Source organism: Enterovirga sp., from assembly GCF_028290205.1.
GTDB lineage: Bacteria > Pseudomonadota > Alphaproteobacteria > Rhizobiales > Beijerinckiaceae > Enterovirga.
In genome coordinates this window covers 1-43,771 of sequence record NZ_JAQGKF010000047.1, presented here as the reverse complement: position 1 = coordinate 43,771, position 43,771 = coordinate 1, and the positions used below count along the sequence as shown (strand labels likewise).

Below are 43,771 nucleotides of genomic sequence, written 5' to 3'. Positions count from 1 at the left end.
GGCCGCCCGGCTGCGGCCGAGCGACCGGCAGCGCGTGCTGCGGGCGCTCGAGGTGCTGGAAGCGACCGGCCAACCGCTCGCCTCCCTGCAGGGCGCGCGCCGACCCGGATGGCTGGCCCGCCGCCGCTGGCGCGGGCTGTTCCTCTCACCTGCGCGAGAAACGCTGCGGGAGCGGATCGACCGGCGTTTCGTGGCCATGGTCGAGGCTGGGGCGCTGGACGAGGTGCGCCGGCTCGGCGCCCGGGGGCTCGATCCGGCCCTGCCGGTGATGCGGGCGCACGGGGTGCCGGCGCTGCTCGGCCATCTGCGGGGCGAGATGTCGCTGGACGAGGCGGTGCGGCGCGGCCAGGCCGATACCCGCGCCTATGCCAAGCGCCAAGTCACCTGGTTCCGCCACCAGATGCCCGGCTGGCACGCCGTCCCGCCCGAGGAGGCCCCGGAGGCGGCCCGGACGCTGCTTGCGGGCGCCGGCCCGGAGTGAGGCGGCCCGGTCAGGTCGCGAAGCGGCGGAATTCCTCCGCTACCGCCCGGTAGATGTCCCGTTTGAACGGGACCACCAGGTCGGGCAGGGCGGCGAGGCGCTCCCAGCGCCATTCCGAGAACTCGGCCGGCTCGCCGTTCACGGACCGGGACAGGTCGATCTCCCGCTCCTCGCCCTCGAACCGCATGGCGAACCAGAGCTGGCGCTGGCCCCGGAAGCGGGAGAGCCGGTGCGGCGGGCCGTCATACGGCGGCCAGTCGTAGGTGAGCCAGCGCGGCATGATTCCGAGCACCGTGGCGCTGGTGACCGAGGTCTCCTCCCAGAGCTCGCGCCGGGCGGCGGGCTCGGGATCCTCCTCGGGGTCGATGCCGCCCTGCGGCATCTGCCACTCGGAGCCGGGCCGGATGATCTCGGGGCCGTCATCCGCCAGGCGCCGGGCCACGAGAACGCGGCCCGCCCGGTTGAACAGGGCGATCCCGACATTCGGTCGAAAGGGCTTCTCGCTCACCGCTACCGGACCCTTGTCTCTCGCCTGTCGACGGCCGACCTCACGCTGCTATAGAGGCGCGCCCCACCTCCGACGAGCACCTGCCATGCTGGCCCGCATCCTCCAGGACACGCGCACGGAACGCGTGATCCTGGGCCTCATCCTGTTCAACGCGGTCACGCTGGGCCTGGAGGCCGAGCCCGCGGTGCTGGCCGCCGGCTGGGGGCCGCTGCTGGAAACGCTGGACGCCGCGATCCTGTCCGTGTTCGTGCTCGAACTCGCCGCCCGGATCAGCGTGCAGCGGCTGCGCTTCTTTCGCGACCCCTGGAACCTGTTCGACTTCGTGGTGATCGGCTTCGCGCTGGTGCCGGCCACCGGCTCCTTGTCCGTGCTGCGGGCGCTCAGGGTCTTGCGCGTGCTGCGGCTCGTGACGGTGATTCCGTCCCTGAAGCGGGTCGTGAACGGGCTCATCACCGCGCTGCCCGGCATGGGGTCGATCCTGATCCTCCTGCTGCTTGTTTTCTACGTCTTCTCCGTGATGGGCGCGAAGCTCTACGGGCCGACCAAGCCCGAGCTGTTCGGGGGGCTCGGCGCGGCGGCCTACAGCCTGTTCCAGGTCATGACCTTCGACGATTGGTCGGGCGGCATCGTGAAGCCGCTGATGGAGACGCATCCGCTCGCCTGGCTGTTCTTTATCGCCTTCATGCTCCTGTCGAGCTTCATGGCCCTGAACCTGTTCATCGGCGTTGTGGTCAGCGCGCTGGACGACGAGACCGGCGACGATGTGCCGAAGCTTTTGCGCGACCCGGACGCGGATCGGCTGATCGCAGAGGAACTCGCGGCGCTGCGGCAGGAGATCGCGGCGCTGCGGCGGGAGCGGGACCCGCACTCGGCTCCGAGCTCCGGCTAGGCTGCGACTGGGTCCAGCTTCGGACCTGCCGGGCGGGGCCGGAACGGCGCGGAGCCGAGCCGGTTGCGCCCTCTCTGCCCGGAGCCAGCGCCCATGGCCAATGCCCGTCCTCTCGCCGTCGTGACCGGCGCCTCCTCCGGCATCGGCTACGAACTCGCACTCGTCTGCGCCCGCAACGGGTTCGACCTGGTCGTGGCCGCAAACGAGCCCGAGATCCGCAATGCCGCGGAGACGTTCAGGAAAGCCGGCGCGACGCTTGTCGAGGCGGTGCAGGCCGAACTCGCCACCACGGAGGGCAACGACCAGCTCTATGCGGCAGCCGAGCGCCTCGGCCGGCCGGTCGACGCGCTGCTGGCCAATGCCGGATCGGGGCTCGGCCATGCCTTCCTGGACCAGCCGTGGGACGGCATCCGGCAGACCATCGACACCAACGTCACCGGCACCACCTACCTGCTGCACAGGATCGGGCGCGACATGCGCCGCCGCGGCGAGGGCCGGATCCTGATCACCGGCTCCATCGCGGGCTTCATGCCGGGCACGTTCCAGGCCGTGTACAACGCGTCCAAGGCCTACCTGAACAACCTGTCCTTCGCGCTGCGCGAGGAACTGGCCGGCACCAAGGTCACCGTGACGGTGCTGCAGCCGGGCGCGACCGACACGCCCTTCTTCGCCCGCGCCGGCATGCTCGACACCAAGATCGGCCAAGCCAAGAAGGACGATCCCGCGATGGTCGCCGAGAAGGGCTTCCAGGCCATGATGAAGGGCTCGTCGGACATCACGACCGGGCTCAAGAACAAGATCCAGGCCGCCGTCGCGAACGTGGTTCCGAACGAACTCCTGGCCAAGGCCCACCGGACCATCGCAGCACCGGGCTCCGGCAAGACGTGACAGCCCGGGGCCGGAGCGGCCGGGAGCGCTGATCGCCGCCGCCGAGTCTCTGCGGAGGTCTTGGCCCGTTTGCGGTCCGGCCCGTCTTGGCCGATGATGACGCCTCTTGGAAACGAGCGGCCGCCCGGGTGCGGCTCAGGGAGGCGCCGAGCGGACGGCCATGTCGAATGCGCTGCGCGTGGCCCATGGCGAGTTTGGCCGGGTCGCTCTCCTGGATATGGACCGCCACCTGGTGCGGCATGCGCATCCGCATTGCCACGTCCTCCTGAAGGTCGAAGGGGCCGACACCCACTTTTCCGTCCGCAACGACCTGGCCCCTTTGACCGACCGCTCCGCGGTGCTGATCAATGCCTGGGAGCCGCACGCCTACGTGCATGACCCGCTCCGGCCCCGGACGGTGATCCTGGCGCTCTACATCGAGCCGAGCTGGCTGCGGGGTTTCCGGCCGAACTGGGCCGCCAGCGGCGCGCCGGGCTTCTTCGAACAGGCGGTCGGAGACGTGTCGCCCCGCATCCGCCAACTGACGCACGACCTGGCCTTCTCGATGGTGCGCGTCCCGGACGGGCGGGCGGCGCACGAGGCGCTTCTGGCCGAACTCATGATCGCCGTGATCGAGCGCTTCACGCCGTGGCGCTCGGTCTCGGTCTCCCTGCGGGGCTTGGCGGAACACGGCATCGGCGACCACCGGGTGCGCCGCGCCATCGAGACCATGCGGGCCTGCCCCGGCGCGGTCACCGACATGACCTCGCTCGCCCGCGTGGCAGGGCTGTCGCGGGCCCAGTTCTTCCGGGCTTTCGAGCGCTCCGCCCGGGTGCCCCCCCGGCTCTATTTGAACATGCTGCGGCTCGAGATGGCGGTCAGCGCCGCGGTCGCCGGCCAGGACACCTTCGCGACCGTGTCGGACCGGCTCGGCTTCGCGGCGCCGGCGCATTTCACCCGCTTCTTCCGCGACCACGCGGGCGCGACCCCGAGCGAGTTCCGCAACGTGGCCGGGCTGACCCGCGCCGCCGCATAGGCGGTCGAAAATGAGACGCGGCGGTAAGCCGTGAGACGGCTCGGTATCGAGGGCGCGGCCCTGACCTGACATGGCTCCAGGCAGGCGCCCAGAGACGCGCCGCCGGAGGATGCCGAGGCTCATGGAGCTTGCGGGTCAAACATGGGTCGGCCAGTCGGTGCCGCGCGTCGAGGACGCCGCGCTTCTCACGGGCCGGGGCCGTTTCATCGACGATCTCGCCACCCGGCCGGGAACGCTCGAAGCCGCGATCCTGCGCTCTCCGCACGGCCACGCCGAGATCCGGGCCATCGACGTCGAAAAGGCCCGGGCCGCGCGCGGCGTCGTCGCCGTGCTGACCGGCCGCGACGTCCAGGCGCTCACCTCGTCCATGGTGGTCGGCGTCAAGGCGCCGCTCGAATGCTGGCCGATCGCCACCGACCGGGTGCGCTATGTCGGCGAGCCGGTCGCGATTGTGGTCGCGACAAACCGCTATCTCGCCGAAGACGCGATGGACCTCATCGAGGTTGAATACGGCGCGCTGCCGGCCGTGATCGACCCGCTCGCGGCGCTCGAAGCTGATGCGCCCGTCATCCATCCCTCGCTCGGCCGCAACCTCGCGAGCGACCGCTCGTTCCGCTACGGCGAACCCGAGGCGGCCTTCGCGGCCGCCCCGCACCGGGTCGAGATCGCCGTCCGGTATCCCCGCAACAGCTGCACGCCGATCGAATGCTACGGCGTGGTGGCGGAGTACGATCCGGGCGAGGACAGCTACGACGTCCTGGCCAATTTCCAGGGCCCGTTCAGCATCCACGCGGTGATCTCGCGCGCCCTGAAGGTGCCGGGCAACCGCCTCAGGCTGCGGACGCCGCCGGATTCCGGCGGCTCCTTCGGCGTGAAGCAGGGCGTGTTCCCCTACATCGTGCTGATGGCGGTCGCCGCGCGCGTCGCGGGCGCGCCGGTGAAGTGGATCGAGGATCGGCTCGAGAACCTGGCCGGGGCCGTGTCGGCCACCAACCGGGCGACCCGGCTCGCCGCCGCCGTCGAGCGGGACGGCCGCATCACCGCGCTGGACTGGGACCAGGTGGAGGATTGCGGCGCCCATCTGCGGGCGCCCGAGCCCGCCACGCTGTACCGCATGCACGGCAACATGACCGGCGCCTATGCGGTCCGGAACGTGCTGATCCGCAACCGGGTCGTGCTGACCAACAAGACACCGACGGGGCTGAACCGCGGCTTCGGCGGACCGCAGGTCTATTTCGCGCTGGAACGGCTGGTGCAGCGCATCGCCCTGGAACTCGGCCTCGATCCGCTGGACGTGATCCGGGCCAATCTCGTTCCGACCGCGGCCTTCCCCTACAAAACCGCGACCGGCGCCATCCTGGATTCCGGCGATTACCTCGGCTCCATGGAGGCGGCGCTGCTGGAGGGCGGCCATGCCGAACTCCTGCGCCGGCGCGACGCGGCGCGGGCCGAAGGACGGCTCTACGGGATCGGCTACACGGCCGTGGTCGAGCCCTCGGTCTCGAACATGGGCTACATCACGGCCGTCCTGCAGCCGGCAGAACGCAAGAAGGCCGGGCCCAAGAACGGCGCCCAGGCGACCGCGACGGTGGCAGTGGATCCGGTCGGCTCCGTGACGGTGCACGTCGCATCCGTGCCGCAGGGGCAGGGGCACCGCACAGTGCTGGGCCAGGTGGTGGCCGACGTGCTGGGGCTGCGGCCGTCCGACATCCGGGTCGCGACCGACATGGACACGGTCAAGGACGCCTGGTCGATCGCATCCGGCAATTACGCGAGCCGCTTCGCGCCGGCCGTCGCCGGAGCGGCGCATCTCGCCGCGACGCGGCTGCGCGACCGCATCGCCCGGGTCGCGGCCGGGCAGTTGAACGTGCGGCCCGAGGACATCGTGTTCAGGGGCGGGCGCATCGGCTCCGCCTCCAATCCGGAAAACGCCGTCCCGTTCACGCGGGTGGCAGCCGCCACCCATTGGGCGCCCGGCACCCTGCCGGAGGGGCTCGAGCACGCCATCCGGGAAACGGTCTTCTGGACACCGCCGGAGCTGGCCGCCCCGACGGAGGCGGACGAGGTCAATTCCTCGCTCTGCCACGGCTTCATCTTCGATTACTGCGGCGTCGAGGTGGACCGCGTCACCGGCGAGGTCCGCATCGACCGCTACGTGACCATGCACGATTGCGGCCGCATCCTGCATCCCGGCATGGTGGCCGGGCAGGTCACCGGCGGCTTCGCCCACGCGCTCGGGGCGGCGCTCTACGAGGAATACAGCTACGGGGCGGACGGCTCGTTCCAGTCCGGCACCTTCGCCGATTACCTGGTTCCCACCGTCATGGAGGTGCCGGAGCCGATCCTGCTGCATCGCGAAACGCGCTCGCCCGTGACGCCGCTCGGCGCCAAGGGCGTGGGCGAGGGGAATTGCATGTCCACCCCCGTCTGCATCGCCAATGCGGTCGCGGACGCGATGGGCCTCGCCGACGTGACCCTGCCGCTCGTGCCGGCGGTGCTGGCGAGCCACCTCCATCCGGCCGAGACGGCGCCGAAGGGCCGGCCCGCCGCCACCGCGCCCGCCCTGTCCGGCGCCCGCCAGCTCTTTGGCGAGGGCACGGCCGAGGTCGCGGCCCCCGCCCAGACGGTGTGGGACATGCTGCTCGACCCGCAGACGCTGCAGACCGTGATCCCCGGCGCGCACGGCGTGGAGAAGGTGTCCGACACCCATTTCAAGGCGGATGTGACGCTCGGCGTCGGCCCCGTGAAGGGGCGCTACCGGGCCGAGATCCACCTCGCCGACCTCGTCCCGCCGCGCTCCGTCACGCTGTCCGGCGAAACCTCCGGCGCGCTCGGCTTCGGCTCCGGGCGGGGCTTCATCACGCTCACCGAAACCGAGGGCCGCACCATTCTCGGCTACCGCTACGAAGCGGCGATCGGCGGCAAGGTCGCGTCCGTCGGCGGTCGCCTGCTCGACGGCGCCGCTCGCTTCGTGATCGGCCAGTTCTTCGCCTCGCTCGCCCGCCATGCGGGAGGACAGGCCGGCGAGAGCCGGCCGGGCGTGTTCGCGCGGGTCCGCCGCCTGTTCGGAGGCGCGCCGTGAAGCCGCCTCCCTTCGATTACCTGCGGGCCGACACGCTGGACGAGGCGCTGGACGCGCTCGCCGCGGCCGGGCCGGACGCCCGGGTGCTGGCCGGTGGGCAATCGCTGCTGCCGATGCTCAACATGCGGCTGGTGCGCCCGACGATCCTGGTGGACGTGATGCGGATCGGCGCGCTTCGCACCGTCGAGGCGCGGGGCGGCGCGCTCGAGGTCGGCGCGGCCGTGCGCCAGGTGGAACTGGAACGGCGCGCGGATCTCGACCAGACGCAGCCCCTGCTGGCGGCGGCTCTGCGCTGGGTCGGGCACGCCCAGACCCGCAACCGCGGCACGGTCTGCGGCTCCATCGCCCATGCCGATCCCTCGGCGGAGCTGCCGCTGGCGCTCGTGGCACTCGGCGGCGAGATCCGGCTGCGCTCGCGCCGCAAGCGACGTGTGGTGGCGGCCGAGACCTTTTTCGCCGGCTCCATGGCGACCGAGCGGCGCGATGACGAGATGATCGAGAGCGTGACCTTCCCGCTGCGCAAGCCCGGCACCGGCTACGCCTTTCGGGAGATCGGCCGGCGGCACGGCGATTTCGCCATCGTGGCCTGCGCCGCGCTGGTGGACGCCACCTCGGCCCGCCTGGCGATCGGCGGCGTGGCCGACCGGCCGGTGGCCCGCGCCCTGCCGCTGCCCGGGCCCGATCTCGACGAGGCCCTGGACGGCTTCGCCTGGAGCCTGGAGGCGCGCGACGACATCCACGCAACGGCCCGCTACCGGCGCGATCTTGTGCGCCGTCTCGGCCGCCAGGTGATCGAGGAGGCTGCCCGATGCCGCGGCTAGGCGCCGACAGGCGACACGAGGTCCGCTTCACGCTGAACGGCCGCCCGGTCGAGGGCGAGGCCGAGCCCCGCATGCTGCTGACCGACTTCCTGCGGCACGTGCTCGGCCGCACCGGGACGCATGTCGGCTGCGAGCACGGCGTGTGCGGCGCCTGCACGGTGCAGATCGACGGCGCTCCGGCCCGCGCCTGCCTGACCCTCGCGGTTCAGGTGGAGGGAGCGGAGATCCGCACCGTCGAGGGGCTCGCGCCGGCGCCCGACCGCCTCTCCGTCCTCCAGGAAAGCTTCCGGGCCCATCACGGCCTGCAATGCGGCTTCTGCACGCCCGGCATCCTGATGTCGCTCGACGAGCTTCTGTCGCGCCGGCCGGATGCGTCCGAGGACGACATTCGCCACCAATTGTCCGGGCACCTCTGCCGCTGCACCGGTTACGCGCCGATCATGAAAGCGGCGCTGGACGCGGCGCGGCGCCTGCGCGGCGAGGGGGAGACCGCAGCCGATGCTTGATCTCGGGACGAGTTTTCTGGCGAGCCTGGATCGGGCTCCGGACGGCCTGGCCCTGGTCGATGGGCCGGTCCGGCTGACCTATCGGCAGTGGTACGAGCGGATCTCCGCGGCCGTGGCGGGGCTCGACGCGCTCGGCCTGCGGCCGGGTGATCACCTGGTCACCGTGCTGCAGAACCGCTGGGAAGCCGCCACGCTGCACTGGGCCTGCCAGTTCGCCGGCGTGGTGATGACCCCGCTGAACTGGCGCGCCAAGCCGGACGAGGTCGATTTCTGCCTCGATGATTGCGACGCGACCGCCGTGGTCTTCGAGGAGGTGTCGGCCGCGTCGGTGCGGGAATCGACCCGGGCCGGAGCCGTGCGGCGCGTGGCGCTCGAGGATGCGCTGCCCGGGGAATACGCCTTCGCCGACCTGCTGGCGCTGGACGCCGAGCCGGCCGTGCCGCGGGTCGGGGCGGAAGCCTGGTCGCTGATGCTGTACACGTCCGGCACCACGTCGCAGCCGAAGGGCGTGCCGCGCCGGCACCGGGCGGAGCGGGCGGCGGCTGTCGCGCATGTGGCGCAGAACCTCTACCGGCGCGGCGAGCGCACGCTCGGCGTGATGCCGCTCTACCACACGATGGGGGTGCGCTCGCTTCTCAGCATGTCGCTGATCGCAGGGGCTTTCGTGTGCCTGCCGCGCTTCGACGTGGCGCGGGCGCTGGAGCTGATCGAGAGCGAGCGGATCACCAACCTCTACCTCGTGCCCACGCTGTATCACGACCTGGTGCACCACGAGCGCTTCGCGGCGGCCGACATCTCCTCGGTCCGCAAGCTCGGCTTCGCAGGCGCCTCCATGACCACCGGGCTTCTCCGCCAGCTCGATGCGGCCTTCCGGCCCGAACTCTTCGTGAACCATTACGGCTCGTCGGAGATCTACACCTTCACGATCGACCAGGACGCGACCCGCAAGCCGGGCTCGGCCGGCCGCTCCGGCATCAACCAGCGCATCGGCGTGGCGAAGCTCGGCACGACCAGCGCCCACGACCGGGCGGCGCCGGGCGAGGAGGGCGAGATCGTGGCCTTGCTGGCCGGCGACGAGGCGTTCGAGGGCTATTGGCGGCGCCCCGACGCGGATGCAAAAGCCCTCCGCGACGGCTGGTACTTCACGGGTGACACGGGCTACATCGATCCGGAGGGCGATCTGTTCGTCACCGGTCGGGTCGACGACATGATCATCACGGGCGGCGAGAATGTCTCGCCGGTGGAAATCGAGAGCTGCCTGTCGCTGCATCCCGCGGTGGCTGAGGTGGCCGTGGTCGGGCTTCCGGACGAGCGCTGGGGCAAAGTCGTCGCCGCCTTCGTGAAGCGGCGCGGCGATGTCGGCGAGGCCGAGCTCGACGCGTTCTGCCGCGAGTCCGGGCTGGCCAATTACAAGCGGCCGCGCCGCATCGTCTTCGTCCAGGACATCCCGAAATCCCCGGTCGGCAAGCTGCTCCGCCGCAAGCTCGTGGCCGGCGAATACGCACCCGAAACCCCCTCCCGATCCGACAAGCAGGCGAGCCCATGAGCGACACGACCGATCCCCGTCTCACCAACCTGAACGGCTTCCGGGTCGACATCGACCCCGCCCGCGAACGGGCCGACGTGGTGCTGTGCCGGCCGCCGATGAACGTCATCGAGATGCCGCAGCGCGACGAGATCCGGAAAGCGTTCGAGGCGCTGGACGAGGACGACCGCGTCCGCGTGATCGTGCTGCGGGCCGAAGGCGAGCACTTCTCGTCCGGCGGCTACATCAAGGGCTTTCTCGAGGCCTCGCCCGAACACGTCTCCAAGCTCGCCTGGAACATGGCGGCGCCCGCCCGCTGCACGAAGCCGGTCATCGCGGCGAACCGCGGCTACACCTTCGGCGTCGGCTTCGAGATCTCGCTCGCCTGCGACTTCCGCATCGTGTCGGAGACCTGCCAATACGCGCTGCCCGAGCAGCGGCTCGGCCAGATCCCGGGCTCGGGCGGCTCCGCCCGCCTGCAGAAGATCGTCGGCATCACCCGCACCAAGGACATCGTGATGCGCTCGAAGCGCATCCCCGGGCTTCAGGCGCTGGATTGGGGCATTGCCACGGAATGCGTGCCAGACGGCGAGCTGGAACTGGCCACCGACCGCCTGGTGGACGAGCTGCGCACCTTCTCGGCCTATGCCCAGCGCACGGCCAAGAAGCTCCTCAACGACACCGAGGACGCCTCCCTCACCACCTCGATCGAACTCGAGGGCCACGCCTATAGCCGGCTCAGGCAGTCGGACGATTTCCGGGAAGGCGTCGAGGCCTTTCACGCCAAGCGGAAGCCGAAGTTCGTCGGCCGCTGAACAACAAACAACACAGGAGGGAACCATGACACGGATCACCACGACGACGCTCGCCCTGCTGGCCTCGGTCGCGCTCGCCCCGCTGGCGCTGGCCCAGCAGGGGCCGATCAAGATCGGCGTCAACACGCCGCTCTCGGGCACCTACGCGCCCATCGGCCAGCAGGTCCGCTGGGGGCTCGAACTCGCCGCCAAGGACGTGAACGCCGCCGGCGGCATCGCCGGACGCCAGGTGCAGCTGATCTTCGAGGACGAGGAGGCGAACCCGGCCGTCGCGGTGCAGAAGGCCGACAAGCTGTTTCAGGTCGACAAGGTCGACTTCATGACCGGCACCGTGAATTCGGGCTCGACCCTCGCCGTCGGCCAGATCGCCGAGCGGGCCGGCAAGCTGGTCGCCACGACCGTGTCCTTCGCCGATTCCATCACCGGCGACCGCTGCTCCCCCAACGTGTTCCGGGTGAACGCGCGCGCCGAGCAGCAATCCTCCGCGCTCGCGGCCTGGCTGACCAAGGAGAAGCCGAACCCGAAGGTGTATTTCCTTGGCCCCGATTACGAGATGGGCCGCTCGACGGTGGCGGCCTTCCAGGCCGGGATCAAGGCCCGCGGCGGATCGGTGCTGGGCGAGGTCTTCGCGCCGCTCGACAGCAAGGATTACAGCCAGTATTTCGGCCAGATCCGGGCCGCCCGGCCGCAGGTGCTCTACACCTCGGTCGCGGGCAACGACACCGTGCGGCTGCTGACGCAGATGCAGGAATTCGGGCTGCTGTCGAACCTGCAGGTGGTGGGCGCGTCCGGCACCCTGACCTCGCAGAACATCGGCGCGATCGGCTCGGCGGCGGACAATTTCGCCACCGGCGTCGGTTACTCGCCGCAGATCGACACCCCCGAGAACAAGGCCTTCGTGTCGAAGTTCCAGGCTGCCTACAAGGCTGACCCCGACCTCTACGGCGCGGACAGCTACGGCCTTGTCTTCTTCTACAAGGCGGCGGTCGAAAAGGCGGGATCGACCGAGACGGACAAGGTCCGCGAAGCGATGCGCGGCCTCGAATGGGACACGCCCCAGGGCCGCAAGACCATGCGGGCCGGCGATCACCAGGCGCTGCAGACCATGTACGTGGTCCGGGTCGAGAAGCAGAAGTTCAACATCGTCGGCCAGGTGCCCGCGACCGAGGCCGTCGGCCCGGACCTCTGCACCAAGTTCTGACCGGCGCGCACGGGCGAGCGCATCTGTCGCCGAGGCGGGCCCTCCAAGCCGCCTCGGCTGACGGACATCGTGGATCCGAGCCTTCGCTTCACGCGGGGAGCGACGCCTAGCGTCGCCCCCGAACGATGCACCGTCCTGCGGGCAAGACCCTGAGCATGATCGACTACCTGCAATTCGTTCTCGCGCCACAGATGGTCACCGGCCTCTCCCTGGGAGTGGCCGTGATCCTGGTCGCGCTCGGCCTGACGATCATCTTCGGCCTGCTCGACGTCATCAACATGTCGCACGGCGAGTTCTACGCCGTGGGCGCCTACCTGGCCCTGGCGCTCGGGGCGGCGGGGCTCAACTTCTGGCTCCTGCTGGTGCTGGTGCCGCTGCTCATGCTGCCGATCGGCTTCCTGGTCGAAAAGGGGCTGATCCAGCGTGTGTTCAACTCGCCGGATCGGCACACGACGACCCTGCTGCTGACCTTCGGGCTCGGCCTCGTGATCGAGGAGACGCTGGCCGTCATCTTCGGCCCCAACACGCAGCGCCCGCCGACGCCCATCCGGGGCGCGGTCGAGGTGTTCGGCGTGATGCTGCCGAATTACCGCATGTTCCTGATCGGGTTCGGCCTGTCCGTCGTGGCCGCGGTCGCGCTCGTGATCTACCGCACCCGGCTCGGTGCCATGGTCAGGGCGGCGGCCTTTGACCGCCACATGGCGGCCTCCCTCGGTGTGCCGGTCGGATTCGTCTTCGCCGGTGCCTTTGCCTTCGGCATCGCGCTGGCCGGACTGGCGGGCGTCCTCCTGGCGCCCGTCTATTCCGTGTTCCCGACCATGGGCCGCGACTTCATCCTGCTCGCCTTCACTGTCGTCATCGTCGGCGGCATGGGCTCGATCGCCGGCGCCGTCGTGGCGGGCCTCGTCCTGACCCAGATCCAGGCGATCTCGAGCCTCTTCATCTCGCCGGTCTGGTCCGACCCGATCGTGTTCGGGATCCTCGTTGTGATGTTGGTGGTCCGGCCGCAGGGCCTGTTCGGGAGGCTCGGCCGTGGTTGAGGCAGCAACCGGCCCGGTGGCCGACCCGGCGCGCGGCGCCCGCCCGATCGACCGGATCGGGCTCGCCATGCGGGCCTCGCACCTGCTGGCCCTGCTTCTGCTGGCCGGGTGCCTCGTCTTCGCGCTCGTCGCCTGGCGCACGGGCGACGTGTTCTACCTCCGGCTCGCGACCGAGGCCCTCATCTTCGCCGGGCTCGCCCTCTCGGTCGACATCCTGCTCGGCTATACGGGCCTGCTGTCGCTCGGCCAGGCGCTATATTTCGGGCTCGGCGCCTACATGTCCGCCGTGCTGCTGCGGTCTGGCTGGTCCTTTGCGGGCGTGATGGCGGCGGTGCTCCTCGGAGCGACGGTGGTGAGCTTCCTCGGCGGCCTCATCGTCAGCCGCGTGCGCGGCGTCTACTTCGCCCTGATCACCTTCGGCATGGCCCAGGTGGCCGCCAAGGCGGTCTACAACACGCGCGAACTCGGCGCGTCCGACGGACTGATCGGGGTGCCGATCGTCAAGATCGCGCTCGGCTTCACCACCGTGTCCTCGGATTCCCCGATCGGCTTCTTCCTGTTCGTGCTCGGCTTCATGGTCCTGCTCTACCTGGCGCTGAGCTATCTCCTGGATACGCCGTTCGGCCGCATCCTGATCGCCATCCGGTCCAACGAGCGCCGCGTGCCCTTCCTGGGCTACCAGCCACAGCGGGCGCGGCTGTGCGCCTATGTGGCCGCCGGCATTGTGGCGGCGCTGTCGGGCGCCCTCTACCCGATGCTGCGGGGCTTCGTGTCGCCCGAACTGATGTCCTTCACGACCTCCGGCAACGCCGTGATCACCGTGGTCACGGGCGGAGCCGGCACGCTGGTGGGCGCGCTCTACGGCAGCGTCATCCTGACCGCGCTGCGCTCCGTCATTGGCTCCTGGACGTCGCACCACCTCATTGTCATCGGCCTGATCTTCATGGCGGTCGTGATCTTCTTTCCCCGCGGTCTGATCGGCGTGATCCGCGCCCGGCTCGAGAGCTGGCTCGTCCGGAGGAGGACGCGATGACCCCGCCGATTCTCGAAGTCTCCGGCCTCGGGATCGCCTTTGGCGGCCTGCGGGCGGTGGACGATCTCAGCTTCCGGGCCGAGCGCAACGCCGTCACGACGATCATCGGCCCGAACGGCGCCGGCAAATCGACCGTGTTCAATCTGATCTCCGGCGCGCTGTCGCCGCGGGCCGGAAAGGTCACCTTCGACGGGCGCGACTGCACCGGAGCCCCGCCGCACCGCATGCGGACGCTCGGGCTCGGGCGTTCCTTCCAGATCACGAGCCTGTTTCCGGACCTCACCGTGTTCGAGAACCTCCGGCTCGCCTCCGAGGTGCTGGAGCCGCGCAGCCGCTGGCTGCTGCCCGTCTCCCGCAGCCCCATAGCGCTGGCCCGGGCGGACGCGCTCCTCTCCCGTTTCGCCCTGACGGGCCGGGCGGACGAACTGGCCGGCGCCCTGTCGCACGGCGAGCAGCGCCGGCTGGAGGTCGCCATGGCGATCGCGGCCGAGCCGAAGCTGCTGCTGCTCGACGAGCCGACGCAGGGCATGAGCCACGGCGACACGGAGGAGACGGCCGAACTGATCCGCTCACTCGCGGCCGACCTCTCCGTCCTCCTGATCGAGCACGACATCGGGCTCGTCATGACAATCTCGGACCACGTCGTTGTCATGCACCAGGGCCGCAAGCTCGCGGAAGGTGCGCCGGCCGCGGTGCGGGCCGACCCGGCCGTGCAGGCCGCTTATTTCGGGCACGCCTGATGTTCACGATTTCCGGCCTGCACACCCATTACGGGCTGTCCCATATCATCCAGGGCGTCGACATCGAGGCGCGGCCCGGCGAGGTGGTCGGCATTTTCGGACGCAACGGCGTCGGCAAGACCACCATCCTGAAGACCGTGGCCGGCTGGGTGCGGCCGACCTCCGGCGACATCACGCTGGACGGCGTTTCGCTGGCCGGGCTGTCGCCGGATCGGGTCGCGCATCGCGGCGTCGGCTTCGTGCCGGAGGACCGGCGCATCTTCCCCGGCCTCACGGTCGAGGAGAACATCCAGCTCGGCCTCCTGCAGCGCCGCGGCCGCAGCCGGGCGGAGGAGCGGGTGGCCGTGGACGGCGTGTTCGCCCGCTTTCCGCGCCTGGCCGAGCGGCGCCGGCAGCTCGGCACCACGCTGTCGGGCGGCGAGCAGCAGATGCTGGCCATGGCGCGCGCCATGGTCGGGGCGCCCACGCTGCTCCTGGTCGACGAGCCGACCGAGGGGCTCGCCCCGATGATCGTGGAGCAGATCTTCGCCATCATCCGGGAGGCCAAGGCCGCCGGCACCATCGTGCTGCTGGTCGAGCAGAACGTGCACGGGGCCCTCGCGGTCGCCGACCGCTACTACGCGATCGAGCGCGGCCGGGTGATCCTGTCGGGCGACACGCGGGACGAGGCCGGGCGGGCCGAGCTCCTCGGCGCCATTGCAGTGTAGGGCGATGTCAGGCGTCGTCCTTCCAACGCCGTACGGTGCCGCTGTCGAGGCCGAACAGGTCCAGCACCCGGCCGACGGAATGGTCGATCATCGCCTCGAGCGTGGTTGGGCGCGCATAGAAGGCCGGCACCGGCGGGGCGATCACGGCGCCCATCTCGGCCAGCGCCGTCATGGTTCTGAGATGCCCGAGATGCAGCGGCGTCTCGCGCAGCATCAGGACGAGCGGGCGTCGCTCCTTCAGGACGACATCGGCTGCCCGGGTCAGCAACGTCGAGGTCACGCCCGAGGCGATCTCGGACATCGACCGCACCGAGCACGGCGCCACCACCATCCCGAGCGTCCGGAAGGAGCCCGACGAGATGGCCGCGCCGATGTCCTGGGCCGGGTACCAGCGCGCGGCGAGCGCCCGCACATCGGCGACCTTGAGCGTGCTCTCATGCGCCAGCGTGATCTCGGCGGAGCGGGACATGACGAGATGGGTCTCGATCCCGATCTCGCGCAGCATCTCAAGCGCCCGGATGCCGTAGACGATTCCGGACGCCCCGGAGATGCCGACCACCAGGCGGCGCGGCTCGCCGGTCATCGGGGCGAGACCCGAAAAGGGGCAGGGAACATGGACGACCTCGATCTGGACAGCTCGGCCTGGCGCTTCGCCCTCCTAGCCTACGGTCGCCCGGGTGTCGCGGAGGAGTGCCTCGGTCTGCAGGATCGATTTGGCGTCGATGTCAGCCTGCTGCTGGTCTGCCTGTGGCTCGGCCGGGAGGGCGGGGTCGCGCTGTCCGGGGCGGAGTTCGACAGCCTGGAGGCCGTCGCGGCCGCATGGCGGGACCTCGCGGTCACGCCGCTGCGGGGCGTCCGGCGCGGCCTGAAAGCCTCGGCCCTGATGCGGCACGAGCCGGTGGCCAGCTTCCGGCAGCGCCTGCAGAAGACCGAGATCGAGGCCGAGCGGATCGAGATCGCGCTGCTCCACGCCGAGGCGCTGCGCCTCGTTGCCCGCCCGGGGGAGGGCAGGGCGGAGGCGGCCCTGGCCAATCTCCGGCTCGTTCTCGCCCGCAGCGGCGCGCCGCCCGACCTGGCGCTTCCACGTCTGAGCGCCACCCTCACGGACCCAGCATCATGACCCAGCCGATCACGACCCTTCGAGCCTGGCTCGACCACCTGGCCGACAAGGGCCGGCTCGCCGTGGCCCGTCCGGGCGCGGCTTTGCGCTTCGAGGTCGCGGCTCTCGCGAAGCGGCTCGACGGCACGCGGGCGACGCTGTTTCCGAGCCCGGACCAGCATCCCGTGCCGGTGGTGTCGGGCCTGATTTCCGACCGCGGCTGGATGGCCGAGGCGATGGGCGTCACGCCCGACCGCGTGATCGCCCGCTTCCAGCACGCGGCGCAAAACCCGGTTCCCTGGCGCGAGGTGGCGCGCGGGCCGGCGCAGGACGTGGTGCACCGCGACGTCGACCTGAAGCGGCTCCTGCCGATGCCGACCCACAACGAGCACGACCACGGGCCCTATGTGACGGCCGGGCTGCTGATCGCCCGCAACCCCAAGACCGGCGTCCAGAACGTCTCGATCCACCGCCTGCAGCTGATCGAGCCCAACCGCTTCGGCGTGCTCTTGCTGCCCCGACACACGATGAGCTTCTTCCAGATGGCCGAGGAATCCGGGCAGGACCTGCCCATGGCCATCGTGATCGGCGTGGACCCGCTGACCCTGCTCGCGTCGCAGGCCATTCTGTCTCTCGATGCCGACGAACTCGAAGTGGCGGGCGCTTTGCACGGCGCGCCGCTGGACGTGGTGAAGTGCAAGACAAACGAGATCCGGGTGCCGGCCCAGGCCGAGTTCGTGCTGGAAGGTCGCATCCTGGCCAAGGCCCGCGAGCCCGAGGGGCCGTTCGGCGAGTTCCCGCAATATTACGGCGAGCGCGCCCATCGCCACGTGGTCGAGATCGACGCGGTCACCCACCGCAACAACCCGGTCTTCCACACGATCGTGGGCGGCGGGCTCGAACATCTGCTGCTCGGCGGCATCCCGCGCGAGGCGACCCTGCTGGCCCATCTGCAGCGCAGCTTTCCGGGCGTCGTCGACGTGCATCTCTCGCGCGGCGGGGTGTGCCGCTATCACCTCTATGTGAAGCTCCGGAAGCGCTCGGAGGGCGAGGCCAAGAACGTCATCCTGGGCGCCTTTGCCGGGCATTACGACATCAAGCACGTGGTGGTGGTCGACGAGGATGTCGACATCCACGACCCGGGCGAGGTCGAATGGGCTGTCGCGACGCGGTTCCAGGCTGACCGCGACCTCGTCGTGATCCCGCACGCGCAGGGGTCGAAGCTCGATCCGTCCACGCGCGACGGCCTCGGCGCCAAGATGGGGCTGGACGCCACCGTTCCGCTCGATGCGCCGGAATTCAAGTTCACGCGCATCCGCGTGCCGGGCGAGCGGGAGCTCGATCTCGGCGCGGTGCTCGATGACGACGCGGCGCTCGCGAACTGGCGCACCCGGCTTTCGGCTCGCCCGGGCGAGCAGCCTCTGGAGGGAGAACGGTCATGATGAGATCATCGAGACGAGCGGCGCTCCTCGCCCTGGCCCTGGCCGCCGCCTGGGCCGCGCCGGCCACGGCGCAGGACAGCTATCCAAGCCGTCCGATCAAGCTCGTCATGCCCTTCGGCCCGGGCAGCGCCAGCGACACCATCGCCCGCATCGTGGCCGACAAGCTCGGCCAGCAGCTCGGCCAGCGCGTGCTGGTGGAGAACAAGGCCGGAGCCGGCGGCAACGTCGGAACGGATGCGGTGGCGAAGTCCGACCCGGACGGCTACACGCTGGTCTTCGTCGCCCCCGGTCCCTTCGTGATCAACCGGACGCTGGATCAGCTTCCCTACGATCCGGAAAAGGACTTCGAGTTCATCTCGCCGGTGGCCCGGCTGGTGAACGTGCTGGTGGTCAATCCGGCCAAGATCCCGGTCGCAAACGTCCAGGAGTTCATCGCTTTCGTGAAGGCGCGGCCGAACCAGATCGGCTACGCATCGGTCGGGCGCGGCTCGTCGCAGCATCTCGCCGGGGCCTATTTCGACATCGCCGCGGGGACCAAGATGGTCCACGTGCCGTACCGGTCGGGCAGCCAGATCGCGGTCGATCTCGTATCCGGCGACGTGCCGGCCAGCTTCCAGCTCATTCCCAACGTGGTTGCCCAGATCGGCGCCGGGCAGGTGAAGGCCCTCGCCGTCACCACCAAGACCCGCAGCCGCTCGCTCCCCGACGTGCCCACCATGTTGGAGGCCGGGGTGCCCGATTACGAGAGCTACGCCTGGTTCGGGCTCGCGGCGCCCAAGGGAACGCCCGCCGCGATCATCAGCCGGCTCGAGCGCGAGGTTGCCGCCGCGGTCGCCGATCCCAAGGTGCAGGCCCGCCCGATCGAGATCGGCACCGAGCCCGAGAGCTCGAGCGCCGCGGAGTTCAAGCGGTTCGTCTCGGCTGAAGTCGTCAAATGGCGCGAGATCATCACCAAGGCCGGGATCAAGTCCGAATAAGCCAAGGTCGCCGCCGGCAAGAGTTAGTAAACAACCAAGTCGGCGGCGCCGGAACCGCGACGTTATGCCTCCGTTAACCGTCTCAGCGGCAGCCGGAGGCAGCCATGTCTGGATCGGATGCGGTGCTGGGGTCTTCGTCGGAGGACCGCTTCTGGCGTGACGCGGAGACGATGGAGAAGATCCTTCGTCTCGTCGATCTGTCCTCCCCGGCTCACGGCACCGAGCCACCAGCCGCGGTCCGGAAAAAAGGGCAGTTCCGGGTGGGCTTTACGGCGGCCAGCATGGCGGCCGCGGCGGGCACCGTGCTGCTCAGCCAGGCCGCCTTCTGAGGCGGTCCGGACAGGTCTTCCCCGCTCGGCCGAGTTCCCGGCAGGGCCGACCTGCCAACGTTTGCCCGCCCGGGAGGAGACTTGCTAGGCTCGCCCGGCTCTCCACCCTCCTCGCCGGACCGCATGGCGCCCCTTTTCACCCGCCGGGCTACCACGCGTTTCAGGGTCTCCCTCGCGCTCCTGGTGATGGGCGCGGCGGCCGTCGCGGCGCTCGTCTTCGTGTGGTCGCGCTCCGACGCCGCCTGGCGGGTCGGCGCCCCGGCCCCCCAGCCGATCCCCTTCCAGCACAGCCTCCATGCGGGCGCCCTCGGGGTCGAATGCCGCTTCTGCCACGCCACCGTGGAGCGGGCGGCCGATGCCGGCATGCCGTCGACCGGGACCTGCCTGACCTGCCACTCCCAGATCTGGACCGGGGCCAGCGTCCTCGAGCCGCTGCGCACCGCCGCGGCCCTGGGCCTGCCGGTGGTGTGGAGCTCCACGCACCGGCTGCCCTCGCACGTGTATTTCCACCACGGCGCCCACGTCGCGAAGGGGATCGGCTGCGCCACCTGCCACGGCCCGGTCGAGACCATGGCTGAAACGGCCAAGGCCGAAACGCTGTCCATGGGGTGGTGCCTCGGCTGCCACCGGGACGCCCACCCGGCGGGCATGGCCCGTGCCGACACGGCGAGCGCGGCGGTGCCGGGCCGTCTGCCTGCTCCCACGCAGCCGCTGTCGCCTCTGGCCGATTGCAACACCTGTCACCGGTGACCATGGCGCCCGAAGACGACCCGTCCCGCCTCGAGCGCCTCGAGCGCCTCGCCGACGATCCGGCCCTGCGGCGCCGGATCCGGGATTGCTTTCCGGACGTCGTGGCGGCGGGCCCACTCGACCGGCGCACGCTGCTGCAGCTGGCGGCCGCGACGCTCGCCATCGGCGGCCTCTCCGGCTGCGACGACGACCGGGTGGTTCGCGAGGCTCCGCTGCTGAGCCATCCCGAGCTTCCGCCGGGTCGGGCGGGCGGCGAGGCGGTCCGGATCGCCACCACGCTCGATCTCGACGGCTACGGCCTCGGTGTGGTCGCCACGCACCGCGACGGCCGCGCGATCCGGATCGACGGCAACCGGCGCCATCCGGCGAGCCTCGGGGCGGCCGACGTCTTCGCCCAGGCCGAAATCCTGGCCCTGCACGATCCGGAGCGCTGGCCCGCACCGGGCCGCCCGGGTTCGACGGGCAGCCGCACGGCCGGCGAACGGCAGCTCGACGCCTGGCGCGATGCGCTTCGCGGCACGCGCGGCGGCGGCGCGGCTGTCCTCCTGCCGCCATCGGCCTCCCCGACGCTCGCTCGCCTTCTCGCGGCCCTCGCCGCCGCCCTCCCCGAGATCCGGGTCCACCACTGGTCGCCGCTTGCCGGCGACGACGCGGCGAAGGGGGCCGAGCTCGCCTTTGGCCGGGCGGCCGATCTCGTGTTCGATCTCCGGGAGGCGGATCTCGTCCTCTCCGTCGGGGGCGACCTGTTCGCGAGAGGGCCCGGCCGGCTGCGCCATGCGGCGGATTGGGCGGCGCGGCGCCGCGACGGGAGCCGGCCACTGCCGCGGCTTCTCGCCGTGGAAACGGGGCCGAGCCTCGCCGGCCTGCGGGCCGACGAGCGCCTGGCGCTGCCGCCCCGGGCCATCGGGCCGTTTCTGCGCGCCGTCCTGGCGGACCTCGCGGGCGAGAGGCGGGCCGATCCGCACCCGGCCGCCGCCCGCTTCGCCGACGATCTGCGCCGGGCCGGGACGGGCGCGGTCGTCGCGGTCGGCGCGGAGCAGCCGGCCGAAACGCACGCCCTCGCCCATGCCATCCACCGCCGGCTCGGCAGCGTGGCCGTGCGGCCGATCGCGCCGCTGCGGCCGGGGGGCGGCAGCGCCTCGATCCTGGCCCTCGGCGAGGAGATCGCGGCCGGGCGCGTGCGCCGCCTCCTGATCCTTGGCGGCAATCCGGCCTATGACGCGCCGGCCGATCTCGGCTTTGCCGGGCTTCTCGCGCGGGTGCCGGAGAGCCTCCATCTTGGCCTCACGCCGAACGAAACGGCGGGGCTCTGCCGCGCCCGCCTCCCAGCCGCCCACCCGCTGGAGAGCTTTGGCGACAGCCGCGCCTATGACGGCACCGCCTCCTTCCGGCAGCCCGCCCAGCACCGGCTGAAGCCCTGCTGGTCGGCCGAGGAGGTTTTGGCCCGCCTCGCCGGCGAGGCCGGAGAGGGGCGTTCGGCCCTGGCCGAGACGTGGCGGCCGCTCTGGGCCGAGGGGTTCGACACGCGCATCGAGGCCGCCCTCGAGGCCGGCGTGATCGAAGGCTCGGCGGCTGAGCCGCTCCAACTGACCTGGCGCGACAGCTTCGACCCGCTCGCCGGCCCGACGGCGGCCCGTCCGGCCGGCGGTTTCGAGCTGCTGCTCGCGCCCGACCCCTCGGTGCTCGATGGCCGCTACGCGGATAACGGCTGGCTGCAGGAGCTGCCGAAGCCGGTCACCAAGCAGGTCTGGGGCAACGCCGCCCTGCTCGGCCCCGCTACGGCGCGCCGGCTCGGCGTCGCGCGCGGCGACCGCCTGCTGGTCGAAAGCGCGGGCCGGCGGATCGAGATCCCGGCCTGGCCCCTGGCGGGTCATGCCGAAGGCTGCCTCACCGTCTCGCTCGGCTACGGCCGCACGGTCGCCGGCCGGGTCGGCAGCGGCATCGGAATCGACGCCTACCGGCTGCGGACGTCACAGGATCCGTGGATCACAGGAGCCGCCGTCACGCGCGCCCCGGGCCGGGCCACCGTGATCTCCGCGCAGGACCGGTTCAGCCAGGAGGGCCAGCCGATCCTTCGGCTCGTGCCCACCCGCGAGACCGAGATCCCGGAGCCCGCGCCCCAGCCCTCGCTGTACCCGGCCTGGCCCTCCGGCGCGCCGGCCTGGGGCATGACCATCGACCTGGACAGCTGCATCGGCTGCAACGCCTGCATGGTGGCCTGCCAGAGCGAGAACAACGTGCCCGTCGTCGGCCCAGAGGAGGCGGAGCGCGGCCGCCTGATGCATTGGCTGCGGGTGGACCGCTACGAGGTCGAGAGCCCGGACGCCCGCAGCGGTTTCCAGCCCGTTCCCTGCATGCATTGCGAGGCGGCGCCCTGCGAGGTCGTGTGCCCGGTCAACGCCACCGTGCATTCGAGCGAGGGCCTGAACGACATGGTCTACAGCCGCTGCATCGGCACGCGGACCTGTTCCAACAACTGCCCGTACCGGGTGCGGCGCTTCAACTTCACCGACCCCCGGGAGGGGCCCTACGCCACCCCTGCGGACGCCCTCAACCCCCAGGTCACGATCCGGGGCCGGGGCGTGATGGAGAAGTGCACCTTCTGCGTCCAGCGCATCTCCGAGGGTCGCATCGCGGCCCGGCTCGAGGGCCGACCGATTCCCGACGGGGAGATCAGCACCGCCTGCGAGATCGCCTGCCCGACCCGGGCCATCACCTTCGGCGACCTCTCCGATCCGCAAAGCCGCGTCGCGGCCTCGCGCCAGGAGGGCCGGCACTACCCGCTCCTCGGCGAGCTCAACACGCGGCCGCGCACGACCTATCTGGCCCGGGTCGAGCCGGGTTCCGGATCATGACGGCGGACAGCGCGGTCCAGCCCGGAGCCCGGCAGGTCGCGGACCGGGCGCTGGCGCGCGGCTACGGCGCGGCCTGGCTCGCGGCCCTGGCGGTGTCGGGCGCGCTGATCGGGCTCCTGGTCTGGACGCTCGGTGCCGCCTGGATCCGGGGCGTCGGCGTGTGGGGGGTCAACATCCCGTTCGTCTGGGGCTTCGACCTCATCAACTACGCCTGGTGGATCGGCGTCGCGAACGGGGCCTCGCTGTTTGCCGCCATCCTGGTCCTGCGCCGGCACGATCTCCGCACGGCCGTGAACCGCTTCGCCGAGGCCACGGCCCTGATGGCGGTGGTCTGCGCCGGGCTGTTTCCGATTATCCATCTCGGGCGGCCGTGGCTGTTCTACTGGGTGTTCCCCTATCCGGCGACGACCGAGCTCTGGCCGCAATTCCGCTCGACCCTGACCTGGGATTTCTGGGCCATCTCCACCCACGCCCTTGTCACGTCGCTGCTCTGGTATGTGGGCCTCATCCCCGACCTCGCGACCTTGCGCGACCGCGCCCCGACCCGATGGCGGGCGCAGGTCTACGGCCTGCTGGCGCTCGGCTGGCGCTTCTCGCTCCGGCACTGGGCCTACCATCAGGTCGCGTATCGGATCGTGGCCGTGCTCGTGCTGCCGCTGATCCTCGTGATGCAGTCGACCGTCGCGTTTGAATTCGCGTCCACGCTGGTGCCGGGCTGGCACGACACGCGGCTGCCGCTCCACTTCGTGACCTCCGGCCTCGCTCAGGGGCTCGCAACCGTGTTGTTCGTGGCCGCGCTGCTGCGCCGGACGCTGCGCCTGGAACGGATCATCGACGACGCCGACATGAACCTGCTCGGCCGGCTCGTGCTCGCGGCGTCGCTTGCCGCCGGCTACCTGTTCCTGGACGAGGCCCTCTCCACGTGGCTCTCCGACCCGGTGCGGCAGCGGGCCGGGCTCGAGCGCTTCACCGGCACCTATGCGCCCTTTGCCATTCTGGCCTTCTTGCTCGCCGTCCTCGTGCCCCAGATCCTGTGGTGGCGCGCGGCGCGGCTCGGCTTCTGGGGGCCGGTCCTGGTCGGCCTGTCCGTGAATGCGGCGGTCTGGTGCGACCGCTTCTCGCTGCTGATCGGCGGCCTGCAGCGCGGCCACCTGCCGTCCCTGGGCGGCACCTATGCGCCGACGCTGACGGAGGCCGGGCTGCTGCTCGGCACGCTCGGGCTGTTCGCCGCCCTGATGCTGCTGTTCGCCCGCTTCGTGCCCGTGGTCGCCCTCTACGAGGTGCGCCACGACGAGCACCAGGAGCGGACATGAGGGAGGCGCCCCTCCACGGCGTCGCGGCCGAGTTCCGCCATCCGGACGCCCTGACCGGCGCCGTGGAGGCGCTGAAGGCGGCGGGCTACCGCCGCCTCGACGTGTACACGCCGTTTCCGATGCGCGACCTCGCCCACGCGCTCGGCTGGCAGGCCCGGATCCTGCCCTGGATCGCGGCCGGGGCCGGCCTCGCCGGGGCGGCGGTCCAGTATGGCGGCCAGTATTGGATGAACGCGGTCGACCTGCCGCTCAATGTGGGCGGCCGGCCGCTCCACGCCTGGCCGGCCTTTGTGCCGGCGTCGGTGATCGTCGCCATCCTGTGGGCCGGGGCCGCGACGCTGCTCGCCATGCTGGCCATCCTGCGCCTGCCGCGGCTCGACCACCCGGTCTTCTCCGTGCCGGGTTTTGCGCGCGTGTCGCAGGACCGATTCTTTGTCGTGATCCGGGCGGACGACCCGCTGTTCGCCGCCGGGGGCGCCCGGGAGGCGCTGGCCGCCCTCGGCCCGGACCGGATCGAGGAGGTGAGGGGCGCATGAGGGCGGCTCTCGGCCCCGCCGTGCTGGCGCTGCTGTTTCTGTCCGGCTGCGATGCCGGAACCAGCGACCGGCCCGACATCCCGGCGACCCGCGCCGTCCAGCGCTCTCCCGTGACCCTGCCCGAAGGCGTGCGACCCGAAGGCGCGGCCGCCCGCGGCGCGGCCTGGCGGCCGCCCGGGCCGGAGGTGACCCCGGTGCTGCGGGAGCGGGGGCGCGAGCTCTACGGCGTGTTCTGCCTGCCCTGCCACGGCGAGCGGGGCGGCGGCGACGGCCCGATCGTCCGGCGCGGCTTCCCGGCCCCGCTGCCCCTGAAGCCCGGCGGGGAGCCGGCCCGCACCGTCCAGGTGATCAGGGACGGGTTCGGCCTGATGTACCCGATGGCCGACCGGGTCCGGCCGGAGGATGCCTGGGCCATCGCCCACCACCTGCAGACGCTCGGCCCCCCGCCGTGACGGAAGAGGATCGCCCGGCCGCCGGTCCCGTCTCGTGGCCTCGCGTTGGGGCCCTTGTCCTGGCGGGCTGCGCCGCCGCGGCGCTCGGCACGCTGCTGCCGGCCGGGCCGGCCCTGGAGAGCTGGTATCTGGCCTTCGTCACGGCGTTCGGGCTGTCGGTCGGCAGCCTGGCGCTTCTGATGTTCGGCCACATCATGGGCGAGGACTGGCTCGATCCGGTGCGGTCGGCGGCCGAGGCGGCGTCCCGGACGGTGCCGCTGCTCGTTGTCTTCGCCCTGCCGTTGGCGTTCCGGCTGCCGGAGCTGTTCGCCTGGGCGGGGCCGGCGCCGCCCGGCGGTCTCACCTCGGCGGAGCGGGGCCTCTTGCAGCCGGGGCCGTTTCTGCTTCGGGCCGGCGTGTTTCTGGCCGTGTGGTCGGCGCTCGCCTACTGGATCACGGGCAGCCGGCGCCCCCGCAGGGCCAGCGCGGTCGGGATCGCCATCTTGGCCGTGACGGTGGATTTCGCGACGCTCGACTGGGTGTTGTCGCGGGAGCCGCTCTTCCGGTCGGGGCTCTATCCGTTCGCCTTCGCCATGACCCAGCTCCTGGCCGCGCTGGCGGGCGCGATCCTGGTCTCGCTTGGCCGCGGGCAGGCGCCGGAGGCATTCCGCATGGTCAGCCTCGAGCGGGCGCTGATCGTGCTGATCCTGCTCGCGCTGTGGACGTGGTTCGCGCAGTTCCTGATCGTCTGGCTGGCGAACCTGCCGGACGAGGCGGCCTGGTATCTGCGGCGCAGCGCGGCCTGGCCGTGGCTCGTCCTGCTGGTCGGGGCCGTCGCGGCGCTCGGCGTGGCGCTGCTGATCCTGGTTCCAGTGGGCACGGGGCCGCGCATCATCATGGTCGGGGCGGGTCTCGCCCTCGCCGCCCACGGCGCCTTCATGGTCTGGCTGCTGCGCCCGGCCGCGCCCGCGCTCGGCCTGACGCTTTGGGACCTCGGCGTGCCGTCGCTTCTGGCTCTGCTCTGGGGAATCTGGTTCGCGGCCGCCCTCCGGCGCCGCCCGCACGAGCCCTCCGGTCAGGGGCAGGCCGGGACCAGCAGCGCCGGCGCCGCCGTGTAGGCGATGGCCACGAGCGCCAGACCCGAGATCAGGGCCGTGGCATCGTTCAGAAAGGCTTGGCTGCGGTCGAGCCCGCCCGCCCGCCGGCGCCGCAGCGCCAACAGCAGCAACGCCGCAGCGCCCGCCAGCGCGGAGGCGCTGGTCGCAAGCACGATGAGCGTGACGACGTTCACCCCGAGCAGCGTGGCCTCGCCGAGCCCGCGGCCGCAGGCGACCGAGGTCGCCATGTAGACGGCCGTGAACTGGGCGCTCCAGAACAGAAACCCGCCCAGGAATTCGGCGCTGCGGAGCCAGGGGCGGTGGCGCTCCACCTCAGAGCCCGCCGGCGAGCCGGGGAAAGCCGTGGATCACGGCCAGCGCCACGATCCCCTGCGCGGCGCTGTAGAGCCAGAACAGCATGGTGTTGTCGAACACCGCGCGTCTGACCCGGTCAATCCGGCCCGTCCACCAGCGGGCCAGCGTGAAGCCCAGCATCAGCACCACGATGGCCACGTAGAGCAGTTGCAGCGACACCATGGTCATCACGGCCGCCCCATAGGCCGAGCCCTTGGGATCAAGCCCGACCGAGAGCTGGCCCCAGACGTCCAGCGCCCCGGCGCCGAGGAGCGGCAGGAGCGCCCCCCCGAGCAGCAGCGGCACCGCCCGCGGCCGCTGCTCCGGTCCGTGCAGGATGCGGCCGGCCCACCAGACGAGGCCCGCCGAGAGGCCGTACAGCCCGATCCCGGCCATGCCGGCCCAGCCCGGCGGCACCGACACCCCGGCCGGCGGCCAGGCGGTCGGGTTCACCAGCCAGAGGAACAGGTAGGAGAAGACGAGGCAGAGATAGATCATGCCGCAGACCACCAGCAGCACGATCACGGCCCACCACGAATGGCTGACCGGGCCCGTGGCGTGGACCGGCAGGATCAGGCCGCCGCCGATATCGGCCGGCTCGCGCAGCGGCCCGGGATCGAGCTGCCACAGCCACCACATCACGCAGAAAATGCCCGCGACGCCGCAGAACAGGGCCAGATAGTTCAGCTTCACGGTGAGCAGCGCGAAGAAGGCCGCCGTGAACACGGCCGCCAGCACATGCGCCCAGCCCGGGCCGGGCACCACCAGCACGTATTGCGGCCGGGCCTCGATCGGGCTCGTGACCAGCGCCTCGCGCCGCCCCGTCACGGTGCCGGGCAGGTACCAGCGGCCCTGCTCCACCTCGCGGGCGAGGTTCGGCTGCGCCCAGAGCGGGTCGCGGCTCGCCACCGCCGGGATGGAGCGCGTGTTGTAATTGCCGTTCGGCAGCCATTCGAGCGTGGACGCGCCCCACAGGTTGCCGGCGCTCTCGCCCCCGGGCCGGAACGTGCGGGCGAGGTCAACAAAGAACAGCAGGATGCCGGAGGCCAGGATGAACGCCCCGATCGTGGAGGCGAGATTGTAGGCGTCCAGCCCCATCCCGACCGGGTAGGTGTAGTAGCGCCGCGGCATGCCGATCAGCCCGGCGATATGCTGCGGAAAGAAGGTCAGGTTCACGCCGACGAACATCAGCCCGAACACCCAGCGGCCGACCCGCTCGGAGAGGGGGCGCTTGGAGGCCACCGGCACCCAGTAATAGAGCGCGGCGAAGAACGGGAAGACCATGCCGCCGACCAGCACGTAATGGAGGTGGGCGACGATGAAATAGGTGTCGTGCGCCACCCAGTCGAAGGGCGCCACCGCCACCATCACGCCGGTCAGCCCGCCCAGCGTGAAGATGAACAGGAAGCCCAGGATGAACAGGGCCGGCGTGGTCAGCCGCACCCGGCCCGACGCCACGGTGGCGATCCAGCTAAAGACCTGGATGCCGGACGGGATCGCGACCGCCGCGCTCGCGGCCGAGAAGAAGCCGAGGCTCATCTTCGGCAACCCGGTCGTGAACATGTGGTGGACCCACAGGCCGAAGGACAGGAACCCGGTCGCGATCAGGGCCAGGATCACCAGCCGGTAGCCGACCAGGGGGGCGCGGGCGATGGCGGGCACGATCATCGACACCATGCCGGCCGCCGGCAGGAAGATGATGTAGACCTCCGGGTGGCCGAAGAACCAGAACAGGTGCTGCCACAGGACGGGGTCGCCGCCGCGGTTCACGATGAAGAAAGGCCAGTCGAAGGCCCGTTCCAGCTCCAGCAGGATGGTGCCCAGGATGATGGCCGGGAAGCCGATCACGATCATCACGGCGAAGACCAGCATGGCCCAGGAATAGACCGGCAGCTTGTCGAGGCTCATGCCCACCGCGCGCGTCTTCATCACGCCGACGATGATCTCGATGGCGCCCGCGATGGCCGAGATCTCGATGAAGCCGATGCCGAGCAGCCAGTAATCGGCGTTCACGCCCGGGGAGAACTGCGTCGAGGTGAGCGGCGGGTACATGTACCAGCCGGTATTCGGCGCCACGCCCTGGAAAATGCTCGACAGAAAGAACAGCCCGCCGAAGAAATAGGCCCAGAACGCATAGGCGGAGAGGCGCGGGAAGGGCAGGTCGCGGGCGGCCTGGATGTTGGGCAGGAGGTAGACGGAGGCCGCCTCCACGGCCGGCACCGCGAACAGGAACATCATGATGGTCCCGTGCATGGTGAAGAGCTGGTTGTAGGTGTCGTGGCCGACCAGCGTCGATTCCGGGCGCGCCAGCTGGGCCCGGATGATCAAGGCCATGATCCCGGCCGCGACGAAAAAGAACAGCGAGGTCGCGACGTACCAGAGCCCGACGAAGTTGTTGTTGGTCTCGGTCAGAAAGCGGATGCCGCGCGGCGGCTCCCAGGCCCGCTCCAGCGCCTCGAGTTCGCCTGGCGGCCGCGGCAGCCCGTTCGGCGGCTCGGGCAGGACGCGATCGACGTCGCGAGGCGGCACGGCGGGCGGGTGCGTGGCGTTCACTTGAGCTGGTCCAGATAGCCGGCCACCGCCCTGAGCTCCTCACCGGAGAGCGATCCGTAGGACGGCATGCGGGCGCCCGGCTTGAGCTGCTGCGTGCCGGAGATCCAGCCCGCCAGGGTGCCGATATTGGTGGGGTAGAGCCCCGCCCCGATGGAGCGGCGCGAGCCCACATGGGTCAGGTCCGGGCCGAGCTCGCCCTTGGCGTCGCTGCCCCGCACGGCGTGGCAGGAGCCGCAGCCGGAGCGGGTGAAGACCTCGCGGCCCAGCACCGTGAAGGCGGCGGCCGGCGGCGCCGCGTCGGTCGCTTGCCGCTGCCGCCAGGCGGCGAACTCGGCCGGCGGCAGCGCCACCACGTCGAAGGCCATGCGGGCGTGCTGGTCGCCGCAGAACTCCGTGCAGAGCCCGCGGAACTGCCCGGGCCGGTCGGGCGTGAACTGGATTGCGGTCTGCCGGCCGGGGATCATGTCGACCTTGCCGGCATAGTTCGGGATCCAGAAGGCGTGCACCACGTCCGCGGCTTCGAGCAGGATGCGGACCGGCCGGCCGACCGGCACCTGCACCTCGTTCGCGGTGGCGAAGGCCGCCGCGTCGCCCTCGGCCGGGTAGTGCACGCGCCACCAATACTGCTCCCCCGTGACCGTGATGGTCAGGGCGTCGCCCCCCGGGGCGGGAGCATTGGTGACCCGCATCAGCCACAGCCCGTAGATCAGGAGCGCCGTGAGGGTGAGCACGGGAAACACGATCCCGCCCGCCACCACGGTCTCGCGCCGGGCCAGCCAGCCGCGCCAGCGCGGCGGTGCCCAGACCGCGAGGCCCACGAAGATCATCACGGCGGTGAAGATGAGCGCGCCGCCGACCGTCATGATCTCGGTGAGAAGCAGCAGCTTGGCGGCGTCGTCCGCCGCCGGGTTCAGCGCGGATTGCGGGCCCATGCAGCCGCCCAGCGCGGGTGCGAGCGCCAGGGCGGCCCGGGGCAGCGCGCGGAAGAGGCTCGTCCGGCCCGCGGCGCGGGGCGCAGGGGTCTGGCGGGTCATGCGACGAATCGTAGGCGGTCGGCCGGGCCGCAACAACCCGGAGCCCGGGCGCCCGATCGCAACCGTACCGCACCCGCCGGTCCGGGGTCCGGGCAGGAACTCCCTTGAATCGCACCGGTTAGTCGATCTCTCAGCGGACAGGACAGCCCATGCGTGCAGCCACGCTTCTCGCCGCCATCGCCTCCGGCACGCTTCTGCTCGGGTCGGTCGGTCCAGCCGGAGCCCAGCAGCCGGCCCGCCAGCAGCCGGCCGGCCAGGCGCCTGCCCGCCAAGACCTGGCCCGCCTGGAACAGGTCGCGACCTTCGCCCATCAGGTGACCGGGGTCGCGGTCAGCCGCGACGGCCGCATCTTCGTCAACTTCCCGCGCTGGACGGAGGACACGGCCGTCTCGGTGGCGGAGCTGAAGGACGGCAAGCTCGTCCCCTATCCGGACGAGAACTGGAACAGCTGGCGCAACGCCAAGCAGGACGAGATCTCGCCAAACGACCATTGGGTCTGCGTGCAGAGCGTGGTGGCGGACGGGCGGGGCAACCTCTGGGTTCTCGATCCCGCCGCGCCCGCCATGGAGCAGATCGTGAAGGGCGGCCCGAAGCTCGTCCGCATCGACCTGTCCACGAACAAGGTCGCCCAGGTGATCCCGTTCGACGAGCGCGTGGCGCCCATGGGGACCTACCTGAACGACATCCGGTTCAGCCCGGATGGCAAGTGGGGCTACCTGACCGATTCCGGCCGCGGCGCCCTTCTGATCGTCGATTTCGAGCGGGGCGGCATCCGGCGGGTGCTGGACGGAGTGTCCTCGACCCAGGCTGAGAAGGGCGTGCTGGTGCATATCGACGGCAAGCCGCTGCGGCGCCCCGACGGCAAGGCGCCGAGCTTCGCGGCGGACGGGATCACCCTGTCGCCGGATGGCGAGACGCTGTTCTGGCAGTCCATCTCCAGCCACACGCTGTACGCGGTGCCGACAGCCGCCTTGCGCGACGAGAGCCTGGACACGCCGGAGCTCGAGAAGCAGGTCCGCAAGGCCGGCACCACGGTCATCGCCGACGGCCTCTGGACCAGCGGCAAGGGCCAGTTCTTCATCACCTCGCCGGAGGACAATTCCGTGAAGCTGCGGGAGGCGGAGAGCCGCCTCGTCACCGCCGCGCAGGATCCGAAGCTGCGCTGGCCCGACTCCCTGGCCGAGGGGCCGGACGGCGCGATCTACGTGACGGCGTCGCACATCCCGGACAGCCGCATGTTCAAGGTCGACGCGCCCGTCGCGACGCCCTCCGCCTTGTTCCGCTTCACGCCGCGCTGAGCGCGGGCAAGGCGGCCGAGGGCCGCTAGGACGCGGCCCGCCCGGCCGCGGCCTGGATGGCCCGCAGCCGCTCGCGATGCGCGACATAGATGCCGCTCGCCACGATGATGGTGGCCCCGACCCAGGTCCAGCCGTCCGGCACGGTGTCGAAGACGAGGTAGCCGAGGCCCGTCGCCCAGAGCAGCATCACATAGGTGAAGGGCGCCAGCAGCGAGGCCGGCGCGCGGCCGAAGGCCAGAACGGTGAGGAACTGGCCGGCCGTCGCCAGAAGCGCCATCCCGGCCGCCAAGAGGAGCTCGTGGCCGGTCGGCTGCACGAAGTCGAAGGGCGCCACCACGCTCAGCACCGCGAAGCCGATGAGCGCGGTGTAGGTCATCGCCGTCCAGGCGCCATCGAGCCCGCCGAGGCGGCGGGTGGTGATCACGGCGGTCGCCCAGCAGGTCGCGGACAGGATGGGCAGAAGGGCGGCCCAGCCGAAGGTGCCGGAGCCGGGCCGGACCACGACCAGCACGCCGACCAGCCCGACGCACACCGCGGCCCAGCGCCGAAACCCCACCTTTTCCCCGAGCAGCGGGATCGACAGGGCCGTCACGATCAGGGGAGACACGAAATTGATGGTGGTCGAGGAGGCGAGCGGAAGCACGGCCAGCGCGGCCACGAAGAGCAGGCTCGAGCCGATCAGGCAGACCGTCCGGAGCACCTGCAGTTTGGGCGCACGCGAGCGGAGCACGCGGCCCCGGGTGGCCACGAGCATCGGCAGCACCACGACCAGGAAGCCGAGCCAGCGCAGCCACGTGATCTCGATGACCGGCAGCCTGACCGCGAGCAGCTTCGACAGCGCATCGGCCAGCGCGAAGACGATCCCGGCCGCGAGCACGAAGGCGATCCCGACCAGCGGTCGGTCTGTCGCGCCCAGAGTCTTGGGAGTGTCCGGGGGGTAAGGGACGGGAGGGGGCAAGGGCACCGAGCCGGGACGGGAGTTTCGCTATAGCAGCCGCACGCCGCTCACGAAGGCAGAGCCGGCATGTCGGCTGCGCGGGGCTGCGGCCGCCGCGCTCCGGGCTGCGCGGCCCTCCGTTCGCGGCTGACGGTCACCGGGCCGCGCCGGGAATTCGGTGGCGCTGCGCGCGTCCGTCGCGGTAAGACCCGCCGCCCCAGACGGAAGCCTGCCGATGCCGACCCTGCTCGTCGCCAACAAGCTCTACTCGTCCTGGTCGCTCCGGCCCTGGCTTCTGATGCGGCAACTCGGGATCGCCTTTAACGAGATCCTGATCCCGCTCGGCCATGCCAACACGCCGTTGCGCATCCGGGAGCATTCGCCCGCCGGCAAGGTGCCGATCCTGAAGGACGGCGAGATCACGGTGTGGGATTCCCTCGCCATCATGGAATACGTGGCCGAGCGCTGGCCCGAGGCCGGCGTGTGGCCGCTGGAGCGCGAGGCCCGCGCGCACGCCCGCTCGATCTCGGCCGAGATGCATTCCGGCTTCGCCGCTCTGCGCTCGGCCTGCCCCATGAATCTCGGCAAGCGCTTCGCCGGGCGAGACCGGGGCGACAAGGTGGCCCAGGACGCGAGCCGGGTGGAGGCGATCTGGCGGGAAGCCCAGTCCCGCTTCGGGCGGGGCGGACCCTTTCTGTTCGGCGCCTTTTCGGCCGCGGACGCCATGTATGCGCCGGTGGTCACGCGGCTCGACACCTACGGGTTCGAGGTTTCGCCCGAAAGCCGCACCTACATGGACGCCGTGCTGGGGCTGCCCGCCTTTGTGGAATGGCGCGAGGCCGCCCTGCGGGAAAGCTGGACCATCGCTCACGACGAGGTCGACGAGCCGGCCCTGGTCGATTTCCGCAAGCAGACCGGCTGACGCCGTCAGCGCGGCGACAGGTTGAAGCCGTCGCCGGGCAGGAGGTTGCGGCTCGGGCCGCCGGTCTGCTGCCCGCGACCCTGCTGGTAATAGGGCCGCGACGGATGCTTGTCGTTGTCGCTGCCGGAATCGTACTCCCAGGGCTGGCTCCAGGGTGCCCGACCGCCGATCGAGCCCGTGACATCGGGGTCGTGGTGGCCGCCGAACCGGGTCTGCGCCCCGGCCGCGGCGGGAAGCAGCACGGCGGCGGCGGCGAGCAGGGGAAGGGCGAAGCGGGTCATGCGGGCTCTCGACAGCGGCACTGGCGGTGACAGGCGATCTTGACGCGATAGCGCTCCAACCACAAAGCCCCCGTGAACGTTCCTCGATCTCGCGCCGCGCCTGCCGGAAAGACCGCCCCATGAACGCGATGAACACGCACTACCCGGATCCGGCCCAGCTCCAGGCGACGCGCCGGCACACGCTCGCCGTGATCGTGGACAACGAGCCGGGCGTGCTGGCCCGCATCGCCGGTCTGTTCTCCGGCCGCGGCTACAACATCGAAAGCCTCACCGTCTCGGAGACGGAGCACCAGAAGCATCTCTCCCGCATCACCATCGTGACCGCCGGCACGGACGCGACGCTGGCGCAGATCAAGGCCCAGCTCGAGCGGCTGGTTCCGGTGCACCGCGTGGTCGACCTCACCGTGCAGGGCGATGCGATCGAGCGCGAACTGGCGCTGGTCAAGGTCGAGGGGCGGGGCGACCACCGCGTCGAGGCGATGCGCCTCGCCTCGGCCTTCGGGGCCCGGACAGTGGACGCGACGCTGACCTCCTTCGTGTTCGAGCTGACCGGCACCACCGACGAGGTCGAGCGCTTCCTGTCCCTGATGGTGGCGGTCGGCCTCGTGGAGGTGTCCCGCACCGGCGTGGCCGCCATGGGCCGCGGTGGGCAGGGCATGTGAGCCGGGACGCGACGCCGAGCGGGGAGGGGCCGATGTCGAATTCTGCCATGTGTCTGTTCTATTCGCCGGGCGCCTGTTCGCTGGCGTCGCACATCGCCCTCGAGGAGACGGGCGCCCCGTTCGAGGCGCGGCGGGTCAATTTCGCCGAGGCGGAGCAGCGCTCGCCGGCCTATCTGGCCGTCAATCCGAAGGGGCGGGTGCCGGCGCTGCGGGACGGCGACTTCGTGATCACGGAGAACCCCGCCATCCTGCGCTACATCGCCCGCCAGCATCGCGGGGCAGGGTTGTGGCCGGAGGATCCTCAGGCTGAGGCGCGCTGCGCCGAATGGCTGGCCTGGTGCTCGTCCGGCCTGCACATCGCCTATGCCCATATCCGCAGGCCGGAACGCTATGCGGCGGGCGAGGCGGCGCAGGCCGACGTGGTCGCCCGCGGCTTCGAGACCACCCGCGCGGGCTGGGAGGAGGTCGAGCGCAAGCTCGCCGGCTCCGGCGATCCCTGGGCCGCCGGGGCGGGCTACTCGGTCGCCGATCCCTATCTGCTGGTGCTCTGGACCTGGGGCCGCGGCCAGGTGCTCGGCTACGACATGGCCGGCGACTTCCCGGCCTGGACCGACCACGCCCGCCGCATGGGCGAGCGGCCGGCGGTGCGGCGGGCGCTGGCGCGCGAGGGCATCGCGGCGCCGTAGCCGCCGCTCTCAGCCGCGAAAATCGTCCTCGGCCAGAAAGGCGAGTTCCTCCGGCGTGCTGGTCCGGCCCAGCACGGCGTTGCGATGCGGGAAGCGGCCGAACCGCGCGATGACGTCGCGGTGGTGGCGGGCCCAGGTCAGGTTGTCCGGGTCGCCGTGTTGCTCGTAGAGGGCCACCGACCTCTCCTGCGCGGCGAGGTCCTCGGCATGCATCAGGGGAAGAAAGAAGAACGACCGCAAGGCGGGATCCACCGCGCTGTCATGCCCGGCCGCGATGGCCCGCTCGGCCGCGTGCCGCGCCGCCTCGTCCGTGGACCAGGTGCGCGGATCGCCCCGGAACATGTTGCGGGGCATCTGATCCAGCAGGATCACCAGCGCGAGCGCGCCCTCCGGTGTCTCGGCCCAACCGTCCCGTTCGCCCGCCCTCGCGGCCTCCCAGGCGGCCATGAACCTGCCCCTCACCTCCTGGTCGAAGCTGGCGTCCTTGGTGAACCAGCGGCCAGGTCCGGCGTCGCGCCAGAACGAGACCACGTCCCGGGGTCCGATCTCGTCCATTCCGCCTCCTGAGTGCCCGAAGCCGGCCGGAACACCGAGGTCCGCCGGCATCCCATGCGGCAACGCGGGCCGCAGGGGAGGGTTCGAGAGCGGGCGCCCGATGGGCCGGCCTGTTCCCGCGTGGCGTTCATGCCGGGGTGGCGGCGCTCGTCTGCCGCGAAGTGCTTGCCAGCGCGGACGGGCCGGTTACAAGCGGCCCCGCTCGCGTGCGCAGCCCGACCGGGGCCGGCACTCATCTAAGAACAGGGCTCGGCGGGGCGCCCGGAGGACCATGAGATCATGCGCGTCTATTACGATCGCGATGCCGATATCAACCTGATCAAGGGCAAGAAGGTTCTGATCGTCGGCTATGGCAGCCAGGGCCACGCGCATGCGCTGAACCTCCGCGACTCCGGCGTGAAGGACGTGGCCATCGCCCTGAAGGCGAACTCGGCCACCCGGGCCAAGGCGGAGGCCGCCGGCTTCAAGGTCATGACCCCGGCCGAGGGCGCCAAGTGGGCCGACGTCGTCATGATGCTGACGCCCGACGAGCTGCAGGCCGACATCTACAACGCCGACCTCGCGGACAACATGAAGCAGGGCTCGGCCCTCCTGTTCGCGCACGGCCTCAACGTCCACTTCAACCTCATCGAGCCCCGCAAGGACCTCGACGTGCTGATGGTCGCCCCGAAGGGCCCCGGCCACACCGTCCGGTCCGAGTACGTGCGCGGCGGAGGCGTGCCGACCCTGATCGCCATCCACCAGGACGCGACCGGCAACGCCCATGACCTCGGCCTGTCCTACGCCTCGGCCAATGGCGGCGGCCGCGCCGGCATCATCGAGACGAGCTTCAAGGAAGAGTGCGAGACCGACCTGTTCGGCGAGCAGGTCGTGCTCTGCGGCGGCCTGGTCGAGCTGATCCGCGCCGGCTTCGAGACGCTGGTCGAGGCGGGCTACGCCCCCGAGATGGCCTATTTCGAGTGCCTGCACGAGGTGAAGCTGATTGTCGACCTCATCTACGAGGGCGGCATCGCCAACATGAACTACTCGATCTCGAACACGGCCGAGTACGGCGAATACGTCACCGGCCCGCGCATCATCACGTCCGAGACCAAGGCCGAGATGAAGCGCGTGCTGGCCGACATCCAGGGCGGCGTCTTCACCCGCAACTGGATGCTCGAGAACAAGGTCAACCAGACCTCGTTCAAGGCGACCCGCGCCAAGGCCAACGCCCACCAGATCGAAGAGGTCGGCGAGCGCCTCCGCGGCATGATGCCGTGGATCAAGGAGAAGGCGCTGGTGGACAAGGCCAAGAACTAAGCGTTCCCTTACGGGCCTGGAGGGCGCGATGCAGGACAGGGCAGCTATCGAGACCCTGATCCGCAGCGCCTACCAGGCCCGCGTCACTGGCGATCTTGACGCCATGATGGGCCATTTCTGCGACACGGCGCAGTTCTCCCTGGCCGGCTCGCCCGAGGCGAGCCCCGTGCCGACGAGCGCGACGGGATCAGTCGCCGTCCGGGAGGTGCTGCGGCGTCTCACCCAGAACATCGAGTTCCTTGAGACGACGCTCCTCGACCTCCTGATCGATCCCGAGACGGGCCGGGTCGCCGTCCATTCGCGGGTTCGGGTGCGGGGGCGCCAGTCCGGGCAGGAGGCTCAGACCGAGGTGCTGGATCTGGTCCAGGTCGAGAACGGGCGGATCACCTCGTTCCGCCAATTCGCCGACACGGCGCTCGCGGCCCGCCTGCTCGGATCGTGACGGGGACCGGCCCGCGGCGGATCCGGGCCGGGGCGGTCGCGTTCGCGGTCGCCGACGACCAGCCGACCTTTTGGGATCGCGTCGAGGCCGGCCGCTGGGAGCCCGCCACCCTGGCGACGCTCTGCCGCCTGATCGGCCCTGCGACCACAATCCTCGACATCGGCGCCTGGACCGGAATCCTGTCGCTCTACGGCGTGGCCTGCGGGGCGACCCGGGCCGTGGCCGTGGAGGCCGACCCGGCGGCCCTGGCCCAGCTCCGGCGCAACCTCGCCGCCAACCCCGACCTTGCCGGCCGGATCGAGATCGTGGCCCGGGCGGCGGCTCCGCATCCGGGGCCGGTGCGGCTCGGCGCGCGCCGCAAGCCCGGCGATTCCATGTCCAGCGTCGCCCTCGCAGACAGCCCCGGCGCCTGGACGGCCGAGGCCGTCACCCCGGCCGAACTTGCGGCCCTCGCCGGGGAGGGCGGGCCGCTGCTGATCAGCCTCGACATCGAGGGCGGCGAATATGCCCTTCTTCCCGCCATGGCGCCGCTGCTGGGGCGGCCGGGTTCGGCGCTGCTGGTCTCCTTTCACCCGGCCATCCTCCGGGCGGCCGCGGGCCCGGCCGCGGGCCCGGTCGCGGAGGCGGCAGCGGAACGGGCGCACGCCGCCCTTGCAGGGCTCCGGGCCTCGCCGGTCGGGGCCCCCGGGCCGCCACCCGCATGGGGCGACCGGGACGCGACCGAGCGTTGCGACACCTGGCTGTTCGAGCGGATCTAGACGTTCGAACAGGGTTGCCCGGCCCGAGCGCGCCCCGCTATGATCCTGTGGCGTCGGGAGACGGCGCGGACCGCGCCACATCACCACGCACAGCATGGCAGACGAACCGGGCGGGTCAGCCGCCGTCACGCTCGCCGGAGTGGCGATCGCGTTTCCGCTCGCCGGCGGCGCGATCTATCAGGCGGTGCAGGGGATCGATCTCGCGGTGCGGCCCGGCGAGTTCGTGGCCATCGTCGGCCCGACGGGCTGCGGCAAGTCCACCCTGCTCAACGCCACCGCCGGCCTGCTGCAGCCGAGCGCCGGCCGGGTGTCGATCTTCGGCGCGCCCCTGTCCGGGCTGAACGGGCGCTCCGGCTACCTGTTTCAGGCCGACGCGCTGATGCCCTGGAAGACGGCGCTCGACAATGTCGCGGTGGCGCTCGAGCCGCAGGGCGTGCGGCGGGGCGAGGCGCTCGAGCGGGCGACGCAATGGCTGACGCGGGTCGGCCTCAAGACCTTTCTCGGCTCCTATCCGCACATGCTGTCGGGCGGGCAGCGCAAGCGCGTGGCGCTGGCCCAGGTGCTGATCCGCAACCCCGAAATCCTTCTGATGGACGAGCCCTTCGGGCCGCTGGACGCGCAGACCCGGCAGATCATGGGCAATCTGCTCCTCAATCTGTGGGCGCAGGACCGCAAGGCCGTGCTCTTCGTCACGCACGATCTCGAGGAGGCGATCGCGCTCTCCGACAGGGTGGTCGTGATGTCGGCCGGGCCGGCCGCGACCATCATCGGGGATTTCCGCGTCGGCCTGGACCGGCCCCGGGACGCGGCCGAGATCCGGCTCGACCCGGAATTCCATCGCATTCACAAGGAAATCTGGTCGAGCCTCCGGGCCGAGGTCCAGAAGGCTTACGCCTTCGGAGAGGCCGGATGACCGGAACGGCAGCCGCGCGATGACCCGCTTCAAGCTCCTGCTGGCCCAGATCGGCGTCGGTCTGGTTCTTCTGGCCCTGTGGCACCTGGTCACCAACTACCCGATCTTCGGGACCGTGAAGAACGCCCAGTTCTTCTTCTCCACGCCGGGCGACGTCATGCTCCGCGTGGTCCGGGAATTCGCCTCGGGCGAGATCTGGCGGCATCTCTGGATCACGCTGCAGGAGACCGTGCTGGCCTTCGTGTTCGGGGCCGGCGGCGGCATCCTGATGGGGTTCCTGTTCGCGCGGCGCGAACTCCTGGCCGCCGTGTTCGACCCCTACATCAAGGCCGCGAACGCCCTGCCACGCGTCGTGCTGGCACCCATCTTCGCGCTGTGGTTCGGGCTCGGCATCTGGTCCAAGGTGGCGCTCGGCTTCACGCTCGTCTTCTTTATCGTGTTCTTCAACGTCTATCAGGGCGTGCGCGAGGTCTCTCCGACGGTGCTGGCGAATGCCCGCATGCTCGGCATGAACGAGCGCCAGCTTCTGCGCCACGTCTACTGGCCGGCCGCGCTGACCTGGATGTTCTCCTCCCTGCACACCTCGGTCGGTTTCGCCCTCGTCGGTGCGGTGGTCGGCGAGTATCTCGGCTCGTCCGCCGGTCTCGGCTACAAGATCCAGGAGGCCGAAAGCGTGTTCGACGTCACCGGCGTCTTCGCCGGCATGGTGATCCTGGCCGTCTTCGTCCTCGTCATCGATTCCATCGTGACGGTGATCGAGAACCGGCTGCTGGTTTGGCGGCCGGGCCCCGGCGGCGTCGGCAAGAGCTGACGCGCACCTGACCTAAAGTTCGGGCCTGCTGCGCTTTGCCGGATTTCCGGGCCGCGCTATGCAGCCCGAAAGCATACGGAGGAACACCATGGACCGCAGGCACTTCATCGGCGGCGCGGCCGCCTTCGGCGGTGCGCTTTCGTTCGGCAGCCCCGGAGCCTTCGCCCAGGCGGCCGGCGCGCCGGAGAAGGCGGCCGTGAAGCTCGGCGTCGGCGGCAAGCCGCTTCTCTACTATCTCCCCCTCACGGTGGCGGAGCGGAAGGGCTTCTTCAAGGAGGAGGGCCTCGAGGTCGAGATCAACGACTTCGGCGGCGGCGCGAAGTCGCTGCAATCGCTGATCGGCGGCTCGGTCGACGTGGTCACGGGGGCCTACGAGCACACGATCCGGATGCAGGCCAAGGGCCAGATGATCCAGGCCGTCTGCGAGCTCGGCCGCTTCCCGGCCATCACCATCGCGGTCAAGAAGGAGAAGGCGGGCGAGATCAAGTCGCCGGCCGATTTCAAGGGCCGCCGCATCGGCGTGACCGCGCCGGGCTCCTCCACCGCGATCACGGCGCAATACGCGATGGTCAAGGCGGGCCTGAAGCCGAACGATGCCGCCTTCGTGGGCGTCGGCGGCGGGGCCGGCGCCGTGGCCGCGATGCAGAAGGGCGAGATCGACATCATCTCCCATCTCGACCCGGTGATCGCGAAGCTGGAGGAGGACGGGCTGATCACGCCGCTGATCGACACCCGCACGGAAGCCGGCACCAAGGCGCTGTTCGGCGGGTCCAACCCGGCCGCCGTCGTCTATCTCAAGTCCGACTTCGTGGCCGCGAACCCGAACACGGTGCAGCGCCTCGTCAACGCCCACGTGAAGGCGCTGAAATGGCTGAGCACGGCCAAGCCCGAGGACGTGGCCAACCTCGTTCCCACCGAATACCACCTGAACGACAAGCCGCTCTACCTGAAGGCGGTCAGGAACTCGCTCGAGAGCTATTCCCGCACGGGCATCATCCCGCAGGAGGGGCAGGACAGCGTGCTGGAGATGCTGCGCGTTATCGACCCGGAGCTGGCCAGCGCCAAGATCGACCTGGCTCAGACCTTCACGGACCGCTTCGTCAAGCGCGCCGGGAGCTGACGCCGCAAACCTGTTGCCTCGCGCCTCCGGGCGCGGGGCAGACGGGGCATGGCCCCCGGCCGCTGACGGCGACTGTCAGCGCTTGAGCCATTCCATCAGCCCGGCCCCGGGCGCGAGCAGGATCGTCGCCCAGACCAGGGCCGAGGCGGCATTCGCGACCTGGAACCGCACCCGGGGCATTTCGAACACGCCCGCGACCAGCGGCACCAATGCCCGGAGCGGGCCGAAGAAACGCCCGATGAACACGCCCCAGGCGCCGAATTTCGTCATCAGCCGCTCGGTCCTGGCCACGAGTTCGGGCTGCCGGTTCAGCGGCCAGGAATGCTGGATGGCCGGCCCGAAATAGCGCGCCACCTCGTAGCTGATCCAGTCGCCGAGGAACGCCCCGAAGGCGGCGCCGGCCCAGATCGGCCAGAATTCCAGCCCCGCCCCGCCGATCAGCGCGCCGATCCCGACCATGATCACGGTGGCGGGAATCAGCACCGACACGATGGCCAGCGACTCGCCGAAGGCGAGCGCGCCCACCACGAGAGGAGCCCAGCCCTGGTTGACCCGCACGAAGTCCACCACGGGAGCTGCAAGATGCTCGAAGTTGATCACGGCAGCTCCCGGCGCCAGAAGCCTGCCGGGCGCCGGCAGGGTGGGGGGCTTTCGCCTCACCGATCACGCTCCGCCGGTCAAGTCCGGCCGGGCCGGCACATCCAGGGAAGCGGCCGATGAACATCCTGTCCATCCAGTCCCACGTGGCGTTCGGCCATGTCGGCAACGCCTCCGCGGTCTTCGCGATGCAGCGGCTCGGGCACGAGGTGTGGCCGATCCACACGGTGCAGTTCTCGAACCACACCGGCTACGGCGCCTGGACCGGCCGCGTCTTCGACGGCCAGGCCGTCGAGGAGGTGGTGGACGGCATCGCCGACCGGGGCGCGCTGGAGCGCTGCGACGGGGTCCTGTCCGGCTACATGGGCTCGGCCGATATCGGCCAGGCCATCCTGTCCACGGTGGCCCGGGCCCGGCAGGCGCGGCCGGCGGCGCTCTATTGCTGCGATCCGGTGATCGGCGACGTGGGACGCGGCGTGTTCGTGCGGGCCGGCATTCCGGAATTCATGCGCGACCGCGCCGTGCCGGCGGCCGATGTGGTCACGCCGAACCAGTTCGAGCTCGAATACCTGACCGGCCGAACGGTCGCGACGGTCGGCGATGCGCGCCGCGCGATCACCACGCTGAAGGCGCTCGGGCCCGGCACCGTGCTGGTGACGTCCCTGCGGACCGACTCGACGCCGTCCGACGCCGTCGACCTCCTGGCCGAGGACCGCGAGGGCGCCTGGCTGGTCCGCACGCCGCGGCTCGATGTCGAGGTCAACGGCGCCGGCGACGCCATCGCGGCCCTGTTCTTCGTCCACCTGCTGGAGACAGGCTCGGCCGGCGCGGCGCTGAGCCGGGCGGCCGCCTCGGTCTACGGGCTCCTGCGGCGGACGGCCGAAGCCGGTTCGCGCGAGATCCTGCTCGTCGCCGCCCAGGAGGAACTCGTGCGCCCGACCTGGACCTTCACGGCGCAGCCGGTCTAATCCCGGCGGTCTCTCTCAGGGATCGCCATGGCACGCCGCTTCGTCACGCTCGACGTCTTCACCGAGCACCGCTTCGCCGGCAATCCGCTGGCCGTGGTGCTGGACGCGGAGGGCCTGGACACGGCCGCGATGCAGAGGATCGCCCGCGAGTTCAACCTGTCCGAGACGGTGTTCGTGCTGCCGCCGGCCGATGCCCGGCACCGGGCGAGCCTCCGCATCTTCACGCCGGCCCGCGAACTGCCCTTCGCCGGCCATCCGACCGTCGGCACCGCGGTGCTGCTGGCGCTGCGGCACGAGACGGGTGCGGATGCGCAGGCTTTCGGGCTCGAGGAGCCGATCGGCGTCGTGACCTGCCTGGCCGAGCCCAAGGGCAAGGATTGCGGCCACGCCCGGTTCCGGCTGCCCCGCCTGCCGCAGGCGCTGGAGGGCGGCCCCGACCCGGTCGAGGCGGCCTGGGGCCTCGGGCTCGATCCGGGCCAGATCGGCTTCGACCGGCACGCGCCGAGCCGGCACTCGGCCGGGGTGCCCTTCGACTTCGTGCCGCTGGCCTCGCTCGAGGCGCTGGCCCAGGCGAAGCCGGCGGGCGAATCCTTCCTCAGGGCGTTCGGCGGCGACCACCCGGCCGCCTTCGTCTATGCGCGCCAGAACGGCGGCCGTCCGGGCCGCTTCCGGGCCCGCATGTTCGCGCCCGGCATGGGCATCGCCGAGGATCCGGCGACGGGCTCCGCGGTCGCGGCCTTCGCGGGCGTGCTCATGCAATGCGAGCCGCTCGGCGACGGCGAGCATTCGATCCTGATCGAGCAGGGCTACGAGATGGGCCGGCCGAGCGACATCGAGCTGCAGATCGTGATCCGGGGCGGGGCGCTCAGCTCCGCCGAGATCGGCGGCTGGGCCGTGATCGTGTCCGAGGGCAGGATCGACGCGTGAGCCGGCTCTGGCGGGTTGCAGCCGTCGACGCGAGGCTCGACGCGTTCTGCTGGGACTGGCCCGAGCTCAACCGTGAGGCCGTGGCGGCGGATTGGACCGCCAGGCTCTCGGCCCGGCCCGGCATCTTCGACGGCCGCGTCCTGATGGCCTGCGGCCTCGAGGAGCACGGCGAGCGCATCCGGGCGAGCTTCTTCGAGACCAGCTATGCCAGCATGCTGGCCTGGCTCGGCGCCGGTCCCCAGGGCGCGCCGGTCTGGAACGGCTTCGCGATGGGCGCGCTGCGCTGCCGCGACGGCGGCTTTCTGCTCGGCCGCATGGCCGACCACACGGCCAATGCCGGCCGGCTCTATTTTCCGTGCGGAACGCCGGACCTGTCGGACGTGACGCCGGACGGCCGCGTCGACCTCGAAGGCAGCATCCGGCGCGAGATCGCCGAGGAGACCGGGCTCGGGCCGGACAGCTACGAGCTCGATCCGGGCTGGGTGGTGGCCGAGCAGGGCGGCTACCTGGCCTTTCTCCGCAGCGGCCGCCTCCATCTCGACGAGGCGGAGACCCGGGCCCGGATCGGGCGGCA

Annotated in this window: 46 protein-coding genes; 37 read left to right on the top strand and 9 right to left on the bottom strand. The window is 71.0% G+C overall.

The features are described 5' to 3' along the window. The coding region (locus JWR86_RS03375; RefSeq protein WP_299560722.1) for a tRNA dimethylallyltransferase at window positions 1-481 on the top strand (481 nt) is incomplete at its 5' end. A 10-nt stretch (window positions 482-491) separates the two neighbouring features. Here JWR86_RS03375 and JWR86_RS03370 read toward each other — a convergent pair. Beyond that, window positions 492-989 (bottom strand): RNA pyrophosphohydrolase, encoded by a 498-nt coding sequence (locus JWR86_RS03370; protein WP_299560720.1) that lies wholly within the window; start codon window positions 987-989, stop codon window positions 492-494. Window positions 990-1,074: 85 nt separating this feature from the next. On the opposite strand from JWR86_RS03370, the gene JWR86_RS03365 reads away from it, so the two are divergent. The 13 genes from JWR86_RS03365 to JWR86_RS03305 all read left to right on the top strand — a co-directional run bounded on the left by JWR86_RS03365 (window position 1,075) and on the right by JWR86_RS03305 (window position 15,251). After that, complete coding sequence (locus tag JWR86_RS03365) at window positions 1,075-1,878, top strand: ion transporter (protein ID WP_299560718.1); 804 nt, start codon at window positions 1,075-1,077, stop codon at window positions 1,876-1,878. A gap of 93 nt (window positions 1,879-1,971) precedes the next feature. Then, window positions 1,972-2,766 carry an SDR family NAD(P)-dependent oxidoreductase gene (locus JWR86_RS03360; protein WP_299560715.1) on the top strand — a complete coding sequence of 265 codons (795 nt, stop codon included), beginning with the start codon at window positions 1,972-1,974 and terminating at the stop codon, window positions 2,764-2,766. Window positions 2,767-2,926: 160 nt separating this feature from the next. Continuing rightward, window positions 2,927-3,781: an AraC family transcriptional regulator gene (locus tag JWR86_RS03355; RefSeq protein WP_299560713.1), complete on the top strand. Its 855-nt coding sequence runs from the start codon at window positions 2,927-2,929 to the stop codon at window positions 3,779-3,781. A 121-nt stretch (window positions 3,782-3,902) separates the two neighbouring features. Further along, the gene (locus JWR86_RS03350; RefSeq protein WP_299560711.1) at window positions 3,903-6,863 is read left to right on the top strand and encodes a molybdopterin cofactor-binding domain-containing protein; all 2,961 of its coding nucleotides are present in this window, start codon (window positions 3,903-3,905) and stop codon (window positions 6,861-6,863) included. Continuing rightward, entirely contained in the window at window positions 6,860-7,684 is an 825-nt protein-coding gene (locus JWR86_RS03345; RefSeq protein WP_299560708.1) for an FAD binding domain-containing protein, read from the top strand. The genes JWR86_RS03350 and JWR86_RS03345 overlap by 4 nt, the downstream gene beginning before the upstream one ends. Then, a complete protein-coding gene (locus JWR86_RS03340) occupies window positions 7,672-8,190 on the top strand; it encodes a (2Fe-2S)-binding protein (protein WP_299560705.1) in 519 nt (172 codons plus the stop codon). Before JWR86_RS03345 ends, JWR86_RS03340 begins: the two co-directional genes overlap by 13 nt. Continuing rightward, complete coding sequence (locus JWR86_RS03335) at window positions 8,183-9,736, top strand: AMP-binding protein (RefSeq protein WP_299560702.1); 1,554 nt, start codon at window positions 8,183-8,185, stop codon at window positions 9,734-9,736. Before JWR86_RS03340 ends, JWR86_RS03335 begins: the two co-directional genes overlap by 8 nt. Beyond that, window positions 9,733-10,530: an enoyl-CoA hydratase-related protein gene (locus tag JWR86_RS03330; RefSeq protein ID WP_299560699.1), complete on the top strand. Its 798-nt coding sequence runs from the start codon at window positions 9,733-9,735 to the stop codon at window positions 10,528-10,530. The genes JWR86_RS03335 and JWR86_RS03330 overlap by 4 nt, the downstream gene beginning before the upstream one ends. A 25-nt stretch (window positions 10,531-10,555) precedes the next feature. Continuing rightward, window positions 10,556-11,731 carry an ABC transporter substrate-binding protein gene (locus JWR86_RS03325; RefSeq protein ID WP_299560696.1) on the top strand — a complete coding sequence of 392 codons (1,176 nt, stop codon included), beginning with the start codon at window positions 10,556-10,558 and terminating at the stop codon, window positions 11,729-11,731. 155 nt (window positions 11,732-11,886) lie between these two features. After that, window positions 11,887-12,771 carry a branched-chain amino acid ABC transporter permease gene (locus JWR86_RS03320; protein WP_299560693.1) on the top strand — a complete coding sequence of 295 codons (885 nt, stop codon included), beginning with the start codon at window positions 11,887-11,889 and terminating at the stop codon, window positions 12,769-12,771. Next, a complete protein-coding gene (locus tag JWR86_RS03315; protein ID WP_299560690.1) occupies window positions 12,764-13,804 on the top strand; it encodes a branched-chain amino acid ABC transporter permease in 1,041 nt (346 codons plus the stop codon). The genes JWR86_RS03320 and JWR86_RS03315 overlap by 8 nt, the downstream gene beginning before the upstream one ends. Continuing rightward, window positions 13,801-14,544, top strand: coding sequence for an ABC transporter ATP-binding protein (locus JWR86_RS03310; RefSeq protein ID WP_299560687.1), 744 nt, complete (start codon window positions 13,801-13,803; stop codon window positions 14,542-14,544). Before JWR86_RS03315 ends, JWR86_RS03310 begins: the two co-directional genes overlap by 4 nt. Beyond that, a complete protein-coding gene (locus tag JWR86_RS03305) occupies window positions 14,544-15,251 on the top strand; it encodes an ABC transporter ATP-binding protein (RefSeq protein WP_299560684.1) in 708 nt (235 codons plus the stop codon). The genes JWR86_RS03310 and JWR86_RS03305 overlap by 1 nt, the downstream gene beginning before the upstream one ends. A 7-nt stretch (window positions 15,252-15,258) precedes the next feature. On the opposite strand, the gene JWR86_RS03300 is transcribed toward JWR86_RS03305, so the two are convergent. Further along, window positions 15,259-15,834 carry a UbiX family flavin prenyltransferase gene (locus JWR86_RS03300; protein WP_299560681.1) on the bottom strand — a complete coding sequence of 192 codons (576 nt, stop codon included), beginning with the start codon at window positions 15,832-15,834 and terminating at the stop codon, window positions 15,259-15,261. 30 nt (window positions 15,835-15,864) lie between these two features. Between JWR86_RS03300 and JWR86_RS03295 the strand changes: the two genes are divergently transcribed. From JWR86_RS03295 to JWR86_RS03250, 10 genes are all read left to right on the top strand, one after another. Further along, entirely contained in the window at window positions 15,865-16,371 is a 507-nt protein-coding gene (locus JWR86_RS03295; protein WP_299560678.1) for a TIGR02444 family protein, read from the top strand. Continuing rightward, the gene (locus JWR86_RS03290; protein WP_299560675.1) at window positions 16,368-17,792 is read left to right on the top strand and encodes a UbiD family decarboxylase; all 1,425 of its coding nucleotides are present in this window, start codon (window positions 16,368-16,370) and stop codon (window positions 17,790-17,792) included. The genes JWR86_RS03295 and JWR86_RS03290 overlap by 4 nt, the downstream gene beginning before the upstream one ends. Continuing rightward, the gene (locus JWR86_RS03285) at window positions 17,789-18,769 is read left to right on the top strand and encodes a tripartite tricarboxylate transporter substrate binding protein (protein WP_299560672.1); all 981 of its coding nucleotides are present in this window, start codon (window positions 17,789-17,791) and stop codon (window positions 18,767-18,769) included. The genes JWR86_RS03290 and JWR86_RS03285 overlap by 4 nt, the downstream gene beginning before the upstream one ends. 104 nt (window positions 18,770-18,873) lie before the next feature. Continuing rightward, a complete protein-coding gene (locus JWR86_RS03280) occupies window positions 18,874-19,098 on the top strand; it encodes a hypothetical protein (RefSeq protein WP_299560670.1) in 225 nt (74 codons plus the stop codon). A gap of 123 nt (window positions 19,099-19,221) precedes the next feature. Continuing rightward, window positions 19,222-19,848: a cytochrome c3 family protein gene (locus JWR86_RS03275; RefSeq protein WP_299560667.1), complete on the top strand. Its 627-nt coding sequence runs from the start codon at window positions 19,222-19,224 to the stop codon at window positions 19,846-19,848. Window positions 19,849-19,850: 2 nt separating this feature from the next. Further along, window positions 19,851-22,703 carry a 4Fe-4S dicluster domain-containing protein gene (locus JWR86_RS03270; protein ID WP_299560664.1) on the top strand — a complete coding sequence of 951 codons (2,853 nt, stop codon included), beginning with the start codon at window positions 19,851-19,853 and terminating at the stop codon, window positions 22,701-22,703. Next, window positions 22,700-24,016 (top strand): NrfD/PsrC family molybdoenzyme membrane anchor subunit, encoded by a 1,317-nt coding sequence (nrfD, locus tag JWR86_RS03265; protein WP_299560661.1) that lies wholly within the window; start codon window positions 22,700-22,702, stop codon window positions 24,014-24,016. Before JWR86_RS03270 ends, nrfD begins: the two co-directional genes overlap by 4 nt. Continuing rightward, window positions 24,013-24,552: a DUF3341 domain-containing protein gene (locus JWR86_RS03260; RefSeq protein ID WP_299560658.1), complete on the top strand. Its 540-nt coding sequence runs from the start codon at window positions 24,013-24,015 to the stop codon at window positions 24,550-24,552. Before nrfD ends, JWR86_RS03260 begins: the two co-directional genes overlap by 4 nt. Then, window positions 24,549-25,004 carry a cytochrome c gene (locus JWR86_RS03255; protein ID WP_299560655.1) on the top strand — a complete coding sequence of 152 codons (456 nt, stop codon included), beginning with the start codon at window positions 24,549-24,551 and terminating at the stop codon, window positions 25,002-25,004. Before JWR86_RS03260 ends, JWR86_RS03255 begins: the two co-directional genes overlap by 4 nt. Further along, window positions 25,001-26,101 carry a hypothetical protein gene (locus JWR86_RS03250; RefSeq protein WP_299560652.1) on the top strand — a complete coding sequence of 367 codons (1,101 nt, stop codon included), beginning with the start codon at window positions 25,001-25,003 and terminating at the stop codon, window positions 26,099-26,101. The genes JWR86_RS03255 and JWR86_RS03250 overlap by 4 nt, the downstream gene beginning before the upstream one ends. Here JWR86_RS03250 and JWR86_RS03245 read toward each other — a convergent pair. From JWR86_RS03245 to JWR86_RS03235, 3 genes are read right to left on the bottom strand one after another with little or no spacing between them, the layout of a single operon-like run. Continuing rightward, entirely contained in the window at window positions 26,059-26,412 is a 354-nt protein-coding gene (locus tag JWR86_RS03245; RefSeq protein ID WP_299560649.1) for a hypothetical protein, read from the bottom strand. The genes JWR86_RS03250 and JWR86_RS03245 overlap by 43 nt on opposite strands. Before the next feature lies 1 nt (window position 26,413). Next, the gene (locus JWR86_RS03240) at window positions 26,414-28,987 is read right to left on the bottom strand and encodes a cbb3-type cytochrome c oxidase subunit I (RefSeq protein WP_299560646.1); all 2,574 of its coding nucleotides are present in this window, start codon (window positions 28,985-28,987) and stop codon (window positions 26,414-26,416) included. Then, window positions 28,984-30,021, bottom strand: a complete 1,038-nt coding sequence (locus JWR86_RS03235; RefSeq protein ID WP_299560643.1) for a cytochrome c oxidase subunit II — start codon at window positions 30,019-30,021, stop codon at window positions 28,984-28,986. Before JWR86_RS03235 ends, JWR86_RS03240 begins: the two co-directional genes overlap by 4 nt. 149 nt (window positions 30,022-30,170) lie before the next feature. Here JWR86_RS03235 and JWR86_RS03230 point away from each other — a divergent pair, with 149 nt between their 5' ends. Continuing rightward, window positions 30,171-31,319, top strand: a complete 1,149-nt coding sequence (locus JWR86_RS03230) for an L-dopachrome tautomerase-related protein (RefSeq protein WP_299560640.1) — start codon at window positions 30,171-30,173, stop codon at window positions 31,317-31,319. A gap of 25 nt (window positions 31,320-31,344) precedes the next feature. Here the strand turns inward: JWR86_RS03230 and JWR86_RS03225 are convergent, their stop codons facing one another. Beyond that, window positions 31,345-32,283, bottom strand: a complete 939-nt coding sequence (locus JWR86_RS03225; RefSeq protein ID WP_299560637.1) for a DMT family transporter — start codon at window positions 32,281-32,283, stop codon at window positions 31,345-31,347. Between the two features lie 208 nt (window positions 32,284-32,491). Between JWR86_RS03225 and JWR86_RS03220 the strand changes: the two genes are divergently transcribed. Beyond that, a complete protein-coding gene (locus tag JWR86_RS03220) occupies window positions 32,492-33,178 on the top strand; it encodes a glutathione S-transferase family protein (protein WP_299560634.1) in 687 nt (228 codons plus the stop codon). 5 nt (window positions 33,179-33,183) lie between these two features. On the opposite strand, the gene JWR86_RS03215 is transcribed toward JWR86_RS03220, so the two are convergent. Continuing rightward, window positions 33,184-33,459 carry a hypothetical protein gene (locus JWR86_RS03215; RefSeq protein ID WP_299560631.1) on the bottom strand — a complete coding sequence of 92 codons (276 nt, stop codon included), beginning with the start codon at window positions 33,457-33,459 and terminating at the stop codon, window positions 33,184-33,186. A 119-nt stretch (window positions 33,460-33,578) separates the two neighbouring features. Between JWR86_RS03215 and ilvN the strand changes: the two genes are divergently transcribed. Both ilvN and JWR86_RS03205 read left to right on the top strand, forming a co-directional pair. Then, window positions 33,579-34,121 carry an acetolactate synthase small subunit gene (gene ilvN, locus JWR86_RS03210; protein WP_299560628.1) on the top strand — a complete coding sequence of 181 codons (543 nt, stop codon included), beginning with the start codon at window positions 33,579-33,581 and terminating at the stop codon, window positions 34,119-34,121. 32 nt (window positions 34,122-34,153) lie between these two features. Beyond that, the gene (locus JWR86_RS03205) at window positions 34,154-34,807 is read left to right on the top strand and encodes a glutathione S-transferase N-terminal domain-containing protein (protein ID WP_299560625.1); all 654 of its coding nucleotides are present in this window, start codon (window positions 34,154-34,156) and stop codon (window positions 34,805-34,807) included. Between the two features lie 9 nt (window positions 34,808-34,816). Here JWR86_RS03205 and JWR86_RS03200 read toward each other — a convergent pair whose 3' ends face one another. Beyond that, window positions 34,817-35,362: a DUF924 family protein gene (locus tag JWR86_RS03200; RefSeq protein WP_299560622.1), complete on the bottom strand. Its 546-nt coding sequence runs from the start codon at window positions 35,360-35,362 to the stop codon at window positions 34,817-34,819. A gap of 279 nt (window positions 35,363-35,641) precedes the next feature. Between JWR86_RS03200 and ilvC the strand changes: the two genes are divergently transcribed. The 6 genes from ilvC (at window position 35,642) to JWR86_RS03170 (ending at window position 40,705) form a co-directional block, all read left to right on the top strand. Further along, complete coding sequence (gene ilvC / locus JWR86_RS03195) at window positions 35,642-36,661, top strand: ketol-acid reductoisomerase (protein ID WP_299560619.1); 1,020 nt, start codon at window positions 35,642-35,644, stop codon at window positions 36,659-36,661. Window positions 36,662-36,689: 28 nt separating this feature from the next. Then, window positions 36,690-37,103 (top strand): nuclear transport factor 2 family protein, encoded by a 414-nt coding sequence (locus tag JWR86_RS03190; protein WP_299560616.1) that lies wholly within the window; start codon window positions 36,690-36,692, stop codon window positions 37,101-37,103. Continuing rightward, window positions 37,100-37,861, top strand: coding sequence for an FkbM family methyltransferase (locus JWR86_RS03185; RefSeq protein WP_299560613.1), 762 nt, complete (start codon window positions 37,100-37,102; stop codon window positions 37,859-37,861). The genes JWR86_RS03190 and JWR86_RS03185 overlap by 4 nt, the downstream gene beginning before the upstream one ends. Window positions 37,862-37,955: 94 nt before the next feature. Beyond that, entirely contained in the window at window positions 37,956-38,774 is an 819-nt protein-coding gene (locus JWR86_RS03180; RefSeq protein WP_299560611.1) for an ABC transporter ATP-binding protein, read from the top strand. A 19-nt stretch (window positions 38,775-38,793) separates the two neighbouring features. After that, window positions 38,794-39,585, top strand: a complete 792-nt coding sequence (locus tag JWR86_RS03175; RefSeq protein WP_299560608.1) for an ABC transporter permease — start codon at window positions 38,794-38,796, stop codon at window positions 39,583-39,585. A gap of 88 nt (window positions 39,586-39,673) precedes the next feature. Beyond that, window positions 39,674-40,705, top strand: coding sequence for an ABC transporter substrate-binding protein (locus tag JWR86_RS03170; protein ID WP_299560605.1), 1,032 nt, complete (start codon window positions 39,674-39,676; stop codon window positions 40,703-40,705). A 75-nt stretch (window positions 40,706-40,780) separates the two neighbouring features. Here JWR86_RS03170 and JWR86_RS03165 read toward each other — a convergent pair whose 3' ends face one another. Next, a complete protein-coding gene (locus JWR86_RS03165; protein ID WP_299560724.1) occupies window positions 40,781-41,302 on the bottom strand; it encodes a DedA family protein in 522 nt (173 codons plus the stop codon). A 119-nt stretch (window positions 41,303-41,421) separates the two neighbouring features. Here JWR86_RS03165 and pdxY point away from each other — a divergent pair, with 119 nt between their 5' ends. The 3 genes from pdxY to JWR86_RS03150 form a co-directional block, all read left to right on the top strand. Further along, a complete protein-coding gene (pdxY, locus tag JWR86_RS03160) occupies window positions 41,422-42,270 on the top strand; it encodes a pyridoxal kinase PdxY (protein WP_299560603.1) in 849 nt (282 codons plus the stop codon). A gap of 27 nt (window positions 42,271-42,297) precedes the next feature. Continuing rightward, window positions 42,298-43,197 (top strand): PhzF family phenazine biosynthesis protein, encoded by a 900-nt coding sequence (locus tag JWR86_RS03155; RefSeq protein WP_299560601.1) that lies wholly within the window; start codon window positions 42,298-42,300, stop codon window positions 43,195-43,197. Next, window positions 43,194-43,771 (top strand): NUDIX hydrolase (locus JWR86_RS03150; RefSeq protein ID WP_299560599.1); only part of this gene is annotated, 578 nt, incomplete at its 3' end. The genes JWR86_RS03155 and JWR86_RS03150, both read left to right, overlap by 4 nt.

Excerpts from the sequence above, each read along its gene's own strand:
- JWR86_RS03365 (WP_299560718.1), top strand. The coding sequence starts at position 1,075 with ATGCTGGCCCGCATCCTCCAGGACACGCGCACGGAACGCGTGATCCTG.
- JWR86_RS03360 (WP_299560715.1), top strand. The coding sequence starts at position 1,972 with ATGGCCAATGCCCGTCCTCTCGCCGTCGTGACCGGCGCCTCCTCCGGC.
- JWR86_RS03355 (WP_299560713.1), top strand. The coding sequence starts at position 2,927 with ATGTCGAATGCGCTGCGCGTGGCCCATGGCGAGTTTGGCCGGGTCGCT.
- JWR86_RS03350 (WP_299560711.1), top strand. The coding sequence starts at position 3,903 with ATGGAGCTTGCGGGTCAAACATGGGTCGGCCAGTCGGTGCCGCGCGTC.
- JWR86_RS03340 (WP_299560705.1), top strand. The coding sequence starts at position 7,672 with ATGCCGCGGCTAGGCGCCGACAGGCGACACGAGGTCCGCTTCACGCTG.
- JWR86_RS03335 (WP_299560702.1), top strand. The coding sequence starts at position 8,183 with ATGCTTGATCTCGGGACGAGTTTTCTGGCGAGCCTGGATCGGGCTCCG.
- JWR86_RS03330 (WP_299560699.1), top strand. The coding sequence starts at position 9,733 with ATGAGCGACACGACCGATCCCCGTCTCACCAACCTGAACGGCTTCCGG.
- JWR86_RS03325 (WP_299560696.1), top strand. The coding sequence starts at position 10,556 with ATGACACGGATCACCACGACGACGCTCGCCCTGCTGGCCTCGGTCGCG.
- JWR86_RS03320 (WP_299560693.1), top strand. The coding sequence starts at position 11,887 with ATGATCGACTACCTGCAATTCGTTCTCGCGCCACAGATGGTCACCGGC.
- JWR86_RS03310 (WP_299560687.1), top strand. The coding sequence starts at position 13,801 with ATGACCCCGCCGATTCTCGAAGTCTCCGGCCTCGGGATCGCCTTTGGC.
- JWR86_RS03305 (WP_299560684.1), top strand. The coding sequence starts at position 14,544 with ATGTTCACGATTTCCGGCCTGCACACCCATTACGGGCTGTCCCATATC.
- JWR86_RS03300 (WP_299560681.1), bottom strand. The coding sequence starts at position 15,834 with ATGACCGGCGAGCCGCGCCGCCTGGTGGTCGGCATCTCCGGGGCGTCC.
- JWR86_RS03295 (WP_299560678.1), top strand. The coding sequence starts at position 15,865 with ATGGACGACCTCGATCTGGACAGCTCGGCCTGGCGCTTCGCCCTCCTA.
- JWR86_RS03290 (WP_299560675.1), top strand. The coding sequence starts at position 16,368 with ATGACCCAGCCGATCACGACCCTTCGAGCCTGGCTCGACCACCTGGCC.
- JWR86_RS03285 (WP_299560672.1), top strand. The coding sequence starts at position 17,789 with ATGATGAGATCATCGAGACGAGCGGCGCTCCTCGCCCTGGCCCTGGCC.
- JWR86_RS03280 (WP_299560670.1), top strand. The coding sequence starts at position 18,874 with ATGTCTGGATCGGATGCGGTGCTGGGGTCTTCGTCGGAGGACCGCTTC.
- JWR86_RS03275 (WP_299560667.1), top strand. The coding sequence starts at position 19,222 with ATGGCGCCCCTTTTCACCCGCCGGGCTACCACGCGTTTCAGGGTCTCC.
- JWR86_RS03270 (WP_299560664.1), top strand. The coding sequence starts at position 19,851 with ATGGCGCCCGAAGACGACCCGTCCCGCCTCGAGCGCCTCGAGCGCCTC.
- nrfD (WP_299560661.1), top strand. The coding sequence starts at position 22,700 with ATGACGGCGGACAGCGCGGTCCAGCCCGGAGCCCGGCAGGTCGCGGAC.
- JWR86_RS03260 (WP_299560658.1), top strand. The coding sequence starts at position 24,013 with ATGAGGGAGGCGCCCCTCCACGGCGTCGCGGCCGAGTTCCGCCATCCG.
- JWR86_RS03255 (WP_299560655.1), top strand. The coding sequence starts at position 24,549 with ATGAGGGCGGCTCTCGGCCCCGCCGTGCTGGCGCTGCTGTTTCTGTCC.
- JWR86_RS03235 (WP_299560643.1), bottom strand. The coding sequence starts at position 30,021 with ATGACCCGCCAGACCCCTGCGCCCCGCGCCGCGGGCCGGACGAGCCTC.
- JWR86_RS03230 (WP_299560640.1), top strand. The coding sequence starts at position 30,171 with ATGCGTGCAGCCACGCTTCTCGCCGCCATCGCCTCCGGCACGCTTCTG.
- JWR86_RS03220 (WP_299560634.1), top strand. The coding sequence starts at position 32,492 with ATGCCGACCCTGCTCGTCGCCAACAAGCTCTACTCGTCCTGGTCGCTC.
- JWR86_RS03215 (WP_299560631.1), bottom strand. The coding sequence starts at position 33,459 with ATGACCCGCTTCGCCCTTCCCCTGCTCGCCGCCGCCGCCGTGCTGCTT.
- ilvN (WP_299560628.1), top strand. The coding sequence starts at position 33,579 with ATGAACGCGATGAACACGCACTACCCGGATCCGGCCCAGCTCCAGGCG.
- JWR86_RS03205 (WP_299560625.1), top strand. The coding sequence starts at position 34,154 with ATGTCGAATTCTGCCATGTGTCTGTTCTATTCGCCGGGCGCCTGTTCG.
- JWR86_RS03200 (WP_299560622.1), bottom strand. The coding sequence starts at position 35,362 with ATGGACGAGATCGGACCCCGGGACGTGGTCTCGTTCTGGCGCGACGCC.
- ilvC (WP_299560619.1), top strand. The coding sequence starts at position 35,642 with ATGCGCGTCTATTACGATCGCGATGCCGATATCAACCTGATCAAGGGC.
- JWR86_RS03190 (WP_299560616.1), top strand. The coding sequence starts at position 36,690 with ATGCAGGACAGGGCAGCTATCGAGACCCTGATCCGCAGCGCCTACCAG.
- JWR86_RS03180 (WP_299560611.1), top strand. The coding sequence starts at position 37,956 with ATGGCAGACGAACCGGGCGGGTCAGCCGCCGTCACGCTCGCCGGAGTG.
- JWR86_RS03175 (WP_299560608.1), top strand. The coding sequence starts at position 38,794 with ATGACCCGCTTCAAGCTCCTGCTGGCCCAGATCGGCGTCGGTCTGGTT.
- JWR86_RS03170 (WP_299560605.1), top strand. The coding sequence starts at position 39,674 with ATGGACCGCAGGCACTTCATCGGCGGCGCGGCCGCCTTCGGCGGTGCG.
- pdxY (WP_299560603.1), top strand. The coding sequence starts at position 41,422 with ATGAACATCCTGTCCATCCAGTCCCACGTGGCGTTCGGCCATGTCGGC.
- JWR86_RS03155 (WP_299560601.1), top strand. The coding sequence starts at position 42,298 with ATGGCACGCCGCTTCGTCACGCTCGACGTCTTCACCGAGCACCGCTTC.